This window comes from Mesorhizobium sp. M1182 (assembly GCF_040318335.1).
Taxonomy (GTDB): Bacteria; Pseudomonadota; Alphaproteobacteria; order Rhizobiales; family Rhizobiaceae; genus Mesorhizobium.
On the sequence record NZ_JAMYMD010000009.1, the window covers coordinates 167,092 to 214,067 of the forward strand.

The 46,976-nt window shown below is 63.6% G+C and carries 61 protein-coding genes and 1 tRNA gene (1 of these 62 running past the window's edge); 23 read left to right on the forward strand and 39 right to left on the reverse strand.

The annotated features are described in order from the left end of the window. Positions 1 to 515, reverse strand: the 5' portion of a protein-coding gene (locus NKH33_RS13940; RefSeq protein ID WP_352920020.1) for a sugar-binding transcriptional regulator. The gene continues 445 nt to the left of window position 1, outside the view; 515 of the gene's 960 nt are visible here — the first part of the coding sequence; its start codon is at positions 513 to 515; its stop codon lies off the left edge, out of view. A 360-nt stretch (positions 516 to 875) separates the two neighbouring features. On the opposite strand from NKH33_RS13940, the gene NKH33_RS13945 reads away from it, so the two are divergent. Further along, on the forward strand, positions 876 to 1,508 hold the full coding sequence (locus NKH33_RS13945) for an HAD family hydrolase (RefSeq protein ID WP_352920022.1): 633 nt from the start codon (positions 876 to 878) through the stop codon (positions 1,506 to 1,508). A gap of 21 nt (positions 1,509 to 1,529) precedes the next feature. Here the strand turns inward: NKH33_RS13945 and NKH33_RS13950 are convergent, their stop codons facing one another. The 8 genes from NKH33_RS13950 to ureC form a co-directional block, all read right to left on the reverse strand. Further along, entirely contained in the window at positions 1,530 to 2,297 is a 768-nt protein-coding gene (locus NKH33_RS13950) for a class II aldolase and adducin N-terminal domain-containing protein (RefSeq protein ID WP_352920025.1), read from the reverse strand. Positions 2,298 to 2,379: 82 nt separating this feature from the next. Beyond that, entirely contained in the window at positions 2,380 to 3,021 is a 642-nt protein-coding gene (gene ureG, locus NKH33_RS13955; protein WP_352709115.1) for an urease accessory protein UreG, read from the reverse strand. Further along, the gene (locus tag NKH33_RS13960; RefSeq protein WP_352709116.1) at positions 3,018 to 3,458 is read right to left on the reverse strand and encodes a DUF3995 domain-containing protein; all 441 of its coding nucleotides are present in this window, start codon (positions 3,456 to 3,458) and stop codon (positions 3,018 to 3,020) included. Before NKH33_RS13960 ends, ureG begins: the two co-directional genes overlap by 4 nt. Next, on the reverse strand, positions 3,455 to 4,150 hold the full coding sequence (locus NKH33_RS13965; RefSeq protein WP_352709118.1) for an urease accessory protein UreF: 696 nt from the start codon (positions 4,148 to 4,150) through the stop codon (positions 3,455 to 3,457). The genes NKH33_RS13960 and NKH33_RS13965 overlap by 4 nt, the downstream gene beginning before the upstream one ends. Then, entirely contained in the window at positions 4,137 to 4,712 is a 576-nt protein-coding gene (locus tag NKH33_RS13970; RefSeq protein ID WP_352920031.1) for an urease accessory protein UreE, read from the reverse strand. The genes NKH33_RS13965 and NKH33_RS13970 overlap by 14 nt, the downstream gene beginning before the upstream one ends. A 57-nt stretch (positions 4,713 to 4,769) precedes the next feature. Further along, the gene (locus tag NKH33_RS13975; protein WP_352771140.1) at positions 4,770 to 5,363 is read right to left on the reverse strand and encodes a hypothetical protein; all 594 of its coding nucleotides are present in this window, start codon (positions 5,361 to 5,363) and stop codon (positions 4,770 to 4,772) included. A 300-nt stretch (positions 5,364 to 5,663) separates the two neighbouring features. Beyond that, a complete protein-coding gene (locus tag NKH33_RS13980) occupies positions 5,664 to 6,254 on the reverse strand; it encodes a hypothetical protein (protein ID WP_352920035.1) in 591 nt (196 codons plus the stop codon). Positions 6,255 to 6,262: 8 nt separating this feature from the next. Then, entirely contained in the window at positions 6,263 to 7,975 is a 1,713-nt protein-coding gene (gene ureC / locus NKH33_RS13985) for an urease subunit alpha (RefSeq protein WP_502906630.1), read from the reverse strand. A 179-nt stretch (positions 7,976 to 8,154) separates the two neighbouring features. Between ureC and NKH33_RS13990 the strand changes: the two genes are divergently transcribed. Both NKH33_RS13990 and NKH33_RS13995 read left to right on the forward strand, forming a co-directional pair. Next, a complete protein-coding gene (locus NKH33_RS13990) occupies positions 8,155 to 8,538 on the forward strand; it encodes a hypothetical protein (RefSeq protein WP_023677006.1) in 384 nt (127 codons plus the stop codon). A 126-nt stretch (positions 8,539 to 8,664) separates the two neighbouring features. Further along, on the forward strand, positions 8,665 to 9,159 hold the full coding sequence (locus NKH33_RS13995; RefSeq protein ID WP_352814041.1) for a hypothetical protein: 495 nt from the start codon (positions 8,665 to 8,667) through the stop codon (positions 9,157 to 9,159). 26 nt (positions 9,160 to 9,185) lie between these two features. Here NKH33_RS13995 and NKH33_RS14000 read toward each other — a convergent pair whose 3' ends face one another. Genes NKH33_RS14000 through NKH33_RS14020 form a run of 5 tightly spaced genes read right to left on the reverse strand, consistent with a single transcriptional unit; the run spans position 9,186 to position 11,571 of the window. Further along, positions 9,186 to 9,491 (reverse strand): urease subunit beta, encoded by a 306-nt coding sequence (locus NKH33_RS14000; RefSeq protein ID WP_352920038.1) that lies wholly within the window; start codon positions 9,489 to 9,491, stop codon positions 9,186 to 9,188. Between the two features lie 7 nt (positions 9,492 to 9,498). Further along, positions 9,499 to 10,092, reverse strand: coding sequence for a HupE/UreJ family protein (locus tag NKH33_RS14005; RefSeq protein WP_352920124.1), 594 nt, complete (start codon positions 10,090 to 10,092; stop codon positions 9,499 to 9,501). A 28-nt stretch (positions 10,093 to 10,120) separates the two neighbouring features. Next, positions 10,121 to 10,378 carry a DUF1272 domain-containing protein gene (locus NKH33_RS14010; RefSeq protein WP_352539910.1) on the reverse strand — a complete coding sequence of 86 codons (258 nt, stop codon included), beginning with the start codon at positions 10,376 to 10,378 and terminating at the stop codon, positions 10,121 to 10,123. 19 nt (positions 10,379 to 10,397) lie between these two features. Further along, positions 10,398 to 10,700: an urease subunit gamma gene (locus NKH33_RS14015; RefSeq protein WP_023677011.1), complete on the reverse strand. Its 303-nt coding sequence runs from the start codon at positions 10,698 to 10,700 to the stop codon at positions 10,398 to 10,400. Positions 10,701 to 10,728: 28 nt separating this feature from the next. Then, positions 10,729 to 11,571 (reverse strand): urease accessory protein UreD, encoded by an 843-nt coding sequence (locus tag NKH33_RS14020; protein WP_352821556.1) that lies wholly within the window; start codon positions 11,569 to 11,571, stop codon positions 10,729 to 10,731. Between the two features lie 202 nt (positions 11,572 to 11,773). On the opposite strand from NKH33_RS14020, the gene NKH33_RS14025 reads away from it, so the two are divergent. The 3 genes from NKH33_RS14025 (at position 11,774) to NKH33_RS14035 (ending at position 14,081) form a co-directional block, all read left to right on the forward strand. Then, the gene (locus NKH33_RS14025) at positions 11,774 to 12,028 is read left to right on the forward strand and encodes an acyl carrier protein (protein WP_023677013.1); all 255 of its coding nucleotides are present in this window, start codon (positions 11,774 to 11,776) and stop codon (positions 12,026 to 12,028) included. 4 nt (positions 12,029 to 12,032) lie between these two features. Next, positions 12,033 to 13,241 carry a beta-ketoacyl-[acyl-carrier-protein] synthase family protein gene (locus tag NKH33_RS14030; RefSeq protein WP_352744792.1) on the forward strand — a complete coding sequence of 403 codons (1,209 nt, stop codon included), beginning with the start codon at positions 12,033 to 12,035 and terminating at the stop codon, positions 13,239 to 13,241. 135 nt (positions 13,242 to 13,376) lie between these two features. Further along, positions 13,377 to 14,081, forward strand: coding sequence for a glutathione S-transferase family protein (locus NKH33_RS14035; RefSeq protein WP_352920043.1), 705 nt, complete (start codon positions 13,377 to 13,379; stop codon positions 14,079 to 14,081). A 21-nt stretch (positions 14,082 to 14,102) separates the two neighbouring features. On the opposite strand, the gene NKH33_RS14040 is transcribed toward NKH33_RS14035, so the two are convergent. The 4 genes from NKH33_RS14040 to NKH33_RS14055 all read right to left on the reverse strand — a co-directional run bounded on the left by NKH33_RS14040 (position 14,103) and on the right by NKH33_RS14055 (position 16,352). Continuing rightward, positions 14,103 to 14,231 carry a hypothetical protein gene (locus tag NKH33_RS14040; RefSeq protein ID WP_302893450.1) on the reverse strand — a complete coding sequence of 43 codons (129 nt, stop codon included), beginning with the start codon at positions 14,229 to 14,231 and terminating at the stop codon, positions 14,103 to 14,105. Continuing rightward, on the reverse strand, positions 14,218 to 14,478 hold the full coding sequence (locus NKH33_RS14045; protein ID WP_352920046.1) for a hypothetical protein: 261 nt from the start codon (positions 14,476 to 14,478) through the stop codon (positions 14,218 to 14,220). The genes NKH33_RS14040 and NKH33_RS14045 overlap by 14 nt, the downstream gene beginning before the upstream one ends. A gap of 70 nt (positions 14,479 to 14,548) precedes the next feature. Then, the gene (locus NKH33_RS14050) at positions 14,549 to 15,169 is read right to left on the reverse strand and encodes a nucleoside triphosphate hydrolase (RefSeq protein WP_352920049.1); all 621 of its coding nucleotides are present in this window, start codon (positions 15,167 to 15,169) and stop codon (positions 14,549 to 14,551) included. A gap of 76 nt (positions 15,170 to 15,245) precedes the next feature. Then, the gene (locus NKH33_RS14055; protein WP_352920052.1) at positions 15,246 to 16,352 is read right to left on the reverse strand and encodes a hypothetical protein; all 1,107 of its coding nucleotides are present in this window, start codon (positions 16,350 to 16,352) and stop codon (positions 15,246 to 15,248) included. Between the two features lie 250 nt (positions 16,353 to 16,602). On the opposite strand from NKH33_RS14055, the gene NKH33_RS14060 reads away from it, so the two are divergent. Continuing rightward, the gene (locus NKH33_RS14060) at positions 16,603 to 17,493 is read left to right on the forward strand and encodes a D-alanyl-D-alanine carboxypeptidase family protein (RefSeq protein ID WP_352920055.1); all 891 of its coding nucleotides are present in this window, start codon (positions 16,603 to 16,605) and stop codon (positions 17,491 to 17,493) included. A 33-nt stretch (positions 17,494 to 17,526) separates the two neighbouring features. Here NKH33_RS14060 and NKH33_RS14065 read toward each other — a convergent pair whose 3' ends face one another. Next, positions 17,527 to 18,333: an AraC family transcriptional regulator gene (locus tag NKH33_RS14065; RefSeq protein WP_352920058.1), complete on the reverse strand. Its 807-nt coding sequence runs from the start codon at positions 18,331 to 18,333 to the stop codon at positions 17,527 to 17,529. A gap of 198 nt (positions 18,334 to 18,531) precedes the next feature. Between NKH33_RS14065 and NKH33_RS14070 the strand changes: the two genes are divergently transcribed. The 5 genes from NKH33_RS14070 (at position 18,532) to NKH33_RS14090 (ending at position 21,638) form a co-directional block, all read left to right on the forward strand. Continuing rightward, the gene (locus NKH33_RS14070; protein WP_352682358.1) at positions 18,532 to 19,452 is read left to right on the forward strand and encodes a zinc-binding dehydrogenase; all 921 of its coding nucleotides are present in this window, start codon (positions 18,532 to 18,534) and stop codon (positions 19,450 to 19,452) included. A gap of 163 nt (positions 19,453 to 19,615) precedes the next feature. Beyond that, positions 19,616 to 19,692, forward strand: a tRNA-Arg gene (locus tag NKH33_RS14075). Between the two features lie 248 nt (positions 19,693 to 19,940). Next, a complete protein-coding gene (locus NKH33_RS14080; protein ID WP_352682361.1) occupies positions 19,941 to 20,930 on the forward strand; it encodes a DUF2332 domain-containing protein in 990 nt (329 codons plus the stop codon). A gap of 226 nt (positions 20,931 to 21,156) precedes the next feature. Beyond that, positions 21,157 to 21,366: a hypothetical protein gene (locus tag NKH33_RS14085; RefSeq protein WP_352474763.1), complete on the forward strand. Its 210-nt coding sequence runs from the start codon at positions 21,157 to 21,159 to the stop codon at positions 21,364 to 21,366. A gap of 38 nt (positions 21,367 to 21,404) precedes the next feature. Then, positions 21,405 to 21,638 (forward strand): hypothetical protein, encoded by a 234-nt coding sequence (locus NKH33_RS14090; RefSeq protein ID WP_352474765.1) that lies wholly within the window; start codon positions 21,405 to 21,407, stop codon positions 21,636 to 21,638. Positions 21,639 to 21,744: 106 nt separating this feature from the next. Here the strand turns inward: NKH33_RS14090 and NKH33_RS14095 are convergent, their stop codons facing one another. The 3 genes from NKH33_RS14095 to NKH33_RS14105 all read right to left on the reverse strand — a co-directional run bounded on the left by NKH33_RS14095 (position 21,745) and on the right by NKH33_RS14105 (position 24,006). Beyond that, positions 21,745 to 22,059, reverse strand: coding sequence for a hypothetical protein (locus NKH33_RS14095; RefSeq protein ID WP_352920133.1), 315 nt, complete (start codon positions 22,057 to 22,059; stop codon positions 21,745 to 21,747). Between the two features lie 73 nt (positions 22,060 to 22,132). Beyond that, positions 22,133 to 23,428, reverse strand: a complete 1,296-nt coding sequence (locus NKH33_RS14100) for a cytochrome P450 (RefSeq protein WP_352920062.1) — start codon at positions 23,426 to 23,428, stop codon at positions 22,133 to 22,135. A 50-nt stretch (positions 23,429 to 23,478) separates the two neighbouring features. Then, the gene (locus tag NKH33_RS14105) at positions 23,479 to 24,006 is read right to left on the reverse strand and encodes a metallophosphoesterase (RefSeq protein ID WP_352920127.1); all 528 of its coding nucleotides are present in this window, start codon (positions 24,004 to 24,006) and stop codon (positions 23,479 to 23,481) included. Between the two features lie 242 nt (positions 24,007 to 24,248). On the opposite strand from NKH33_RS14105, the gene NKH33_RS14110 reads away from it, so the two are divergent. Together NKH33_RS14110 and NKH33_RS14115 are read left to right on the forward strand one after the other, a co-directional pair. Continuing rightward, complete coding sequence (locus NKH33_RS14110) at positions 24,249 to 24,578, forward strand: hypothetical protein (protein WP_352920065.1); 330 nt, start codon at positions 24,249 to 24,251, stop codon at positions 24,576 to 24,578. Positions 24,579 to 24,679: 101 nt separating this feature from the next. Then, entirely contained in the window at positions 24,680 to 25,228 is a 549-nt protein-coding gene (locus NKH33_RS14115; protein WP_352920068.1) for a DNA-3-methyladenine glycosylase, read from the forward strand. A 32-nt stretch (positions 25,229 to 25,260) separates the two neighbouring features. Here NKH33_RS14115 and NKH33_RS14120 read toward each other — a convergent pair whose 3' ends face one another. Continuing rightward, complete coding sequence (locus tag NKH33_RS14120) at positions 25,261 to 25,527, reverse strand: DUF3606 domain-containing protein (protein ID WP_352920071.1); 267 nt, start codon at positions 25,525 to 25,527, stop codon at positions 25,261 to 25,263. A gap of 175 nt (positions 25,528 to 25,702) precedes the next feature. Here NKH33_RS14120 and NKH33_RS14125 point away from each other — a divergent pair, with 175 nt between their 5' ends. Beyond that, complete coding sequence (locus tag NKH33_RS14125) at positions 25,703 to 26,221, forward strand: EF-hand domain-containing protein (protein WP_352920074.1); 519 nt, start codon at positions 25,703 to 25,705, stop codon at positions 26,219 to 26,221. Positions 26,222 to 26,392: 171 nt separating this feature from the next. Further along, entirely contained in the window at positions 26,393 to 26,734 is a 342-nt protein-coding gene (locus NKH33_RS14130; RefSeq protein WP_352920077.1) for a hypothetical protein, read from the forward strand. Positions 26,735 to 26,760: 26 nt separating this feature from the next. Here the strand turns inward: NKH33_RS14130 and NKH33_RS14135 are convergent, their stop codons facing one another. The 13 genes from NKH33_RS14135 to NKH33_RS14195 form a co-directional block, all read right to left on the reverse strand. Further along, entirely contained in the window at positions 26,761 to 27,594 is an 834-nt protein-coding gene (locus NKH33_RS14135) for an SMP-30/gluconolactonase/LRE family protein (protein WP_352501148.1), read from the reverse strand. 13 nt (positions 27,595 to 27,607) lie between these two features. Further along, positions 27,608 to 29,383, reverse strand: a complete 1,776-nt coding sequence (locus tag NKH33_RS14140; protein WP_352920080.1) for a CoA-transferase — start codon at positions 29,381 to 29,383, stop codon at positions 27,608 to 27,610. After that, positions 29,380 to 30,162, reverse strand: coding sequence for an enoyl-CoA hydratase/isomerase family protein (locus NKH33_RS14145; RefSeq protein ID WP_352769357.1), 783 nt, complete (start codon positions 30,160 to 30,162; stop codon positions 29,380 to 29,382). Before NKH33_RS14145 ends, NKH33_RS14140 begins: the two co-directional genes overlap by 4 nt. Before the next feature lie 2 nt (positions 30,163 to 30,164). After that, a complete protein-coding gene (locus NKH33_RS14150; RefSeq protein WP_352769354.1) occupies positions 30,165 to 31,370 on the reverse strand; it encodes a CaiB/BaiF CoA transferase family protein in 1,206 nt (401 codons plus the stop codon). A gap of 18 nt (positions 31,371 to 31,388) precedes the next feature. After that, positions 31,389 to 32,174 (reverse strand): SDR family NAD(P)-dependent oxidoreductase, encoded by a 786-nt coding sequence (locus NKH33_RS14155; RefSeq protein ID WP_023677038.1) that lies wholly within the window; start codon positions 32,172 to 32,174, stop codon positions 31,389 to 31,391. Between the two features lies 1 nt (position 32,175). Beyond that, positions 32,176 to 33,171, reverse strand: a complete 996-nt coding sequence (locus tag NKH33_RS14160) for an ABC transporter permease (RefSeq protein ID WP_352920083.1) — start codon at positions 33,169 to 33,171, stop codon at positions 32,176 to 32,178. Positions 33,172 to 33,201: 30 nt separating this feature from the next. Further along, a complete protein-coding gene (locus tag NKH33_RS14165; protein ID WP_352473032.1) occupies positions 33,202 to 34,734 on the reverse strand; it encodes a sugar ABC transporter ATP-binding protein in 1,533 nt (510 codons plus the stop codon). After that, on the reverse strand, positions 34,724 to 35,707 hold the full coding sequence (locus NKH33_RS14170; RefSeq protein WP_352920086.1) for an ABC transporter permease: 984 nt from the start codon (positions 35,705 to 35,707) through the stop codon (positions 34,724 to 34,726). Before NKH33_RS14170 ends, NKH33_RS14165 begins: the two co-directional genes overlap by 11 nt. Positions 35,708 to 35,846: 139 nt before the next feature. Then, positions 35,847 to 36,878, reverse strand: a complete 1,032-nt coding sequence (locus NKH33_RS14175; protein WP_352920088.1) for a sugar ABC transporter substrate-binding protein — start codon at positions 36,876 to 36,878, stop codon at positions 35,847 to 35,849. A 23-nt stretch (positions 36,879 to 36,901) separates the two neighbouring features. Then, positions 36,902 to 37,693, reverse strand: a complete 792-nt coding sequence (locus NKH33_RS14180) for an IclR family transcriptional regulator (RefSeq protein WP_352920130.1) — start codon at positions 37,691 to 37,693, stop codon at positions 36,902 to 36,904. Next, complete coding sequence (locus NKH33_RS14185) at positions 37,630 to 38,313, reverse strand: hypothetical protein (protein ID WP_352920091.1); 684 nt, start codon at positions 38,311 to 38,313, stop codon at positions 37,630 to 37,632. Before NKH33_RS14185 ends, NKH33_RS14180 begins: the two co-directional genes overlap by 64 nt. Continuing rightward, positions 38,261 to 38,893 carry a hypothetical protein gene (locus NKH33_RS14190; RefSeq protein WP_352920094.1) on the reverse strand — a complete coding sequence of 211 codons (633 nt, stop codon included), beginning with the start codon at positions 38,891 to 38,893 and terminating at the stop codon, positions 38,261 to 38,263. The genes NKH33_RS14185 and NKH33_RS14190 overlap by 53 nt, the downstream gene beginning before the upstream one ends. 79 nt (positions 38,894 to 38,972) lie before the next feature. Beyond that, the gene (locus NKH33_RS14195; protein ID WP_352920097.1) at positions 38,973 to 39,146 is read right to left on the reverse strand and encodes a hypothetical protein; all 174 of its coding nucleotides are present in this window, start codon (positions 39,144 to 39,146) and stop codon (positions 38,973 to 38,975) included. Positions 39,147 to 39,504: 358 nt separating this feature from the next. Here NKH33_RS14195 and cyoA point away from each other — a divergent pair, with 358 nt between their 5' ends. Genes cyoA through cyoD form a run of 4 tightly spaced genes read left to right on the forward strand, consistent with a single transcriptional unit; the run spans position 39,505 to position 43,509 of the window. Beyond that, positions 39,505 to 40,428, forward strand: a complete 924-nt coding sequence (gene cyoA, locus NKH33_RS14200) for a ubiquinol oxidase subunit II (RefSeq protein ID WP_352920100.1) — start codon at positions 39,505 to 39,507, stop codon at positions 40,426 to 40,428. 2 nt (positions 40,429 to 40,430) lie between these two features. After that, complete coding sequence (gene cyoB, locus NKH33_RS14205; RefSeq protein ID WP_352920103.1) at positions 40,431 to 42,437, forward strand: cytochrome o ubiquinol oxidase subunit I; 2,007 nt, start codon at positions 40,431 to 40,433, stop codon at positions 42,435 to 42,437. Next, the gene (gene cyoC, locus NKH33_RS14210) at positions 42,434 to 43,084 is read left to right on the forward strand and encodes a cytochrome o ubiquinol oxidase subunit III (protein ID WP_352449535.1); all 651 of its coding nucleotides are present in this window, start codon (positions 42,434 to 42,436) and stop codon (positions 43,082 to 43,084) included. The genes cyoB and cyoC overlap by 4 nt, the downstream gene beginning before the upstream one ends. Next, complete coding sequence (gene cyoD / locus NKH33_RS14215) at positions 43,081 to 43,509, forward strand: cytochrome o ubiquinol oxidase subunit IV (RefSeq protein ID WP_352769325.1); 429 nt, start codon at positions 43,081 to 43,083, stop codon at positions 43,507 to 43,509. Before cyoC ends, cyoD begins: the two co-directional genes overlap by 4 nt. Before the next feature lie 78 nt (positions 43,510 to 43,587). Here the strand turns inward: cyoD and NKH33_RS14220 are convergent, their stop codons facing one another. Together NKH33_RS14220 and NKH33_RS14225 are read right to left on the reverse strand one after the other, a co-directional pair. Continuing rightward, entirely contained in the window at positions 43,588 to 43,785 is a 198-nt protein-coding gene (locus NKH33_RS14220; protein WP_352615135.1) for a hypothetical protein, read from the reverse strand. Positions 43,786 to 43,831: 46 nt separating this feature from the next. Then, on the reverse strand, positions 43,832 to 44,299 hold the full coding sequence (locus tag NKH33_RS14225; RefSeq protein WP_352836149.1) for a YbhB/YbcL family Raf kinase inhibitor-like protein: 468 nt from the start codon (positions 44,297 to 44,299) through the stop codon (positions 43,832 to 43,834). A gap of 167 nt (positions 44,300 to 44,466) precedes the next feature. Here NKH33_RS14225 and NKH33_RS14230 point away from each other — a divergent pair, with 167 nt between their 5' ends. The 3 genes from NKH33_RS14230 to NKH33_RS14240 all read left to right on the forward strand — a co-directional run bounded on the left by NKH33_RS14230 (position 44,467) and on the right by NKH33_RS14240 (position 46,364). Further along, positions 44,467 to 45,660 carry a DUF3182 family protein gene (locus NKH33_RS14230; protein ID WP_352920106.1) on the forward strand — a complete coding sequence of 398 codons (1,194 nt, stop codon included), beginning with the start codon at positions 44,467 to 44,469 and terminating at the stop codon, positions 45,658 to 45,660. A gap of 99 nt (positions 45,661 to 45,759) precedes the next feature. Next, entirely contained in the window at positions 45,760 to 46,131 is a 372-nt protein-coding gene (locus tag NKH33_RS14235) for a SpoIIAA family protein (RefSeq protein WP_352920109.1), read from the forward strand. A 17-nt stretch (positions 46,132 to 46,148) separates the two neighbouring features. Next, positions 46,149 to 46,364 carry a hypothetical protein gene (locus tag NKH33_RS14240; RefSeq protein WP_352473044.1) on the forward strand — a complete coding sequence of 72 codons (216 nt, stop codon included), beginning with the start codon at positions 46,149 to 46,151 and terminating at the stop codon, positions 46,362 to 46,364. 39 nt (positions 46,365 to 46,403) lie between these two features. Here the strand turns inward: NKH33_RS14240 and NKH33_RS14245 are convergent, their stop codons facing one another. Then, complete coding sequence (locus NKH33_RS14245; RefSeq protein ID WP_352539878.1) at positions 46,404 to 46,727, reverse strand: hypothetical protein; 324 nt, start codon at positions 46,725 to 46,727, stop codon at positions 46,404 to 46,406. Positions 46,728 to 46,976: the final 249 nt, after the last annotated feature.

Here is a 46,976-nt window from a genome sequence, read left to right on the forward strand (position 1 = left end):
GCCTTGACCCTGTCGGCCATGGTGAAGATGACGTTGTAGAAGGCCGCCGAGCCGTCCGGCGAGATGTTGCCGGTGAGCGATACCACCTTGTGCTGCGGGCATTCCATCGGCGGCAGTTGCTCGATCGCGGCCTTCAGCGTGCGGCCGGTGCCGATCGCCATTACGATCCGCACCGGCGACCCCAGCCGCCGTTCGATCTCGGCCGCCGCCGCCTCGGCGACGCCGATGACGGTGGAGGAAGAAGAAGGGTCGCTCGGCACCACCTCGACCAGATCGAGCGCAAAGCGCGATTTCAGCCGTGCCGCAAGGTCGAGGCAATTGGCGATCGGATGGTCGACGCGCACCTTGATCAGCCCTTCAGAGACTGCGAGCGACACCAGGCGCTGCGCCGTCTGCCGCGAGATGCCAAGCGTGGCGGCGATCTGGTCCTGGGTGTTGCCTGCGACATAATAGAGCCAGCCGGCACGCGCCGCGTCGTCCAGCCTGTTGCCGCCGCTGTCCTGCCGCGAATTCAAGTTCCTGCCTCCCAACCCCGCCGAGCATAAGAGGCGGAGCGCAGTAGTTTCGCAGGGAATGAACTTGCGCGCAATTGCCTATTGTAAGAGCAATTGCTTAGTGATGAAACTTGGTGTTTGGAGCGAAGTGACAAGTCGACCCAGTCTCGTTGCAACAGCAAGGCTGTCGAGGTTGCACCAATCCCGGTTCTAAAGCGCGTTGCGTTCGATCGGCCTCATGCGACACGTTTTAGGTTGCTTTTTATGCATGTCGTCATCGCAAAACCGCTGCACACTTTGCGCGACATGCATTAGCGGGGACGCGGCGGTTTATCTCGCGCGCTAAACGCTTTAAGGAATTTTTTGAGAATGGAGCCTTGCATGACGCCGAAAGCGGTTTTCTGGGATATGGACGGCACGCTGGTCGACAGCGAGCGGCTGCACGAGGCGGCGCTGATTGCGGCGCTGCACAGCGTCGGCATCGCGCCGCCGGCCGACCTGCATGAGCGCGTGCTCGGCATCGCCGCATGGCCGGTCTACGAAATGCTGCGCGACGAGTTCGGCCTCGACCTGCCTTTCGACGACTGGATCGTGCGCAAATACGATCACTATCTGCCGATGGCCGAAACGCTGACGCCACGCACCGGCGCGATCGAGATTTTCAATGAGCTGCGCGCGCTTGGCGTGCCGCAAGCGGTGGTGTCCAACTCGGACAGACTGATCGTCGATGCCAATCTGCGCGCCGTAGGCCTTTTCTATCCCGGCATGAAGACGGTCAGCCGCAACGACGTGCGTGAAGGCAAGCCGCATGCCGAACCTTTCCTGCGCGCCGCCTGGTTGGCCGACGTCGATCCCGCCGAGGCCGTGGCGGTCGACGACAGCGTGACCGGCGCCACGGCGGGGCTGGCAGCTGGGATGAAGACGATCTTCTGGCCAGAGGTGCCCATGGAGGGGCCGCCGGGGGCGATTGTCATCAACAGCGCCGCTGAATTGCGGGCCGAACTCGGGCTTTAAGCCAGCCCGGCGGGACCGCCCTCAACTCCGGTAGGCAGGCTCCTGCTCGTCGAGGATCGCCTTCAGTTCGGAAAGGTGGCGCTCGGCCTGGCCGGGATAGTCTTCCTGTTCCCTTGCCGCTTTCTCCGCGATCTCATCCGACAGTACCCGCAGCGGCCGACCTGTCCACAGCGCCTTGATATAGGTTTCGGCGGCGCGCTCGAAATAGAACATGCGGTTGAAGGTGTCGGCGACGCTGTCGCCGATGACCAGCACGCCATGGTTGCCCATCACCATCACCTTGACCTTCGGGTCGACAAGAAGGTGGGAGCAGCGCTCGCCCTCTTCCTCGAAGGCCAGCCCGCCATAATGAGCGTCGACGACATGGCGGTTGAAGAAGATCGCCGAGTTCTGGTCGACCGGCGGCAGCGTCGAGTCGGCGAGCGAGGCAAGCACGGTGGCGTGGATCGAGTGGACATGCATGACGCAGCGCGCATGACGCACGTTGCGATGGATGGCACCATGCAGGCCCCACGCCGTCGGGTCGGGCGCATTCGGGCCGATAAGCGTGTCGGGATCATTGGCGTCGATCAAAAGCAGATCGCTCGCCTTGATGCGCGAGAAATGCACCTGGTTGGGGTTCATCAGGAATTGCGAGCCATCGTCGTTGACCGCCAGCGAAAAATGATTGGCCACCGCCTCGTGCATGTTGAGCCGCGCCGTCCAGCGGAAGGCGCAAGCGAGATCGACGCGCTCCTCATAGAACGGCAGGTTGGTCAGCACTTCCTTCTGCAGGCGGGCGATGCTCATCGTAACCTCCGTGAAGAGGCGAGGATGCCGCGCGACTGGAACGCGCGCAACCGGTTTCGTTTGGTGCAGGCGAACGCGATTGCTATGCCGCCGTGCTGGTGGCAGTGCCAGCTCTCAGCCCGCCATGCTCGACGATGAAATCTATCACCTCCTGAAGCCCCTTGCCGCGCGACAGGTCGGTGAAGCCGAACGGCCGTTTGCCGCGCATGCGGGCAGCGTCGCGTTCCATGATGTCGAGATTGACGTTCACATAGGGCGCAAGGTCGCTCTTGTTGATGACCAGGAAATCGGACCGGGTGATCGCCGGTCCGCCCTTGCGCGGAATCTCCTCGCCTTGGCAAACCGAGATGACATAGAGCGTCAGGTCGGCAAGGTCCGGCGAGAAAGTGGCGGCGAGGTTGTCGCCGCCCGATTCGATGAAGACGACATCGAGATCCGGGAATTTTTTGGTCATCTCGGCGATCGCCTGCAGATTGATCGAGGCGTCCTCGCGAATGGCGGTGTGCGGGCAGCCGCCGGTCTCGACGCCGATGATGCGATCCTCAGGGAGCGCCTGCAGCCGGGCCAGCATCATGGCGTCTTCCTTGGTGTAGATGTCGTTGGTGACGACGGCGATCGAGAACTCGTCACGCAGCGCCTTGCAAAGCTTTTCGGTGAGCGTCGTCTTGCCCGAGCCGACCGGACCGCCGATGCCGACGCGAAGAGGACCGTTGGGTGATATCATGCGGGGAACTCCGTGAGGGCAAGAATGGCAAAGCCAAGCCCGATCAGCAGGCACAGCGGCGAATAATAACGCAGATCGAGCCGCACGAAAGGCTGCTCGGGCGTCAGCCGGCGCCACCAAGGCGTGAAGCCGGCAATGCCGCGCGCCAGGAAGACCAGTGCGATGAGCAGCGCTGTGGCGGCGAGCCCGGCCTTGGGAAAGGGCGTGGCAAACACGCCTTCGAGCGCCATCGGCCACAGCGTCGCCAGGCCCAGGCATGCGGCGACGGCGAAGCTGGCGAAGGGCGCCGGCATCTCGTCGACGCCACGGAAGCCGACCACCGCGCGGGCGCAGGAGGCAGCGTCCCTGCCCGGCCAGATGCCGCCAATGCCCCAATAAACATGCAGTGCTGTGATCAACAGCAGGACGAGCGAGAGGGCGAAAGCGAGAATGATCATGAGCGGAACAGCCGCGAATACTGGGCCTCGTGCTTCATCGCCGTGACGTCGGAGATGAAAGCGCACCCGCCGAGATCATCGAGGGTCGAGCCGGCAGCGCGGTCGGCCGTGGCCAGGGCAAGCGGTTCGAAGGCGGCCAGTAGCGTCATCGCGGCACTCTGGCCAACGATGCCAAGCCGGATCGCAGCCTGGACGAGATTGGAGAAGAAGGCCTGCAGAAAGGCCGCCAGGGCGTCCCGCAGCGCAATGCCGTGACCGCCGGCAACGGCGCCGACGGCAACGCAATAGGCACATTCGGCCGGCAGGCGATCCAGCACCTGGCACGGCCAGGCGAAGGCCGCCTTCAGGAAAGCAGCGCCCTGCAGCATGGTCTCGGCATGGCGCTCGCGCGAGCCTGCCAGAGCTTCGGCAAGGGCGACGATTTCATCGAGATCGCCGGTTTCGCGCGCCCTGCGCCAGCTTTCGGCAAACAGCACCGCATCATTCCAGCCCGAACCCATCTCGACCAGCGTTTCCAGCCACGCGGCGAGCTCTTTGCTGTCGGCAACCAGCCCGGCATGCACGGCTTGCTCGAGACCATGGCTGTAGGAAAAGCCGCCGACCGGGAAGGAAGGCGACAGCCACGCCATCAGCCGCAACAAAGCAATATTGGAAGGCTGGGCAACGTTGGAAGGCTGGTCAGTCATGGTCATGGTCGTGCGAATGGCTGTGGGAATGCGATTCGGTATGGGTATGGGAATGCGCTTCGGCATGGCTGTGCGCATGCGCCTCGGCGTGAGAATGGCCATGGCCGGAATAAGCGCCGCGCACCGGCTTGAACGGTTCGGAAACGTCGTTCACGGTGGCGCCCAGCCCTTCCAGCATCGCCTTGATGACATGGTCGCGCAGAATGAGGATTCGGTCAGCCTCGATGCTTGCCGCGAGATGACGGTTGCCGATATGCCAGGCAAGTTCGGCCAGATGGACAGGGCCGCCGGCACGGATATCGTAGAGCGGCTCCTCGGCCGCGATGATCTCGATGTGGCGGCCATCCTCCAGCACCAGCCGGTCGCCATGGTTCAAGGTCACCGGTTCGGGCAGGTCGACCAGCACCTTGTCGTCACGCACCGTTTCGATGGCGCGACGGCGCAGATGCCGCTCGTCATGGGCAAGCACCGCACTGTCGTATGGCGTGGTGGTTCCGGCTTCGCCTGCGGCCAGGACGGAGACGGCGCGCGGGAATTTGGTGAAGTCGGTGCGAATATCGAGCTTCATGTAAAAACTGCCTCTCCCAAAAAGCCTAGCCTATCGCGTCCGCCGCCCCAATGGGGCTCAAACAATCGTGTCGAAGAGCCGCAGGATGAACGATATCTGATAGACGAGCGCGCCGGCGACAAAGGCGATGTGAAAGCGGCGGTCGCGCATCAGGATCGCAATGACGCAAAGCGCAACGAAAACCGGCGTGCGGATCAGATATTCGACGCCAAAATGGGCGAAATGCTCCGGCCCTTTCAGCAGCGTATCGATCACGTCGAGCAGATAGGTCGCCGCCAGCAGGCCGAAGAACCAGGCCCGGCGCGAATAAAAGAAATCCTCATAGCTGGTGTAGTCCAGCATCGAATCCGGAAACAGCAGCGCGCAGAGCAGGAACAGCGTGACGGCGTAGAAGATGATGAACAGGTATTTGCCGAAAGTCCAATTCTCGATCTGGAACAGGCCGAACTCCCACCACCAGAAATGCACCAGCATTAAAAGCACCGACGCAACCCAGGCGAGGTGCACGGGATAGAGCCGGTATTGGCCGGGATGCTGGACGATGCGGGCGAGCCCCGACAGCAGGCGGGTGACGCCGAGGCCGATCACCATGCCCAGGACGATGCGGATATGCGGGAAGATGTCGTGGGCGTTGGGGAGTTGCGGGTCCATAAGCCTGGCGCGGCATGTTCTACATTTGGCGTTCTAGATTGTGATCTGAAAAGTGAAAACCGGTTTCTGCTGCGCTGACCTGCCGTTCGAATCTTGAGTCCGTTGAGACCTTGGCTATTGGTGCGCCGCAAGCAGATCGGATGAAATGGATGGCGTCTGCGCCAGATACTTCGTTGCCTTGCGAAAATAGGCCAACGGCCCGGAATCCAGATACTCGCGCGCGTCCTGTATTCCCTGACCGCGCGCCTGGATGAACAGCGCCAGCGCAAAGGCGCGTTCCGCTGGCGACAGATAGCCTTGTCACTCGAAGGACCAGCCTTGCGTGCCGGTGGCGGTGTCGCGGTACTGAGTGAAACTCGCCGCAGTGTTGGAATTGAAGATACCAAAGCCGAAGAAGGTGACCGCGAGATCGGTTGCGAACTCCTCCATCTCGGTGCCGCCCGGCGGTTCTTCAGGCACCGAGAACAGCAATGGATGACAAATCTCATGCGCGAACGTCGCAATGAGCTTCATGGGCTTGGGAACGATCGCCGGATTGTAGGTGATTGTCATGGCACCGCCCCGGGACACGGAGAAGGTCCCGGCAGGCTCCCGCGGCGCGTCCTGAAGGACCTGAAGCGGTCCCAAAACCGGGTCGATTGAATCTTGCTGTGGCACGAGATTGAAGCGGGCCGCATCGATGCCAAAATATGCCGCCACCTGCCCGAAATAGTGCGATGCAGCGGCGTGCCCCTGTTCTTCAGAGGGGGTGAAAAATGCTCGTGTTGGCAAGATCAGCGAACGTTTGCGCAGCGCGGCTGCCCCGCCGAAATGCCTGAGCAGCCAACCCCAGCAATCGAGCTGCCACTCCTCGTCGTCGGCGTCCAGCGGGGAGCTTGTGCGCCAGAACACGCATCACCTCAAAACAAAAAGTACCTTTGCGCCATCGGTAGCACGGTTGCTGGCTCGCAGGTCAAGAGTTCGCCGTCGGCGCGGACCTCATAGGTTTCCGGGTCGACCTCGACATGCGGCGTGGCGTCATTGAGCACCATCGAATGCTTGCCGATGCCGCCGCGGGTGTTCTCGACCGCGACCATCTGCTTGTCGATGCCGAGCCTGTCGCGCAGGCCGGTGTCGAGCGCGGCCTTGGAGACGAACGTCACCGACGAATTGGTCATCGCCTTGCCGTAGGCCCCGAACATCGGCCGATAGTGCATCGGCTGCGGCGTCGGGATCGAGGCGTTGGGATCGCCCATCGGGGCGGCGGCGATCATGCCGCCGATCAGCACCATGTCTGGCTTGACGCCGAAGAAGGCCGGGTTCCACAGCACAAGGTCGGCGCGTTTTCCCACCGCCACCGAGCCGATGTCCTTCGACAGGCCATGCGCGATGGCCGGATTGATGGTGTATTTGGCGATGTAGCGGCGGACGCGGAAATTGTCGTTGTTGCCGGTCTCCTGCGGCAGCGAACCGCGCTGGCGCTTCATCTTGTCGGCGGTCTGCCAGCAGCGGATCGCCACTTCGCCGACACGGCCCATGGCCTGGCTGTCCGACGAGATGATCGAGAAGGCGCCGATGTCGTGCAGAATGTCTTCGGCGGCGATGGTTTCCTTGCGGATGCGGCTTTCGGCAAAGGCGATATCTTCGGGGATCGACGGCGACAGATGGTGACAGACCATCAGCATGTCGAGGTGTTCGGCCAGCGTGTTGATCGTGTAGGGGCGTGTCGGGTTGGTCGAGGACGGAATGACGTTAGGCAGGCCGCAGACCTTGATGATATCAGGCGCGTGGCCGCCGCCGGCGCCTTCGGTGTGGAAGGCATGGATGGTGCGGCCCTTGATCGCCGCGACCGTGTTTTCGACGAAGCCGGACTCGTTCAGCGTGTCGGTGTGGATCATCACCTGCACGTCGTAATCGTCGGCGACCGACAGGCAGCAGTCGATTGCAGCCGGCGTCGTGCCCCAGTCCTCGTGCAACTTCAGCGAGCAGGCGCCGGCAAGCACCATCTCCTCGAGCGCGGCGGGCAGCGACGCGTTGCCCTTGCCCGACAGGCCGATATTCATCGGGAAGGCGTCGAAAGACTGGATCATGCGCGCCAGATGCCATGGCCCAGGTGTGCAGGTGGTGGCCAGCGTGCCGTGCGCCGGGCCGGTGCCGCCGCCGAGCATGGTGGTGATGCCCGACATCAGCGCTTCCTCGATCTGCTGCGGGCAGATGAAGTGGATATGCGCGTCGAAGCCGCCGGCGGTCAGGATCTTGCCCTCGCCGGCGATTATCTCGGTGCCGGGACCGATGACGATGGTGACGCCGCCTTGGGTATCCGGATTGCCGGCCTTGCCGATCGCGGCGATACGGCCGTCCCTGAGGCCGATATCTGCCTTGACAATACCGGCGGTGGCATCGACGACCAGCGCATTGGTGATGACGGTGTCGACCGCGCCTTGCGCGCGCGACACCTGGCTCTGGCCCATGCCGTCGCGGATGACCTTGCCGCCACCGAACTTCACCTCCTCGCCGTAAAGAGTGAGATCCCTTTCGACCTCGATGAACAGCTCGGTGTCGGCGAGCCGGACCTTGTCGCCGACGGTCGGGCCGTACATCTGCGCATAGGCGGCGCGGGTGATTTTAGCCATCAGCAATTGCTCCCGAAATACAGCCCGAAAATACCGCTTGTCGAAGCCGGGCCCCACATTGCCGCCATCCTATGGTCACGCAATGACCCGCTGAGCGACACTTTCCGATCCCATTTAGCGTTTGAGGTGGCCGGGCCACCCCAAAACCACAATTTGCCAATCGATGGAAAGGAACATCCATGCGCAAAACGACCCTTCTGGCAGCCGCCGCCACGCTGGTGCTCGCAACCGCCGCCAGCGCCCAGCAACAGCCCGCGCAGCAGCCCAGTCCGGCGCCGGCTGCGCCTGCTCCTGCCGCGCCCGGGGCGCAGCCGCAGGCGCCCACCATCCAGGCGATCAACGTCGTCGATATCAAGGATCTGCCCGCGGACACTCAAGCCAAGGTCAACGAGGTGATCGCCAAGCGCAGCGATGCCGACCTGCAGAAACTGCGCGGCTCGATCGACGCGACACCGCAGGTCAAATCCGCGCTCGAAGCCAAGGGGCTCACCTCCGCGCAGGTGATCGCCGCCAGCATGAGCACCAATGGCGCGCTGACGCTGATCACCAAGAAAGCGAGCTGACGAGACGAGGCGGCGGGCCGGCGGCCGGCCAGCCCGCCGCATCGCAAAGGGAACCTTCACGGGGGACGTTACGTTTCGGTCCTGTCGCCCTGACACGAGCCTCGAAAAGGACCCTGAGAACGAGCGATGGCGATCACCACCTTCTCCGACACCAGATGGCTGCATGGGATTGCCGCGACCGCGTTTCTGGCAGCCAGCATTCCGCACGCCGCGCTGAACGCGCAGAGCCTCGACAGCGCCGAGACCGTCAACCGGATCGTCGGCTCGGAGGTCGGCCAGGAAGAGACCCAGACAAATGCGGAAGCCGGCAAGGTCAATTCGGCGATCGACCGCACGCGTGAAAACATCGCCGCCGTGCGCAAGACATCCAAGCTCGACAAGGTCGATATCGTGTTTCTTACCGATGCCGCGCGCACCGAAGGCGGCCCGCCGCCGGCGATCGAAAACAAGGTCAGGCAACATCGGGACGACATCGCCGAGCTGCGCAAGGAGATCGAGGCGAACGCATTGCTGTTCAACGCCATCGATTCGCGGCGAGTGCAAACCGAGGACGTTCTGGCGGTGGAATTCGACGATCCGGGAAAGATCGTCATCTATGCGGCGGCCAAGCCGCCCGGCTGAGCCGAAACTGCTCGACGCCTTCGATCTCACAGGGCGCCCATGATCTTCTGCTGAAATCCGTAGACCTCGCGCTTGCCGCCGAACGGCACCAGGGTAACGTCGCGCTCTTGGCCGGGCTCGAAACGCATGGCGGTGCCGGCAGCGATGTCGAGGCGCATGCCGCGGGCCTTGTCGCGATCGAATCTCAGTCCCTCATTGGTCTCGAAGAAATGATAATGGCTGCCTACCTGGATCGGCCGGTCGCTGCTGTTGGCTACCTTCAAGGTGACCGTCGCCAGACCCTTGTTCAGTTCGATCTCGCCGCTTGCCGTGATGATTTCGCCGGGGATCATTGCGGCCTCACATGACGTCAAAAGCGAGGCCGGCGCCAAGCGCGGCACAAGCGGCGCCAGCGGCGCGGGCAAGCCCGCGGAAGCGCCAGCCGAGGCCGAGACCGGCCGCGATGCCGACGGCGTGGAGCAGTGCGGTGGCAACGGCAAAGCCCGCCATATAGCCGAGTCCGCCGACATTCTCAGGCACCTCGGTGCCATGGGCATAGCCGTGGAACAGCGCGAACAGGCCGATGACGGCGACGCCGGCCGAGACAGGAAGATCGACGGCGAGCGCAACCAGCAGCCCGAGTGCCACGACGGACGCCAGTATCGCCGGCTCGACGAAAGGCATCGGCACATGCAGCATGCCGAACACGCCGCCGGCCAGCATGACGCTTACGAAGGCCAGCGGCCATGCCCACATCGCTTTGTCGCCCTTGAGCGCGGCCCATAGCCCGACGGCAATCATCGCCATCATGTGATCGAGGCCGGAGAGCGGGTGGGAGAAGCCGGCGGTGAAGGACCAAACCGTGCCGACGCCGACATGGGCATAGGCTGGCATTGCTGCCGCCAGCAGCAGGACCGCCGACAGCGTTGAGCGTTTCATCGTAGCGGGGATCATCGGCGTAGCTTCCATCTTCGAGTACCTCTCACGCCGCCTTGCGGGCCGGAGCGCAGCCCTCTGCCTTGAGGACGCGCCTGGTGGAGGCCGGATATTTCTTCAGCAGCGCTGCCGGACGGATCGGGCGGGCCGAGAAGTTGCCGCCGCAATTCGGACAGGCGCCGCCGAGCACGTTTTGTGCGCAGTCGGCGCAAAAGGTGCATTCGAAGGTGCAGATCACCGCATCCGTCGCATCCGGCGGCAGATCCTTGTCGCAGCACTCGCAGTTGGGACGCAGCTCAAGCATTTTCCTCTCCTTGGCGGTGTTATCTGATCGGCTCGTGCACGGTCACCAGCTTGGTGCCGTCTGGAAACGTCGCCTCGACCTGCACATCGTGGATCATTTCTGCAATGCCTTCCATCACCTGGGCCCGGGTGACGACATGGGCGCCGGCCTCCATCAGCTCGGCGACCGCGCGGCCGTCGCGGGCGCCCTCGACGACGAAATCGGTGATCAGCGCGATCGCTTCCGGATGATTGAGCTTGACGCCGCGTTCGAGCCGCTTGCGGGCCACGATCGCCGCCATGGCGATCAGCAGCTTGTCTTTCTCCCTCGGCGTCAGATTCATGCTTTTTCCTGCGGTGGCACAATCGAAATCAGAGTGACCATAATTTGGGCAGGCCCGCCCGTCCGTTGAGCAATTCGACAAGCGGCACCAGCCGCTTGCGGAGCTGGTAGCCGTCGTCAGCGAACAGCCTCGCAAGAAGCTTGCCAGATTTCCGCACGCTCCAGAAACTGACGCCGCCCTGGCCGCCGACTATGCCCCGGGCCGGCTCGAGCAAAGCCTCTGCCCGTGGCGACACCATCAGCAGCGTCGCCACTGCGACGGCACCGCCGGCCGCTGCGGGACGGTTCAAGGTGGCCGCAATGTCCGGCCCGATGCGGAACTCCTCTGCATGGACCAGCGCCCCGTCCTGGCGGACGCGCCAGCGGTCGTGGAAATGGCCCTGCGAAGCCCGTTCACCCATGGCCAGGCGGCCGAAGACGGTAGCCTCCAGGATCAGCGCCTCGGCTCCGGTGGCAAGCTCCACGTCAAGGCTGCGGGCAAAGGCCGAGCGGTCGAAGACGATGGTTTCCTGTGGCAGCCAGGCAATGTGGCCGTTTTCCCCGACAGTCAGCTGCACCCGCACTTCGGCGCGGTCGGATGCGGCGCGATAGATTTTCTCGCAAGCCTGCGTTGTTATGGTTGCGGAAGCGCCGGCACCGACATCGACCTCCCAGGCGAGACGGTCGCCACCGGTCAGCCCACCGGCGGTGTTGATCAGGACGGCTTCGAGCGGATCGGCCGAGACCGCCGGCATGCGGATCTTGGCCGAACCGTCCTGGTACAGACGCCGAAGACGCGTGCGGCCTCCGTTCCAGTCGCAGCCAAGCCGCGCGACGCCGGCAACACGCTGGGCCGGCGGCACTGAAGTCAAGCTATATGCGATCGTATCCACGACACCAACGTTAAGCACTGCGGCGGCTTTGTCGATATATAGCTTGTTGCTTGACAGCGTTTCGGTTTCTATAGAGGGAGCCACCTTGGTACGGTCACCGGCGCCTGGCGGGGGTAAAAGGCGACGATGACGACGTAATCGAGGACAAAAGGGGCGCTGATCAGTTGGCGTCGGGAAACGACAGAGTTGGGGAAGAAACCGAATGGCTGACCAGCTGGCAAACGATATCATCGCCAAGATCAAGGCTCATGCCGAGCCGGGCGGCGAGGAAATCACCACCAGTACCGAACTGACCGCCCTTGGCATCCATTCGCTGGAACTGACGGAGATCATCTTCGATCTCGAGGAAGAGTATGGCATCGAAATCGAGATGAACACTGTCGATGCCTGGAGCAATCTGAAGAATGTCGGCGACATGGTCGAGGCGGTTCGCGCGCTGATCGCGAAAAAAGCCTGACTGAATGCACAAGCGCGTCGTCATCACGGGCATCGGCGGATTATGCGGGCTCGGCACCAATGCATCGGCAATCTGGAATGAAATGCGCGCCGGCCGTTCGGCAATCGGCGCGATCGACAATCCGCTGCTGCATGATCTGAAGGTCAAGGTCGGTTGCGAAATCAAGGCGCTTCCCGAGCACGGCATCGACCGCAAGCAGGTCGTGTCGATGGACCGCTTCAGCCTTCTGGCGACGATCGCCGCGCGGGAGGCGGCACAGCAGGCGGGATTGAACCCGCACGCGGCCAACACCTACCGGATGGGCACCATCGTCGGCGTCGGCGTCTGCGGCTGGGAGGCGATCGAAGAGAACTATCGCGCCATCCTGCTCGAAGGCAAGAACCGCGCCGGCATCTTCACCGTCCCGAAAGTAATGCCGGGCGCTGCAGCCGGCCATGTCAGCATGAATCTTGGTCTGCGCGGGCCGGTGTTCGGCATCACTTCTGCCTGCTCGTCATCCAACCACGCCATTGCCTCGGCGGTCGATCAGATCAGGCTCGGCCGGGCCGACGTCATGGTCGCCGGCGGCACCGATGCGCCGCTGGTCTGGGGCATCCTCAAGGGCTGGGAGGCCCTGCGGGTACTGTCGCCGGACACCTGCCGGCCGTTTTCGGCCGACCGCCAGGGGCTCGTGCTCGGCGAAGGCGCCGGCATGGTGGTGCTGGAAACATATGAGCATGCCATGGCGCGCGGCGCCGCCATCCTTGCCGAAATCGCCGGCGTCGGCCTTTCCGCCGACGCCTCCGATATCGTCGCGCCAACCATCGAAGGGCCTGAGGCGGCGATGCGCTTCTGCCTCGTCGATGCCGGGCTCAATCCCGAGGACGTCGACTATCTCAACGCGCATGGCACCGGCACCAAGGCCAACGATCAGATCGAGACGGCGGCGATCAAACGCGTGTTCGGCGGCCATGCCTACAAGCTTTCGGTGTCCTCGACCAAATCGATGCACGCCCACTGCCTCGGCGCCTCCGGCGCGCTGGAAATGATCGCCTGCGTGATGGCGATCCGCGAAGGCATCGTGCCGCCGACCGCCAATTATCGGGAAGCCGACGCCGACTGCGATCTCGACATCACGCCGAACGTGGCGCGCGAACGCACCGTGCGCACCGCGATCAGCAACAGCTTCGCCTTCGGCGGCACCAATGCGGTGCTGGCGGTAAAGGCCGTGTGACCGCACCCCTTGCGGGTCCTTCACCGGGCCGGCGAAACTTTCCATGCGCATATTGATCGCGCCAGGCGTCGCGCCTAACTCTCTGCGACCCGCCATGACCGTGCCGCTCGGCGCGGTCCCCTACCAGGAGTTTCGATGACCGATCTGTCCGCGTTTCCGATTGCCAGGCGCTGGCCGGCGAGCCACCTCGACCGCATCCAGCTTTATTCGTTTCCGACGCCGAACGGGGTGAAGATATCGATCGCGCTGGAGGAACTTGGCCTGCCTTACGAGCCGCATGCCGTCGATATCGGCAACAACGAGAGCTGGACCCCGGAATTCCTGTCTTTGAACCCGAACGGCAAGATACCGGCGATGATCGATCCGGACGGCCCGGGCGGCAAGCCGATCGGCTTGTTCGAATCCGGTGCCATCCTGCTTTACCTCAGCGACAAGACCGGCCAGCTGGTCCCGGCAGACGCGACGCTGCGTTATGAGACGATCCAGTGGGTGTTCTTCCAGATGGCTTCGATCGGGCCGATGTTCGGCCAAGTCGGATTCTTCCACAAATTCGCTGGGCGCGAAATCGCCGACAAGCGCCCGCTGGAACGTTATCGCGACGAGTCGCGACGGCTGATCGGCGTCCTCGAAACGAGGCTCAAGGGCCGTAGCTGGATCATGGGCGACGATTACACGATCGCCGATATTTCGATGCTTGGGTGGGTGCGCAATCTGATCGGCTTCTACGAGGCGCGGGAACTCGTCGGTTTCGACGATTTCCCCAGCGTGGGCGCATGGCTGGAGCGTGGCCTCGCCCGACCGGCGGTGCAGAGGGGCCTCACCATTCCGGCCAGAAGCTGATCTTACGTCGATTCCCCTCGGCTATTTTGCCTTGGTCCGGGGCTTTGAGCCGCCCTTGCCGACTACGGAAGCAGCAAGCGACGCCGCACCTTTGGCGGTGGCAAGCACGGCACCGGCGGCGACATTGGCCGTTGCTTTAACGGTGCGCATTGCGCTGCCTGCGATCGATCCTCTGCTGCTTGCCGATCTTTTGGGCTTGGGTGCAGCGGCTTTGGCCGCGGCAGGCATCACCTTTTTCGGCGCCGCCTTGCCAAAGCTGGGCTTTGCCGCATCCTTGGGGCGGGCCGCCGCTGCCGGGCCGGCGCTGGTTTTCACTCGAGTGGCTTTTGATCGTGTTGCCCTGCCCTTGGCGGGCGCAGGCTTTCTTGCCATGGTTTCCATCGAACGGTTCCCTCATGGGCACAATTGCCGTGTCCGGGATAACGGCCTGAAACTGTCAAGGTTCCGGCCGGGCGGTTCCTTGCAAGTCACGCCAGGTCGCCGACCACCAGGTCGGCGGGCCGCCGACGGGCAAGCACGCGGTCGATGTTCGGCATATCGTTAGAGGCGATCCAGGCGCGCGCGTCCTCGTCGGAGCGGCCGTGCTCGTGCCATCGCTCCAGCAGTCGGCGCTCGAGTTCGGCGCGCGGCACATCGACGAAGATCGAGAAGTCGAACAGCGGCGCCAGCCGCGTCCAGGGTTCCTCGTCGAGCAGGAGATAATTGCCTTCGACCAGAATGAATTTGGTGTCGGCGGCGACAATCGCAGCGGCGGCGCGCGACAGCTCCATGCTGCGGTCGAAGACCGGGATGGCGATATCCGGCTCGCCGGCGCGGATGCGCTTCAGCAGCGCTTCGAAGCCGGCAAAATCAAAGGTTTCCGGAGCACCTTTTCGCGCGCGAAGGCCGCGTCGATCGAGAACGACGTCATCGTAATGGAAGCCATCCATCGGCACGACTTCCGCCGTGCCTTCCGGCAGCAGGTCGTGCAAGCCTGTCGACAATGTCGACTTGCCGGCGCCGGGCGGACCGGCAATGGCAACGATGAAGCGCGGTGCCTTGCCGGCGCGCTTGAAAATGACAGCAGCGATGTGGGCGATTTCTGACATTGGCATCCATAAGATGGTTCTGGCGCATTTTGGCGGCAGTTTTTGAAAATTTCAAACGCCGGCTTGTGCCAAGCCTTCAATCGGGCCTGGATTGGCCGATCGGCAGGAAATCGCCGTCGAAGCCGATGTCGCGCACGGCACCGTCAGCCGCCAGGATGCGCATGCGGCCCGGCGAGGTCGTGACGTCGTGCGGCGGCTCGCCGGATGGCCATGGCAGTGCGCCGATGACATGGCGGAACGAAAAGCGGCGCCCTTCGGAAAGGGCAAAGGCGGTCGCCACGCCTTCGCGCTTCAGCCAATTGTCGCCGAGCGATGCGGCGTGGCCGACGGCCGTGCGGCCGTCCTCGATGCCGAGCACGCCGCGGTGGCGGCTACTCCATGGCGCATAATCGCGCCCGCCATTGCTGACCCACAGCATGGTGACCGGCAGTTCGGCCGGGTTCTTCAGCACCAGCACGAGATCGGCTTCCGCCTGGCGCGCCAGCGCCGTCCAGCCCGGCCCGCCATGATCGGCCTCGACCAGCGTCACGAAGTCCTCACGCAGCTGGTCCATGCGATAGGCGGTCAGGTCAATCGTGCCGCCGTTGGCGACGGGAAAGCGCGTCAGGTCGGCGGTTCGCGCCGGGTAGGCGAGCAACGAGCGGCCGCGGGCCGGATCGGGCTCCGGCGCCTCACTCGGCGTTGCGGCAAGGCGCTTGGGCGAGAAGGCCAGCCTGCCGCCGGCCGTCATCACCGTCATCGGGTGGTGGGCGACGGGAATGGCGCCGGCGCCGCCGGAAAAGACGTGCTCCTGATAGAGAAAGGGATGATCGTCGCGCAAGGTCAGGATCTTGTCGACGGTTGCGCCCATGACCGGGCGCTGCAAGCGGAAGACGGCGCGCCAGCCGTCGGCCGTTGCCGCGCTGTCGACCACGTCCCAGCGGCTATTTGCCGGCCAGCCATGCAAAGGTGCCGCTTCGACGTCGCTGATCGAGAACGGCGCGCAGAGGAAATCGCCGGACAGGTGGACCGTCCCTTCAGGCAGGTCTTTCGGCAGCATCTCGCGCGGCTCGCCGACCCAGGGTGCGCGATGCAGCGGCTTCAGCCGGCGGCCATCGATATCGACCGTCATGTCGGCGAGATGGCCGACGGCAAGATCGACCGATACCGAAATGCCCTTCGCCGTGATCGTGACCGTATCCATGTGCACCTACCGATTCTGCCAGCCCGATTCTGCCAGCCCGATTCTGGCGGCCCGATTCTGCCGGCGCCAGCAAAGCCACTCGCCGCCGGTTGCGCAAGCGCGGTGGCCGGCAATTCACATCAGGCGGCGCCACGTCGGCCTGTGGACAGGGCACCGTTCGAGGCCCCGACCGATATTAACCAAATAGACTGTGCCTTTGCGTTAAGATAGCTTCGCGTCGTCTCAGAAACAGCCTGCCTTCGGAACTGACTTGTCCGCCTTCCGGTTCTTTTCGTCCGTCCACAAATGCGTCGGTGTGCTGGCGCTGCTGCTGTTTGCTGCCGGCTGCACGACTGTCACGCCGCCCGACAGCGTGCTGGCGGTACCGGCGCCGCCGCAGAAATATGCCGCCATGGTCATCGATGCCGGCACCGGCAAGACGCTGTTCGAGGTCAATTCGACGGCGCCGCGTTATCCGGCGTCGTTGACCAAGATGATGACGCTCTACCTTCTGTTCGAGGCGCTGGATTCTGGCCGCATCAGCAAGGAGACGCAAATTCCGGTGTCGGACAACGCCGCCCGGCAGCCGCCGACCAAGCTGCGGTTCAGGCGCGGCGAGACCATCGACGTCGATTCGGCGATCCGCGCCATCATCGTCAAATCGGCCAATGACGTGGCGGTCGCCGTTGCCGAATATCTCGGCGGCAGCGAAGAGGCGTTCGCCGGCATGATGACCGCCAAGGCGCGCCAGATCGGCATGAGCAGCACCGTGTTCCGCAACGCCTCGGGCCTGCCGGACGGCGACCAGCACACGACCGCGCGCGACATGGCGGTGCTCGGCATGGCGCTGCACGCCCGCTTCCTGCAGCATTTCCACTATTTCTCCGAAAGCGACTTCATGTTCCGCGGCAGGCTGGTGCGCGGCCACAACGACATGCTCGGCCGGGTGCGCGGCGTCGACGGCATCAAGACCGGCTACATCAGAGCTTCGGGCTTCAACATCGTCACCTCCTATAATGCAGACGGGCACAGGCTGATCATCGTGGTAATGGGCGCCGACAGCGCGCGCCAGCGCAACGACCACGTCGAGGCGCTGATCCAGCGCAGCCTGTTGCCGACCTCGGAGGCAAAGACGCGGCTGCTGTATGCCGAGGAGCAGTGACAGTTGAAGTCCGAGTGTTGACCGCGTGCGGGTTCAGGCGACAAACGCAGAGCCGCCGTTTTGCGCGACACTGCTGAGATACTTTGCCGGCGGCTTGCCAAGCGCTTTCTTGAACATGGTGATGAAGGCGGTGACCGATTCGTAACCGAGATCGGCCGAAACCTGCTGCACGCTGGCGCCGGAGGCCAGCTCGCGCATTGCGACGATCAGGTGCAGTTGCTGGCGCCAGCGCCCGAAGGTCAGTCCTGTCTCTTTCACCACGAGACGTGCGAGACTGCTCTCGCTGAGCGCGACGCGACTGGCCCATTCCGCCAGCGTGCTGCGATCGGCAGGATCTTGCGCCAACGCCGCGGCGATGCGCCTCAAGCGCGGCTCGGACGAGATCGGCAAATGCAGCTGCTGGACAGGCATGCGCGGCAGTTCGGATAGCAGTACGCTGGTCAGGAGCTCGCCCCTCGCGTCATCGTCCTCAACGCGATCCGTCAGCTCTATGATGAGCTCGCGCAGCAACGGCGTGATCGAAAGCGTGCAGCACCGGTCCGGCAGGTCGGTAGCTCCCGGTTCGATATAGACGAAGAAAATCCGGGCATTGGCGGTCGCGATATTGCTGTGCTCCATGTCGCCGGGAATCCACACCGCGCAATGCGGCGGCACCATCCACAGGCCGCTGGGGACGCGACATGTGACGCCACCGCCCAGCGCGAAGACGAGTTGCCCTTTGCGGTGGTGGTGGTCCGGCACCTCCGCCCTGGTTTCGGTAACGTCAACGCGCACGGCGATTGCCGGGGCGAGGACATCATCCGGATCGAAAGGCCAGGGGTAGCGGAGAGGCTGCCTCATATTGACTGATTTTAGCGATCGACTGCCAAGATATCTAAATTACTCACACAGGAAAGTCGATAGTTTAGGGATGAGCTACTCAGAAGCCGACAGGCGGGCTTCCAGTCATGCCCTGCTTGCGTTCTGAACGTCGGACCAACAAGCCCGGCGCACGAAAACAGGCTGGCGTCCGCCACGCAGCAAGAAGGGACGATACCGATGCTCGCCTTGGTCACATCTTCCGACAGCGCCACCGGGTTGCGGCTCGCCGAGCTTGGTGAGCCCGAGCCCGCCCCGCATGAGGCGCTGGTCTCGGTCCGGGCAGTCTCGCTGAACCGCGGTGAACTGCGCCTGCTCAACATCCGTCCGAACGGCTGGGTGCCTGGCCAGGACGTCGCCGGAATTGTCGAGCGCGCCGCGGCCGACGGCTCCGGGCCGGCGGTCGGCGCCCGGGTTGCGGCTCTGGTCGACGAGGCCGGGTGGGCCGAACGGGTCGCCGTTCCGACCGACCACCTCGCCGTCCTGCCGGACGACGTCAGCTTCGTCTCCGCCGCCACTGTTCCGGTCGCGGGTACGACCGCGCTGCGGACCCTGCGCCTCGGCGGTGACCTGGCCGGCCAGCGGGTCCTGATTACCGGCGCAAGCGGGGCGGTCGGCCGTTTCCAGATCCAGATCGCCCGCCAGCAGGACGCGTCGGTGGTGGCCGTCGCCGCTGAGCGGCATGCCGACGATCTCCGCGGTCTCGGAGCCGAGCGGGTCGTCGAAACGATCGAGCTGGCCGAAGGACTGTTCTCGCTGATCACCGAATCGGTGGGCGGCGATAGCCTCGCCCACGCGATCGAACGGATCGCGCCCGGCGGGACAGTCGTCATGTTCGGCTCGAGCAGCGGCGAACTCACGCCCATCGGCTTCCGCCAGTTCGTTCCGGGGCACGAAGGCGCTCGGCTGCAGACCTTCGCCTACTACGCCTCCGGTCCGGAGGTTGGCGCTGACATCGCCTCGCTGCTCGCGCTGATCGCAGCCGGCCGGCTCGAAACGCGTGTGGTCCTGACCGTGCCGTGGCGGGACGTCGGCCAAGCCCTCGACGCGCTGCGGCAGCGCAGCATCAGCGGCAAGGCAGTGCTTACCGTGACAGAATGAGCAGGCGGTGGCGCCGGACGGGACGATGTCTGTCTCCTCCGGACTGCTACGGCAACTTGAGCCCGCTGGCGATTGCCCGTTGAAGCCGGCGCCTGCTTCCGCTAAGAAGCCGTGGCTGGCCGGTTTACCGGCTGGTTCGTTTTTGGGATCACCGATCCTGAAGGCACCCGTAGCTCAGCTGGATAGAGCGCTGCCCTCCGAAGGCAGAGGTCACAGGTTCGAATCCTGTCGGGTGCGCCAAATCTCAAATTGTCCAACCCGGACACATGGGTCGCGGTTTATACCGGAGACATGGTGGACCGCGCCCCTGGGCGAGACACCAGTTCCCCAGATTTTGGATTGCGCACAGCCTCCTAGCGCAACGGTTAAGCAGGCGACCGCGGGAAAGTCCGCGGGGGTCAAGCCTGTGTAAAAACGCCGGGCCTGGCTCCAATCAGATCCGTGGATCGTGTACTGTGATGAGACGTTGGGACCGAGGATCAGCGGATATGGACGAGGAGGGCTTGGCCGAGATCTCAGCCCGATATATTCGCTTCGCCGATACGGAAGCTCGCGGTCGCTCGCCGCTCTACGAGGAGTTGGCTCGGGCAGTCGCTGGGGATCGGGAGGCGCTCGGTTTCCTGTCGACTCTTCCGGACCTAAAGCGGCAACCGAACCTTCTACTTGCAGCGGTGCGTCACCTGTTCGGCACGCCGACAGGGTGGACCGAGCTTCGCCAGGCGCTTCAGGCTAATCCCGACGCTATCCGCTCGCTCATGCTCGAGCGCTCAACGCAAACCAACGAGCCGGGAAGATGCGCCACCCTGCTCCCCGTCCTGGCGCGTTTGCCGCAGCCGCTGGCCCTCATCGAGGTCGGGACCTCCGCAGGGCTCTGCCTCATGCCCGACCTCTACGGCTATGACTACGGACGCAAGGCGATCCGCGCACCTGCGATGGCCTTGGAGCCGCCTGTTTTCCGATGCCTCGCCAGCGAAACAACGCCATTGCCGACGGCCTTGCCGCAAGTCGTCTGGCGGGCGGGATTGGACCTGAGCCCGATAGATGCTTCGGACGACTCGCAAGTCGCATGGCTTGAGACACTGGTCTGGCCGGAACAGACAGCACGGCTTGCCAATCTCCGGGCGGCCCTAAAGATAGCTGCCACAGTCAAGCCTCGGGTGGTGAAGGGCGACCTGCGCGGGAGCGACCTCGTGCAACTCTGCAACGAAGCGCCAAATGACGCTACACTCGTCATCTTTCACACAGCCGTCCTCGACTATGTCTCCGACCTTGGTGACAGAGAAGCTTTCGCCGAGCAGGCGATGCGTCTCGCGCCTTATTGGGTATCGAACGAGTTCCCTCGTGTCTTCCCGTCCATCGCCACACGCGCCGGAACAAGCTGGCCGCCTGGCCGCTTCCTCCTATCTGCGAACGGCTCCCCTGTAGCTTGGACTGACCCGCATGGCGCCTCGCTCGAATGGATCGCGGACGAGGCGTAGGCTATAGGTCGATGCTCGTCTGCCACTGCTTGCGTCTTGAATTCGCGGCAAGCGCCCTTCGGACTTGCTACCGGGCGGTTGAACCCAGGAACAGCGCGTTGGGCGCGCGAAGACCGCATCCGCAGTCGGGAACCACAGCTATCGGCAAGCCGTTTACGCTGCAAACCCGCCTGTCGATCCTCAGAGCCGGGCGAGTTCTCCGAGATCCACAAATTGGAGATTGATCATGACTAGCGCTGCCGACCGCGATCCGCGCCACCACACGCAGAAAATGCAGAAAAAGTTGGAGGAGGTGAAGCAGCACCTTCGCGAGGACATCGAGAAGGTCGATGAGCCGCAGCTGAAGGCGATGTTCGAGACGTCCGCCGAGGTGATCGGCGGTCTCCAGAAGGCGTTCCAGGACTATGAACAGAAGAATGAACCCGCTTGGCGTTAAACGGCTTCTTCGCGGGTAGGTTTCAAAGGAGCGCCCCCGTGCCTGCACCACCTGAAATGGATGTCGTCCTCGAAAAGCTGCCTTTGAGGATCGGCGCCTATATCCCCGACGACTTGCTGGAGGACTGGTTTGCGCCGGGAACCGGCATGAACCCGGTCAGCAAGGAGGCGCTTGCCACCGCCAAGAACTATGGCTGGCGCTTCGAATGCGAGTTCAAGCACTACCCCGACCGCAAGGAGGGCGTGTTCTGGAAGTGGGTGCCGGCTATCTGACCGGCGCTGGACGGTTCATCGTTCCGCGGAAACGCAGAACCGGTCCATCTTATTGTTTGACGCAGATATCGGACGGAAAACCGCTTCACACTTTTCCTGGAATTGCTCAGCCTCCGCCTATCGGCGTCATCACCTTGCCGGTTCCGCCGCATTCGGGGCAGGTGCGGCCGTCGATCATGCCTGACCCTGCACAGCGGCGGCAAATATTCTCGCCAGCGCCTGGAGTGCCTGCGGGGACTTCGTCCGTGTTGGTCTGAGCGGCTTGCCGGGGGTTGCCCTGCAGCTTGTTTCTCAGCCGGGCGACCCAGCCTTCGTCGACCTCGAGCGACCTGCTGCTGTCGTCCGGCAGGCCTTCGCCGGATTGGCCGATGGTTTCATTGCGCGGCCGGTCGTTCGGCCCTGTCGTGATCTTCTGAGCCATTGCGTTTGCCTTTACGCCTTGCAATTTTCGAACGCCTCAGCTCCGCAGAGGTTCCGGTTCGACCGGCAGCCTTTCAGCCGGGTTTTCGCCGCACATTATCTATCCTGAACCCGGATTTCGGCCGCGCCGGCATGCGGGCAAGCGAGACGGTCATATCCTGATCAGGCACCTGGTAGGCCATCGACCGCGTCAGCAGGCGAACCGCTTCCATGATCAGCGCGACGGTGACGGCTTCTCCGGGGCAGCGATGGGTAGTCGCTGGATCTCCGCCGCCATGCGGGATGAAGTCGAAGCCGTGGGTTTTCCAGCTCAAGCCGCGCTCCGGGATAAATCGGTCCGGCTCCACAAACAGGCGCGGATCATGGTTGGTGCCGTGCAGGTCGAGCAGGACCCAGTCGCCTTGGTGGAAACGGTAGCCCTTCCATTCGAAGGGGTGGCGGGCGCGGCCGCCGATGAACGGGAAGAACGGGTAGAGCCGGCGAATCTCCTCGGCGAAGGCTTCCAGCCCGTCGTCATCGCCGGCGGCGAACTTGTCATACCATTGGCGGTGCTGGTGAAGCGCCAGCGCCGCAAACATGATGAAGCGGCCGATGGCGACGATTGGACGGATAATGTTGATGATTTCGACCGCGGCACTGGCAACATCGAGCGGCATTCCCTCGGCATCGACATGTTCGCTGACCAGGCGGACCGGGCTGTTTGCCGGCAAATCAAGCGCGCCGCTTCGAACGCGCCGTACAAGCTCGCCGATAGTGCGTTCGGTCCGGCGTCGCCGCCACAGCGCCAGCATGGTCGACGGCCCGATGCCGCCGGCGTTCTCGATCATGCCGCTGAGCTCGCGGCAGAGTTCGGCGCGATCGTTGTCGGCGGGGATGCCGGCCCAATCCGCTGCCGCCTGGGTCAGGACGAGGTTTACGGCGTCGAACAGGACGATCTCGTCGCGCCGTTGCCAGTCTTCCAGTCGGTCGAGCCAGGCGCGATGGAAGGTTGCGCGGAGCCGCTCGATCTGGTCACCATCCAACAGGATCGACAGGAAAAGCGCCTTGCGGTGGCGGTGAGCGGCGCCGTCGAGCGCCTGCACGCTGCCCTTGTCCTGCAGCAGCCGCAGCGTGGTCTGCGGCATCGCGCCAATTCGGGTGAAGTGGTCGCCGCCATAAAACATCTCGGCAGCCTCGGCACCGCGGACGCAGATTGCCGGCCGCAGCATCAGGCGCGTGGCAAAGATGTCGGTGTTCATGCGCCGGCAGCGGGCCGAAATGAAGTCATAGCCTTCGTGCAGCAGGGCCAAGGTGCTATCGAATGCGGCGCGCGGAATGGGTTTTGCGGCATGATTGCCGCCGTCGGCATCGATCAGTTCACGTCTGTTCACGGCGTGCTCCCTGGCGTTGAAATTCCTCAACGCACGGCCGGCACTTTCGATCACTCGACTTTTTGACGGCTTTGCCGCGCCGCCCTTCGGCCGCGGCTGGCAAGGATGGTGGTCAGCGTGACCGGACGAAAATCCCAGCTGTCGACGCCGACGTCATACTGGCGCGTGACCGGGGTCAGCCGGCCGTGGGAATGGCCATGCAGGTCGATCGATTTCCTGCCGATCTGGTTCCAGGTGCGAAAAGGGTAGTGGCAAAGGATCAGCAGACTGCCGTCGAGCGCCAGCTCCTTGTAGTGCTGCGTGCTCGCCCAACCTGTGGCCTCGATGGTGGCCGCAGCATCGTTGTTGCCGATGATCAAATGCTTGCTGCCATGAAGAGACGCCAGAAGCGACGACACGAACGCGGCCGATCCCCAGGCAAAATCGCCGAGATGCCAGACCTCGTCGTCCGGCCCGACAGTCTCGTTCCAGAACGCAATGAGCGACCGGTCATGTTCCGCCAGCGAGCCGAACGGGCGGCGATCGACGCGCAAAATGCGCGGGTCGCTGAAATGCGTGTCGGCGGTGAAGTAGATCATGCGCTGGAGCCTGTTTCGAACTGCCGATCTGGGCGCGTGGCGCACCAAGTCCATGTTGCTCTCCCGATGCTTGCTCAACCCGCTCGATCGCAGGTTGTTCCTGGAAGCAGGCCCAGGCGGTTTCCGCTCGTTGGCACTTTGAAACGGGGGAACTTTGAACCGGGGAATTTTGAAACGGGGGAACTTTGAAATGAGACGCAGGTTAGAATGCTTGACGCCGATGCTCTGAAAGGACCTCGACGATGACCGACGCAGCACCTCTTGGGCGAAGCCCGGCTCAGGCGCGGGGCGATATCGACGCCGGGCGCGAAGGGGACAAGACCCCGGGCATCGATCCGGCTGCGGCTCCCATGGAGACCGACGCTGAATCAGCCGGCAATGCTCCGCCGAAGAGCCCTGCCGCGCGCCATGAAACGCCGAAGTTTAGCAACCAGGCGAGCTATGCCAATGCGATGCGCCCGCTGACGGATGAGCCCGACGTCCAACCGAGCAGATATTGGCCGGTGCTGGTGATTGCCGCCATCGTCGTGCTGGCCGCGGCGGTTTTCATCGGCGCGGCCATGCTGCGCTGAATACAGCCGTTCCAGACCCGCGGCGCAGTGGCTGGACATTTTGCTTCCGGTCCGAGAATTTGTTGTCGCGCCAGGTCCAGGCGCGATCAGTCCGGTGCACGTTGGCTACGAACCATCAATTCTTTGCCCGAGACGCCACCATCGTAGCGCGCGACATGATCGGCGCCACGCTGCTTGTGCACGGCGTTGGCGGCGTCATCGTCGAGACCGAGGCCTATCGCCCGGATGACCCGGCTTCGCATGCTTTCGGTGGCAGGACGGTGCGCAACGGCGCAATGTTCGGTGCCCCGGGCAGCGCGTATGTCTATCGCTCCTATGGCCTGCACTGGTGTCTCAATGCCGTCTGCCTGCCCGGCAGTGCCGTGCTTGTCCGCGCAATCGAACCGCAATCCGGGCTGGAGGTGATGCGGGCCAATCGCGGCGTTGACGATCCCCGGCTGCTTTGCTCGGGACCGGGCCGCCTTTGCCAGGCGCTGGCTATCGACAAATCTTATGACGGGCTGCCCCTGGACCTGCCGCCATTCGAATTCAGGCCGCCGAGCGAAACCGGCGCCGTTCTGACAGGCCGCCGGATCGGCATTTCCAAGGCTGTCGATGCCGAGTGGCGGTTCGGCTTGCGCGGCTCGGACTATTTGAGCCGCAAGTTCTGACGCTGCGGCAGCGGCAGAGTAGCTGCCTGGCATCACTCGTCGGGTTTGCCGAGATGCATAGGCGTTCTCTGTTGGCGGGCTTCCCTGGTCACCTCGTCGGCTCCGGCAGGTGAAATCCCTCGCAACGCCTTCGCGGCTTCGGTCAGGCGCCCGCGATCATTGCCGAAGCTCTTGATCAGCTGGCGGACCTGGTCGGCCGTGACGCCGTTCTGTTGGGCAAAATACTCGACTTGACGTTCGTCTTCCGCAGAAACGCGATCGCGCTCGCGGAAATCCCGCTTGCTCTTATCGTCAGCCATTTTTTCCTCCTGGTGGAGCTTCGCATCAATGGCAACGTGGGCAAGCGGCTTTCGTTGCCGCGATCGGGCGGACTTTTCCGCCGTCGTGCCGACTGCCCAGGAACCATGAGGCGAGCAGCCGGTTTGGCTTGGATGCAGACATATTCGGCTACAATTCATACCGATGGAGAATACGATGACGCTCGCAAGCAAAACCACCGTAATTGCCGCGGCGCTGGCCATGTTGGCCGCGCCGGCATTCGGCCAGACGAGCCCACCTGCGCCGGCCGCGTCGGCACCGGATCGTGGCGCCGAACAGTCGCCCGGAATGAGCGGGCAGAGCCAGGATGCCATGCGCGAAATGATGCGCCAGATGATGACCGAGATGCTGGAGGAGAGAATGCAGGAGGATCGCGGGCCCCGGGCGGAACGGCCAGGTCCCGACCGCTGGCATCGCGACTACAGGATGGGCCCACCTGAGCGAGGGTGGGAGATGGGAGGGCGCGGCGGCATTCCACGCGGGATGCATGGCGCGAAGATGCGAATGATGTTCGCCATAGTAGATGCGGACGGCGATGGCGCGCTTTCTCAAAGCGAAGTCCAGGATTTCGTCGGGCGAATATTCAACGCCGTCGATGAGGACGGTGACGGTAGCGTCGACATGCAGGAAATCCGGTCCTTCTTCCACGGAGGAGGCGCCGAGGATCAGGAGTAGGTCTCCTACCGGTCGGCAAGGAGGCCTGTCTGGGGCAGCGCGAGCTCGTCGGCCGGGGAGGATAAAAAGTCGCCGGCAAATGGATACCAGGCTGCCAGCCGGGGAGATGCATTCCTTGGCTGGCCTTGCCGAATGCCGCGGACCACTCAGACCAGCAGGAATTCGTTGACCATGACAGAGAAAGCTACGGAGAAAACCCCGACCATCGCTCGTATCTGGCGCGGCAGAACCGTGCCTGAAAAGGCAGACGCCTATGAGAGTTACAATTACGAGGCCGGCATCAAGCCGCTGATCGAGAAGGCGCTTGGCGTGCAGACCTTTCGCGAGGACACGCCGACCCATTCGGAATTCGTGACGATCTCCTATTGGGAAAACGTCGAGGCGATGGCGGCGCTCACCGGCGGCGATCCGACGAGGATCCACCATCTCGAGCGGGACGAAGAGTTCCTGATCGAGCTGCCGTCGCGGGTGCAGGTGTTGCGCATCCGATCGAGTCACGGGCGGCTGGGATAGGGCAGCGCCGCCCGGTTCGGCCCGATCTAGGAAATCGCCGTCAAGTCGATTTCGGTGATGTGCCAGCGGCCGAGATTTGCGGTGTAGAGCTTGTCGCCCTTGAAGGCAATGTTGGTTGGGTGGGCGAGCGTCGTTGCCGCCGGATCCTCGATCAGCACCTCGAGCCCGCTATCCTTTCGCCAGCGATAGATACGGCTGGGCTCGTAGCATGAGATGAACAGCGACCCGTCCGGCGCCAAGGCGACGCCATCGGGAACGTTGCTCACGCCGTCCACGACGAGCTGGCGAGGTCCTGCCGTGCCGTCGGCACGGATCGGCACATAGCTGAGGCAGGCCGCATGGCTTTCCACGACGTAAAGCCCATCGCCACCCGGCGCCATCGCCATGCCGTTGGCGAAGGCCATGGTCTCGCTGCACCACAGGCCGCCTTCGCCGGTCTTCAAATCGTAGCGAAAAATGCCGGAGCGGTTGTCTTCGCCGAGGCTGTCCGACACGTAGAGCCAGCCGCGTGTCTCGTCGACGATCGGATAGTTCGGCACGCGGATGCCGGCCGAGGCGAAGCGCTGCATACCAGCCGTCGCGGCATCCCAGCGAAAGATCGCCGAATGTCTCAAATCGCATGCAAAACAGTTTCCCGCGCTATCGAAGGCGATGCCGAGCAGAAAGCCCTCCGTACCGCCCATGCGTTCGACCGAGCCGCCATCGGCGGCCAAGCGCAGCAGGTCGCCGGTTTCGGTGCCGCACCAGATCGAGCCGTCGCGATGGATGGCCACGCCTTCCGGATGGGCGATGCGCGGGCTGGTGAAGATGCCATCGAAGAAGACCCTCGCGGCCGACATTTCGAGCAACGGCTTTGCCATGCGCCGCCCCCCTTCAATCCGGTGCAGTATGCGACCGCTGTGCGGCGATGCAGCGCTCGACCATCCGCCGGTCGGTGGCCAGGATCTCGGCGATCAGGGCGCTGCGCTCCCTGGCGCTGACGAATTCGAGGCGCCGCAGGCCGAGCGGGTCGATGCGGTTTCGCAGGATGTCGAGCGTCTCGTTTGAGGGTAGCGCAACTTCGTGGCAATCGGCATCGAATGTCAGGGCAAAGCCGGTGGCATCCTGGAGCTGCTGGCGCGTCACGCACGGCATGGTCTCGATGACGGCCAATTGCCGGCTCTCCCCGTCGAGCCGAAACACGCAAAGGTCGGTGAACACCAATGCCGCGCCGGTCCGATAGCCCATCGGCTCGCGTTCGGCCTCAGTCAACAGGCCGCGCGCCGAGCTGGCAATCTCGACCGTCTCGACCAGCGACTGCACGGAATGGCGGGGGACGTAGAGCAGATAATCGCGATGCATGTTGGCGACGTCGGCCATGCCGCCTTGCCCGGGCAGCCGGATAAGGCTGCCGTCACACTTGCGCAGCGCAATGGTGTTGACGCGCCCACGGCGGTCGACCTGCGCGGCACCGACGATCTCATGCGTCACCGCGCCGGCCTGATAGTAGGTCGAATAGGTGTCGTCGCCGCCGGCATGCGCCACCGCCGTTTCGCAATCGAGGCTTTCGATCAGCGACAGGATCATCCGGCTCGGTGCTATGTCGAGATGGCCGCAACTCATGGTGGCGATGATCATGTCCGGCGCGTGCGTCGCTTTGGCCAGCCGGTAGGCGACATTGGCGAGCGGCGACACCGCGCCGGCACTGGCAAAGCTCTCATTGTCGAGCTCAGCGGCGATGCGGGCGGCGATGATCTCGTCGATGGACGTCTCCTTGTTGCCGTGCACGAGCCTGGGCATTGCGAGGACTGTTTCAGCGCCGACTTTTGCAGCGTCTTGAACCCGCTCCGGCACGCCTTCCGAAGGCATGCTCAGGCTGTCCGACAAAGGTATTTCCTTGGCCGCGAACGCCTCCGCTAACGCTTGATAGTCCGTCACATAGAATGGCAGGCAGGAGGCGGGATAGGCGCCGCCTGGTGCCAGCGCGATCGCCGACACCTGGTTGCGGGTCAAAATGCTCTGCCGACCATCATGCCGCAGCCCTCCGACCGGGACGATCTCCTCGACCGTCACCAGCACCTCGCGCGCCGCGCCGGCCAGGGCGAAATCCAGCGCCCGTGGTCCGATGATCTGGACATTGCCGCTCTCGTCGGCACGCTGGGCATGGACGACGAACGTATCGAGCCGCAAGGCCGGGATGATCCCGGTCGTGATTCCCGCGATCGGATCGGGCACGGCGATCGCACCCGGCACGCGCGCCAGCATGTCCGAACCCTCCGGAAGCTGAAACGGCATCGACGGCAGGTTCTGCTGCCCCGCCCGCAGCGCCTGGATCATGGCCAGCGCCGTCCAGTCGCGGACCGGCACGGCATTGGTCTCGGCAGCCGCGCGGAAGCGCGGCGGCAAGCCAAAAATATCGAGGCTGGAAAAGCAGATATCAACCTCCGCCACGGCATTCGCTTCGAGAAGCAGTTCGAGCGGCAGGCCGCCGGCCCAGCAGACATAGCGAAGATCCTTGACGCCCAAGCGGGCGATGGCCCGCAACAAGGCGATCGGCAGCCGGGCAAAATGATGGCCACCGACACCGAAGACGTCGCCGCCGCCGACCATCGCGGCCAGGCCCTCGACATCGGTGAAGCGCGGCCGGTTTTGCTTGACCAGGGATGTCATTGCCCAGCCTTCGGCCGCGCGGCGCTTTTTTCGGCGAACGCCTTCACCCGCTGCTGGCCGGTCTCGCTACGATAAAGCCCGCCCAGTACGTCGCGCTCCATGGCAAGGCCTTCCGCCAAGTCGCCCGACACGGCGTGCGCCGTCAGCGCCTTCAATGCCTCGATCGCGGCAGCCGGTTCGGCGGCTATCATGCCGGCGAGTTCCAGCGCCCGCGGCATCAGCTTTTCGGCGTCGACGACCTCGTTGACCAGCCCGGCGGCGAGCTCGGAAGCCGGCACGATGGCGCCGGTCATCAGCAAAAGGTTGGAGCGGTTGCGGCCGAGCTTCTGGACGCTGCGCTGCGTGCCGCCGCCGCCCGGGACCAGCCCGAGCTTGATCTCGGGCAGGCCGAGCTTCGCGAACTGGTTGGCGATGACGATGTCGCAGCACAGCACCAGCTCCATGCCGCCGCCGAGCGCAAAGCCGTTGACCGCGGCGATGACCGGCTTGCGGTTGTTCTCGACCGCCGCATACATGCGCGTGCCGGCGGCCTGGAAGGCGTCGAACTCGATAGCCGTCTGGGCAGCGTATTCCTTGATGTCGGCGCCGGCCATGAAGCCGCGCCCCTCGCCGGTCACCACGATCGCGCCGACGCCGTCATCCTGCGACAGCGCCTCGAAAACCTCGGTGATCTCGCTTTGCATCAGCCGGTTCATGGCGTTGAGCTGATCGGCGCGCCGGAAGGTGACGACTGCGACGCGCCCGGATATTTCCAAGCTGAGTGTCTGGTAAACGCTCATCGTCAGGCAGCATCCACGGTCATATCGCCGGACGCCTCAAGCGCTGCAATCTCGCCGCTGGAGAGGCCGAACTCGGCCAGTATCTCGCGGCCATGCTGGCCGACCAGCGGTGCCGGCCGCTCTATGGTAGCCGGCGTCTCGCTCATCTTGACCGCCGGCGCGACCACCCTGACCTTGCCGCCGCGCGGATGATCGTAGCTGGTGATCATGCCCAGGTGCTTGACCTGCGGGTCCTCGGCTGCGCGCCTTATGTCCTTCACCTCGGCACACCAGATGTCGGCTGCCAGCAGCCGCGCCAGCAGGTCCTGCGTGGCAAACTTCCTGGTTTCGGCGTTGACCTTGTCGAACACCTCGTCGCGCCTGTCGAACAGCGTCTTCAGATCGTCGTAGACAGCAAGCTGCGGCGCCTCCAGCACTTCATACAGCGTCTTGAACGGGCTCATGGCGATCGACACATAGCCGCCGTCCTTCGCTTCATAGACGCCGAACGGCGCCTGCATGCCGGGGTGGCCGATGCCGGACTTCGGGCGCACGAAATCCTCGCCGAGATTGAGCACGGCGACATATTCCTGATTGAGATGCGCCAGCATGCCGGCGAGCAGATTGACCTCGATCTTCTGGCCCTTGCCGGTCTTCTCGCGATAGTAGAGCGCCGACAGGATGCCGTAGACCATGTTCATGGCGCCGATCTGGTCGGCCAGGCCGGCACCGGCCGGAACAGGAGCCTGATCGCCGCGGCCGGTGTTGGAGATCAGCCCGGACAATCCCTGGATCAGCATGTCCTGGCCGGGGCGCTCGACGTAGGGGCCCTCCTCGCCATAGCCGGAACCCGAGCAATAGATGATGGCGGGATTGACCGCCCTGAAATCCTCGTAGCCATAGCCGAGCCTGGCGAGCACGCCGGGGCGGAAATTCTGCACCACCACATCGGCCTTCTCAGCCATGTCCATGATGATGGCATGCACCTTGCGACTTTTCAGGTTGAGCGCGATGGAGCGCTTGTTGCGGTTCCAGGCGAGGAAATTCGGGCTTTCGGAGCCGCCGACCCATTTGGCGAAGAAGGTCATGCCGCGGAACATGTCGCCGGCGCCGGCACGCTCGATCTTGATGATGTCGGCGCCCATGTCGCCGAGCAGCTGCGTGGCGAACGGCCCTTGCAGCAGATGGCTGAAATCGAGAATGCGGACGCCTTCGAGGGCTTTGTTCATTTCATGTCTCGTTGGTTGTCAAAGCAGGTCGGGTACGTAGCGGGGTGCCGCGGTGAGGCCGCCGTCGACGCGCAGGTCGGTACCGGTGGTGAAGCCGGCGGCGTCGGAGGCCAGATAGACGGCGGCTTCGGCCACCTCGGACGGTTTGCCGATGCGGCCGAGCGGATGCATCTTGACCCAGGCTTTGGCGAGATTGCCGCCGATCTCCTTGACCAATTTGTCGTTCATCGGCGTGTTGATGGTGCCGGGCGAGATCGAGTTGACGCGGATGTTGAGCGGGCCGAACTCGACCGCCATCTGGCGCGTCATCGCCATCACCGCACCCTTGGCGCCGGCATAGGCGGTCCAGCCGTCGAGCCCGATATGCCCTTGTGCCGAGGCCATGTTGATGATCGAGCCCGATTTCTGCGCGATCATATGTGGCAGCGCATATTTGCAGCCGCGGAACACGCTGGTAAGGTTGACCGCGATCAGCCGGTGCCACTGCTCGTCGCTCATTTCGTGAACCGGCATGCCGCCGATGGCGATGGCGGCATTGTTGACGAGAATATCGAGATGACCGGTCTTGCCGACGGCTGCGTCGATCAGGGCGGCGATGTCGGCCTCCTCCGCCACGTCGCAATGGATGTAGTCGGCGCGGTGGCCGGCGGCGCGCAGCTCGGCTGCGAATTTTTCACCCTTCTCGTCGGCGATGTCGCCGAGGAAGACGTGCGCGCCTTCCCTTGCCATCGCCTCGCTGATCGCGTGGCCGATGCCGTCGGCGGCGCCAGTGACGATTGCGGTTTTCCCTTTGAGACGATCCATATCAGCCTCCAATGGCGCGCCGGCGCTTTGCTTCGTCGAAGGCGACGGCGACAATGATGATCATGCCGGTGATGACCAGTTGCCACTCGGTCGGCAGGCCGAGACCGCGCAGCCCGTTGGACAGGAACTGCAGGATCAGCACGCCGAGCGCCATGCCGGTCAGGCTGCCTATGCCGCCGGCAAGGCTCACCCCGCCGAGCACGGTGGCGGCGACGACCTGGAACTCGAAATTCAGCCCGGCCGTATGCTGCGCCGAACCGACGCGGGCTGCCAGGATGATGCCGGCTACCGTCGCCAGCAGCGCGCTGATGATGAAGCAGGTGAACTTGACGCGGCGCACGTCGTAACCCGCCAGCCGTGCCACTTCCGGATTGCCGCCGACGGCATAGATCTGCCGCCCGAACGGCCGGTGCTGCATCACGTAGGCGAAGACGGCGAGCAGGACGATGGCGATGACAGCCGAATAGGGAACGACGTTGAACAGGCGGCCGTCCGACAGCGCGATGAAGCTGTCGAGCGCGGCGTCGTCTGGAATAGCACGCTGGCCGGTATAGAGATAAACGCCGCCGCGCATGATGAACATCGTGCCCAGGGTCACGATCAGCGAGTTGATGCCGGCATAGGCCGTCAGATAGCCATTCACGACGCCGATGATCAGCCCGAACAGCAGCGCGCCGCTGATGCCGAGCAGCAGAGAATTCGTGTCGTTCATGATGATGATCAGCGGCAGTGCGATCGTCGCCAGTAGCGAGCCGATCGAGATGTCGACCTCGCCTGATATGAAGACGATGGCGCAGCCGATGCCGGCTGTCAGCGCCAGCGAAGCCTGACCGAGCACATTGGTGATGTTGCGCACGGAGAAGAAATTCTCGGCGGTGAAGGAAAAGAACGCGATCACCAGGATGAGGCAGAGGAGCAATGCCAATTCCTGCCGCGCGACGAGCCGCGCCAGCATGGACGGCCCAGCTTTCATGGTGTCGGTGCTTGCCAGGCTCATCGCTTGGTCCCTTTGCGAAGCGTCATCGTCTTAGCCGATTGCCGCATTGAGGATGTTCTCCTGCGTGGCCTCGTCGCGAGGCATGATCGCGGTGAGGCGGCCTTCGCACATCACCGCGATGCGGTCGGCAAGCCCCAGCAGCTCGGGCATTTCGGACGTCATCATGACGACCGCCAGGCCTTCGCCGGCGAGCCGGTCGATGAGCGCAAAAATCTCCGACTTGGCGCCGACGTCGATGCCGCGGGTCGGTTCGTCGACGACGATCACCTTGAGACCGCGCATCAGCCAGCGCGAGATCAGCACTTTCTGCTGATTGCCGCCGGACAGATTCTTGACCTGCTGGAACAGGCTGGGCGTCCGGATGCGGAAACGGTCGACATAGTCCTGCACCGCCTTGCGTTCACTGACCTTGTCGACGAAGCCCATTCTGGCGAAGGCGCCGAGTGAGGCGAGGCTGGCATTCTGGTAGACCGGCAACTCGCCCATCAGCCCCTCGCTCTTGCGGTCCTCGGTGAGCAGGCCGATGCCGAGCCGGACGCCGGTGTGCGTTTCGTGCGGCAGCAGCCGGCTGCCATCGACCGAAATGGCGCCGGAAGTGATCGGGTCGTAGCCGACGATGGCCTTGGCGAGCTCGGTCCGGCCGGCGCCCATCAGGCCGAAGAAGCCGAGGACTTCGCCGGCATGCGCCTCGAACGACACATCCTTCAGCTTCTTGGCGGTGCTGAGCCCTTCAACGGAAAGCGCGACCTTGCTGCCCGGCGCGCCGCGCTTGCGCGGGAACAGGTTTTCGATGCGCCGGCCGATCATGTCCTGGATCAGCGTGTCGCTGGTGTGTTGGCCGATCGGCCTGGTCGAGACGTGGCGGCCGTCGCGCAGCACGGTCACGGTGTCGGCGATCTCGAAGACCTCATCGAGCTTGTGGCTGACATAAAGCACCGCGATGCCGAGCGCGGCCAGCCGGCGGATGACGGTGAACAGCAGCGAGACCTCGTTCGGCGTCAGCGAGGAGGTCGGCTCGTCCATCACCACGACGCGGGCCTCATGGGCGAGTGCGCGGGCGATCTCGACCATCTGCTGCTGGCTGACCGGCAGCGATCCCGTGCGCGCCGCCGGGTCGACGTTGAAGCCGATACGCTTGAACAGAGCGGCCGCATCGGCACGGATCTTCTTCCAGTCGATCGAGCCGCCTTTGCCGGTCGGATAGCCTTCGAGGAAGATGTTTTCGGCGACGCTGAATTCGGCGATCAGCGCGATCTCCTGGAACACCACCTTGATGCCCTCTTTCAGGCTATCGCGCGGCGACCTGATGTCGGCCTCGCGGCCGCGCAGGCGGATGGTGCCGGCATCCTTGCCGTAGACCCCGGCCATGATCTTGATCAGCGTCGACTTGCCGGCGCCGTTCTCGCCCATCAGGGCATGGATTTTGCCGGGTTCCAAGGTCAGATCGACATTGTCCAGCGCCACCACGCCGGGAAAACGCTTGCCGATGCCGCGCATCTCCAGCGCCGGCACGCTTTTGTCGACAGCCACGGTTTCGCCGGGGTGAAGGAAATCAACCGACATTGGCTCTGTTCCGCACGATGTCGAGATAGGTCGCCAGGATGATGACGATGCCGGGCACCACCATCTGCAGGTCCTGGTTCCAGCCGAGGATGATGATGCCGTTGTCGATGACCTTCAGCACGAGCACTCCAAGCAATGTGCCGAGCAGCGAGCCGCGACCGCCAAGTAGGCTGGTGCCGCCGAGGATGACGGCGGCAATCACCGTCAGCTCGAAGCCGCGGCCGGCGGTCGGCTGGCCGGCATTCATCAGCGACGACAGGATCATGCCGGCGACGCCGACGCACAGGCCGGTGACGACGAAGGCGAACAGTTTCAGCCGTTGCGAGCGCACGCCGGAGAGACGAACCGCGCGCTCGTTGGCGCCGACAGCGTAGAGATAACGGCCGAGCGTGGTGAAGCACAGCGTTGCCGCGGCCAGCGCGAAAATCAGCGCGGCAACGACCACGGGCAGCGGGATCGCGCCCATATAGCCAGCGCCGAGATCGGTGAAGCCGGCAAGCCGGTGGTGGTTCTGCACCGCCTCGCGGGTGAACAGGTAAACGCCGCCCTGCAGCATCATCATGGTGCCGATGGTGGCAATCAGCGAGTTCACCTTGAGCCTGGTGACGACGAGGCCGTTGAACAGGCCGACCGCGCCTGAAAAGGCGAGCGCCGCCAGCAGCCCGAGCGTCAGGCTGTGCGTTGAATTGAGCACGGCCATGCCGATGCAGCCGACAAAAGCCAGCGACGCACCGACCGACAGGTCGACTTCCGCAGTGATGATCAGCATCGTCATGCCGGAGGCAACGATCAGCACCAGCGCGCATTGGCGCAGGATGGCGATGATGTTGGCCTCGGAATAGAATTGCGGCGCGGCAATCGAAATGGCGATGCAGAGCACGGCCAGGATCACGCCGAGCACCAGCTGGCTGCTGCCCAGCAGCTGTCCGCCGATGAAACGCCTTGGCGCAGAGGATTGCGTAAGCTCGCTCATGTCCATTTCATTTCCGGGCCATCGGGTGCCGTCGCGGTTTCGAACCTGCCGGCCAAAACAGGACGGTTGCCCTGTTTTGCCGTTCGGCATATCCGATCCGCCGCCCTTCCCGCCGTGCGGGAAGGGCTACCCGGAATCCTTACTTCTTCAGATCGGCGGAAGTTTTCATGCATTTTTCCGGTGGCTGAAGCGCATTGACGGCATCCCATTTGATTTTGCGTGTGGTGCCATCGTAGTCGTAGAACTTCTTCCAGTCGTCGCCGTTCATCGGCGCGGTCGGGCTGACAATGTGTTCCGGCACCTCTTCGCCATTGAAGAGCTTAACCGCTGCATCGATGGCGGTGTAGCCTTCCTTTTCCGGGAACATCGCGGCCTCGATGCGGTAGGACGGCTCGTTCTGCATCGCATTGATGAAGGCGAGGCCTTCGCCGCCGGTGCCGACAGTCAAGAGGCCGTCCTGCGACTTGCCGGCCGCTTTCCAGGCTTGAAGGCCGCCGAGCGAGGAGGAATCGTTGATGCCGTAGATGATGTTGATGTCGGCGTTCTTGGCAAGAGCCGCCGAAGAGACTTCGAGTGCGCGATCGGGATTGCCGCCGCCGTCGAGGTCGTGGACCATGACCGCGTCGGGGATGATGGTCTTGAGGCCATCCATGAAACCCTGCGACCGCAGCACGGTGGCGGACAGCAGCGGCAGGCCGACATTCATCACCTTGGCTTTGGCTTCGAGCTTTTCCTTGGCGTATTTGCCGGCTTCGACGCCGGCGGTGTAGCCGGTGTCGTAGTCGCAGATTGCGACCATTGTGGTCATGCCCTTGACCGGATTGCCTTCGAGCACGACCGGAACGTTGTTGGATTTCGCCTGGCGCAGCAGCGGCACGACGCCTTCCTCGTTGACGGGCGTGATGATCAGGACGTCGACGCCCTTGGCCATGAAATCTTCGGCGGCGGAGACCTCCTTGGCAACGTCCAGATTGGCGTCCTGCACCTCGAGCTCGATACCGAGTTCCTTGGCGCGGGACTGCATGCCCTTGATGACGTTCTGATACCACTCATGCGTGGCGTAGTTGGTGACGTAGCCGATGCGCTTCGGCATGTTTTCGGTGTGTGCCGCGGCGGCGCTCAGAGCAAGCACCGCCGCCGAGGCAAACAGCATCGATTTGGACCAGTTCATGTTTCTTCTCCCTGTATTTCTTGTCAGTTGCTGAACGGATAGTCCCGCCGTTCCGGGTCGGCACGTGAAGAGGCGGCAGCTTCGCCCGCGCCCAGCGCCGACGATATCGCCTCGGCCGCCGCCTTCGTCCGCTCGAACACGGTGCTGCGATCGAAGCGGGCGGCCTTTTGCGGCAGGAAGGGGACGGTGAGCGCGGCAATGACGGCGCCGGTATGGTCGCGCACCGGCATCGAAATGTTGGTGCAGCCCTCGACAGCCAGCGAGGCGCGCATTTCATAGCCGAGCCTTGCGACTTCGTTCAGCCGCGCTTCGATTTCCGCCCGGCTGCCTTGGCCTTCGCCTGCAGCGACGATCCGTTCGACGATGCGGTCGCGCTCGGCGCGGCTCGAATGCGCCAGCAGCACCGCGCCGGAGCTCGTTTCGAGGATCGGGAAATGCGAGCCAAGGGCAACCGAATAACGCATCGGCAAAGGCGAATCGATCTGCAGCACGACCAGTGCGCTCTCGCCTTCGCGCACGACCAGATGGCAGCTCTGGTCGGCATTGGCGGCGAGGCCGCGCATCACCGGCAGCGCGCATTCGACCAGGCGGTTCACCGGGGGATGCATATGCGCCAGTTCGAACAGCTTCAGCGACAGGCGGAAGCGGTCCGATTGCGTCCGGAAAATGTAGCCGCGCTTCTCCAGCAGCAGCAGGATGCGGTATATCTCGTGAATGGAGCGCCCCATTCCGGTGGCGATCTCGGTCTGGGTCAGCGGCTCGCCGCTGGCAGCCATGAATTCCAGTATGTCGAGCGCCTTCTCCACAGCGGGCACCCGATAGCCGTTGCGGCCGCTTTCGCCTTCGTCGACGATCTGGGCAATATCGGCGGCCATTGCGCGACGCTCCGTTGCGGCTGGCTATGCCTGGTCTCGCGATAGAGCCGGTTCAGCCGATCCGCGAGCTCGGCCGCCTGCAATTCGCCGGCGATCGCCGCCGCGGCATGAGGGGCGCATTGGCGGAAGAAGCTGATGAAGCCCGGATGGGTCGGGCGCAGATAGGAGGCTTCGATCGTCGCCAGCGTCGAGGCGAAGAAGCCGCCCGAGAGCGCGTTGACCTCGGTATCCTGCCACGCCGCCAGTGACCCCGGCTGTCCGCCGGATTTCACATAGTCGCCGCGCTGATAGCCGGGCGAGCACAGAAACAGCGCGTAGTCGATGGCGGCTTGCTTGTGTTGCGATTGGGCGCTGACGCCGATGCCGGCGCCGCCGAGCAAGGCGCCGGCGGATCGCGGCGTCGGCACGTCGGCGAAGCGCAGATACGGCCTGTCGGGTTTGGAGGCATAATTCACATAGCCGAAGGCGAACGGCACGTAGACCACGTCGTCATGCGCGATCATATGATCATAGCAGCGGATCGGGTTCCATTTCGGCGAGTTCGGATGCGACAGCGCCACAAGCTGGCAATTGTCCGACGGCCTGCTCGATTTTTTCCCTGGCAATGAACTCGTCGCCGTCTTCGCGGGGCTCACCGAGCGTCAAAAGCAGGCACATGGCGTCAGTCGGCACCAATGGCAGCCCAAGCCATTTGCCGTCCTTCAAGGCGCGCCGGCCGAGCTCCAGCACCTCGTCATGGCTGCGCGGCAGCGGTCCGTAGCGCTCCAGGAGATCGGGGCGATACGAGGCAACCTGACAGGCAGCATCGATCGGCAACGCCCATTGAAGCCCGTCCCTTGCGTAGGATTGCCAGGATGCGCCGACCGAATCCCGTTCGAAGCCGTGGCGCTGCTCGGCCGACAAATCGAACGGCACCATCAGCCCGCCTTCGGCAATATCGCCGATGAACGGATGGTCGAACACGACAAGATCATAGGCGCCGAGCACCGGACCAAGCGCGCCCTCGCCGAATTCGTAGAGGCTGCGGCGGTCCCATTCGATCGCAAGACCGGGATTGGCGGCACAATACGGCCCGATGCTGGCGTCGAGCGGACCCCAGCAGCGTCGGTGATCCCACGCGAGACCGCGCAGTCTTGTCATGCCCGAAATTCCTCCCAGAGGCGGCCATGCGCCGGCCCAGCCGATTAGTAGCAACTATTTTCACCTAGACAAGTAGTTTTTACATACGCAAAGCCAGTCCTCGCTTCCGCTTGGCGAGAAAGCCGCCCAACCATCCCTGGTGCGCATCGCGTTGCCGCCGGCCTGCAACCAAAGGCTGCGACGGATCTGGCTTTTTGGGAACTTTCGCGACGAACATTCGTTCGGTTGGCGCAACCATCTTGAGCAGCATCATTGGAATCAGCAGCCACGTCGCAGGGAGCGGACTAAATGGACCAACCGTGGGCGGGGCCATGAACCGGTTTACCGCCTTGGCATTCGCCACGTTTCTGGCGATAACTTCGATCTGGGCACTGTTTCTGATTTCTTAGGATTTGGCTCTGGTTGCTTGGGATTTGCCGCTGGTTTTTAGGATTTGGAGGGTTCTCGACAGGTTGACCGCTTAACGATGACGTCCGCCGCGTGTGGTTCTGCCAGCCGGAGCCCCGTGCGTGAAGAAACTGTCGCCAGGAGCACACCGGCGCGCACATTCGGGGGTTGGCAGCCACGCTGCCTGCAACGTTCCATCGGTTTTCAGGAAACGGCGAGATGTCATGTTGCTGAGGGCGATCGTTCGAAATTGTGCCGCCATCCGTGTTGGCCGCGTCGGCGCGACGATGCTTGTTGCCGCGCTGCTTGACGGCTGCCAGGGCGGCGTGCTCGATCCGCAAGGGCCGGTGGGGGCGGCGCAGCGGACGATCCTGCTCAATTCGGTCGCTATCATGCTGGCCATCGTCATCCCGACGATCGTGGCGACGCTCGGCTTTGCCTGGTGGTTCCGGGAAACCAACACAAGAGCGCGGTACCTGCCGGAATGGGCCTATTCCGGACGCATCGAACTGGTAGTCTGGTCGATCCCCATCCTCGTCATCCTGTTTCTGAGCGGCATCATCTGGATCGGATCGCATGACCTCGACCCAATGAAGCCGTTGGATTCCCAGCAAAGGCCGTTTGAGGTGCAGGTCGTCTCGCTCGACTGGAAATGGCTGTTCATCTACCCCGAGCAGAATGTCGCGAGCATCAACCAGCTTGTGGTGCCGGCGGGCAGGCCGGTGCATTTCTCGCTCACCTCGGCAAGCGTCATGAATGCGTTCTTCGTGCCTCAGCTCGGCGGCATGATCTACACGATGAACGGCATGACGACGCAGCTTCACCTGCAGGCGGATCAGCCGGGCGACTTCTATGGGCGGTCGGCCCATTTCAGCGGTGACGGTTTTCCAGGCATGCAATTCGTGCTGCATGCCGTCGCGGCCGATGCCTTCGAGGCGTTCGTCAATTCGGCGCGAAGCCAGGGACAGGCACTCGACAAGGCCAGCTACCAGGAACTGGCCAGACAGAGCATCGACGTGCCGCCTTCGACCTATCGCTCGGTCGAGCCGGACCTTTTCCACGAAATCGCGACGCAGGGCGTTCCACCCGCGCCCGGCCCCCAGGCCGGTCGCCCCGGGCCGAGCGTATCGCCCAAGGCAGGAGGCTGACAATGCTCGGAAAATTGAGCTGGGACGTCATCCCGTTCGATCAGCCTCTGCCGATGATCGCCTCGGCGGTCGTCGCCCTGGCAGTCCTCGGCGTGCTGGCCTGGGTCTTCCTGGCCGGCCATTTCCCCTATCTCTGGCGCGAATGGATCACCAGCGTCGATCACAAGCGGATTGGCGTCATGTACACGCTGCTGGCGCTGCTGATGCTGCTGCGCGGCTTCAGCGACGCCGTCATGATGCGGTCGCAGCAGGCCCTCGCCTTCCAGGCGCCCGGCTATCTGCCGCCCGACCACTTCAACCAGGTCTTTTCCGCCCACGGCACCATCATGATCTTTTTCGGGGCGATGCCGTTCGTCATCGGCCTGATGAACCTGGTCGTGCCGCTGCAGCTCGGCGTCCGAGACGTTGCCTTTCCGACGCTCAACTCGGTGAGTTTCTGGCTCACCGCCACCGGTGCGCTGCTGGTCAACATCTCGCTGGTGATCGGTGAATTCGCGCGTACCGGATGGCTGCCCTATCCGCCGCTCAGCGAGACCGCCTATTCGCCGGGCGTTGGCGTCGACTATTATCTGTGGGCCGTGCAGATAGCGGGCGTCGGAACGCTGCTCACCGGGATCAATTTCGTCACCACGATCCTGAAGATGCGGTCGCCCGGCATGAGTTACCTCAGGATGTCGATGTTCTGCTGGACCTCACTCGCCGCCAGCCTGCTCATCGTCGCCGCCTTCCCGATCCTCACCGCCACGCTCGCGATGCTGACGCTCGACCGCTATTTCGGCTTTCATTTCTTCACCAATGAAGCTGGCGGCAACATGCTGATGTTCGTGAACCTGATCTGGGCCTGGGGCCATCCCGAGGTCTACATCCTCGTCCTGCCGGCGTTCGGCATCTTCTCGGAGGTCATCTCCACCTTCTCCAGCAAGCCGCTGTTCGGCTACCGCTCGATGGTGGCCGCGACGCTCTTCATCTGCATCGTCTCCTTCATGGTGTGGCTGCACCACTTCTTCACGATGGGCGCCGGCGCCGACGTCAACGCCGCGTTCGGCATCGCCACCAGCATCATCGCTGTCGGTACCGGCGTGAAGATCTATAACTGGATGTTCACCATGTATGGCGGCCGCATCCGCTTCGCGACGCCAATGCTGTGGTCGCTGGGCTTTATGGTGACATTCGTCATCGGCGGCATGACGGGTGTGTTGCTGGCGGTGCCACCGGCCGATTTCCTGCTCCACAACAGCCTGTTCCTGGTGGCGCATTTCCACAACGTCATCATCGGCGGCGTGCTGTTCGGCGCCTTCGCGGGATATACCTACTGGTTTCCCAAGGCATTCGGCTTCCGGCTGCACGAGGGCTGGGGCAAGCTGGCCTTCTGGCTGACGCTGATCGGGTTCTACGCCACCTTCGTACCGCTCTACGCTGTCGGCCTGCTCGGCATGACCCGCCGCATGCAGCATTTCGACGTGCCGGCATGGCATCCGTGGGTGCTGGTTGCCGGCGTCGGCATGTTGATCACCACCGCCGGCGTGGTCGCGCAGATCGTACAGCTCGTCGTCAGCATCCGGCAGCGCGCGGCGCTTCGCGACGCCACCGGAGATCCCTGGGACGGCCGCTCGCTGGAATGGGCCACGCCCTCGCCGCCGCCGGTCTTCAACTTCGCCGCGCTTCCGCATGTCGAGGGCGAAGAGCCCTACTGGAGCATCAAGCAGCGGGCACGCGAGCAAAACCGGCTGCGCGACGAGCCTGACTACGAGCCGATCGAGATGCCGCGCAACAGTCCCACCGGGTTCATCTGCGCCTTCTTTGCGACCGTGATGGGCTTTGCTCTCATCTGGCACATCTGGTGGATGGTGGCGCTCGGCGCGCTCGGTGCTTTGGCCACCTTCGTCGTATTCGCGTGGCGCGACATCCCCGAATACGTCATTCCTGCCGCCGAAGTCGCCCGGATCGACCGCGCCAACCGAAGTGCGCGCCGCGAGGCGCTGGCCACTTACACGGGGCCAAGGCCATGACCGCGATCGACGTTCGAGAGCGTGACCCCTACCGCCTCCATGGCGGGCACGGCCATGCACCCGGCCACGGCGACGGCGGCCCGGCACCGATCCGGATCGTCGTGGGCTACGGCTTCTGGATCTTCCTTCTGAGCGACATCGTGATGTTCTCGGCCTTCTTCGCGGCCTATGCGGTGCTGGCGGGCAAGACGGCGGGCGGACCAAGCGGAGCCGAGCTGTTCGACCTGCGCAACGTCGCGATCGAGACGGCCGCTTTGCTGTTGTCGAGCTTCACCTGCGGTCTCGCCAGCCTCGCCGTGACAGCGCGGCGAAGCTCCTGGTTCTATGTCGCGATGGCTGTCACCTTCGTGCTCGGCGCCAGCTTCATCCTGCTCGAGTTGCGCGAGTTCGCGCATATGGTTGCCAGCGGTGCCGGACCGACGCGCAGCGCTTTCCTGTCGGCGTTCTTCACGCTGGTTGGATGCCATGGCCTTCACGTGACGGCGGGGCTGCTGTGGCTGCTCACGATGATGGCGCAGATCTTCGCCAAGGGATTCCGCGACGATATTCTTCGGCGTTTCATGTGCTTCAGCCTGTTCTGGCACGCCCTCGACATCATCTGGGTCGCCCTGTTCACGGTGGTCTATCTCCTGGGGGCAAGTCGATGAGCAATGCGGACGATCGCCACGCGCAACGGCGCGACACCGATGGCCTGGAGCGCTACGACATCGATACGGCGCCGGGTGACGAATACCTCGGCGACACCGAGGTCGGATCCGGGCTACGCGGCTATGTGATCGGCCTCGGGCTGGCAACGCTGCTGACCATCGCCTCGTTCTGGTTGCCCGGAACCAACCTGATATGGGCACCCGGCATTCCGGTGGCGCTGGTCGTGCTGGCGATCGCCCAGATGGGCGTCCATCTCGTCTTCTTCCTGCACATCACGACGGGACCGGACAACACCAACAACGCCCTGGCGCTTGCCTTCGGCGTGCTGATCGTAGTTCTGGTGATCGGCGGCTCGATCTGGATCATGGCCAATCTCGACCACAATTTGATGCCGATGAATGCGACCATGAACATGAACCGCTAGCGATGTGAGGCGCAGCGCAGTGCCTCCAGCCCGGCCTTGCCCGCCGCTTCAGACGCATTGCCGGATGACGGACCGGTATCAGCTGCGCTGGCTGGAGTTTTGGTTTTTGCGATCCTGCGGCGATATCGCGCCTTTCGAGGCCTTTGAGCCGCCGCCCCACTCCTGGGCTTTCCGTGCCTGATCGCCTGCTTCCTTCGGTGCCTCGGCCTTGTCGCTGCCGCTGGCTTTCTTGCCGGATATGGGTTGGTCGACAGGGTTTGATTTGTTGTCCATCATGCTTCTCCGTTTGTGCCGAACCAGGCGACGGGGTGGCGTGGCGTCCTCAAGCCCGTTCGAACGTGCCGACGAGCTCGGCCTCTCCCACGACGTGCGGCTCGGCCTGTTTCAGCACGTCGTCGACGGCAGCCTTCTCGCCGAGATGAAGCGTCTCGGCGTCGAGTGCAAGAAGCCGGAAATGGTAATGGTGGAGCCCATGCCCAGGCGGCGGCTGGGGGCCGTCATAATGAGGATTGCCGAAATCGTTGACGCCGTGTCCGAGGCTCTCGGTCTTGGCGCCGGCGGTCGTGCCTTCGGGAAGAAAGTTGCGCTGTGCGTCGATGTTGTAGACCGCCCAATGACGGAACGTGCCTGAAGGGGCGTCGGGGTCCTCGACGGCCAGGACGAAGCTTTTGGTTCCTTGCGGGGCGTCCGTCCACTCCAATGGTGGCGAGACGTTGCCGCCGTCGCGGGAATAGCGCGGCGGTATTTTGTCGCCATCGGCAAAGGCAGAGCTTTTGAGCGTGAAAGCCATGGTCTCCATCTCCCTGTCTGACGTTCCCTCATAAAACAGCTACGAGCCGCCGAGTTCTGGTCGCCGCCCCGGTCAAACCTCAGTCAAACCGGATTGCCGGCCGTTGGCCGGAACATTCGCCGAGGAAGCGGGTTTTTCGGTTCGGACGCATCGCCGCGGAAACGGCAATGGGCTCGGCAATGGACGAAGGGCGCGACATGACCGGGCTAAGCGGTAAGCAACCAAGCGGGGCGAAAGGTGTTGTGGTCGCATTCTCCGTGCCGGGCGGCGAGACAATCTATACCCACGAGCGGGAAACCGTCGCTGCCGTTGCGCGCACGATTGCGGCGTTGAAGGGCTTTGCCTTCCGCGAGGGCCTGAGTGACGGCGGCGGTGACGGTCGCCGACTGTATTTCGTGCCGGACGACAGCCTGCTTGCCGTCGATGCGCTCCAACTGGGCATAAACGGGCCGGAGGACCTCTTCGGCGGTGTGGTGCCCTGGCGCCTCGCAACCACCAAGGCCATAACCCACGAGCTGGTGGACGGGTCGGCGGCACGGCCAAAAGAATGGCCAGCCGGCTTCGGCAGAGCCGTCGGCGCTGCCGTACTGCCCGGCTATACCGCATTTTCACGCGATGACGCGCTGCGCGCAGCGGAACGTCTGCTGCAGCTAGGGCTGGTCCGGTTCAAGCCACCGCGCGCTTCGCGGGGCCGCGACCAGCACACCGCCGCGACCGTTGCCGACATCGAAAGGCTGCTGGAACGATATCCATCCTCCGACCTGAGGGAATACGGCCTTGTTCTCGAAACGGAGCTTCGCGACATCGTCACGCTGAGCATTGGCAGAACGGCGATCGACGGAACATCGGTCGCCTATTACGGCGTGCAGCGAATGACGGCCGACAATGCCGGACAGCCCGTTTACGGCGGATCCGATCTGGTCGTCGTGCGCGGCGGATGGGAGGCGCTGGACGGGCTGCAGCTTTCTCCGGCGCTAAGTTTGGCTGTGGCGCAGGCGAGGATCTACGACGCCGCGATGGATGGCTATCCCGGATTCTTTGCCTCACGGCGCAACTACGACATCGGCCAAGGTGTCGATTCCTCGGGCATCTGGCGATCGGGAGTGCTGGAAGCCAGCTGGCGGATCGGCGGCAGCAGCAGCGCCGAGCTTGCGGCGATGGACGCCATGAAGCGCGACCCCGACGTGCAGATCGTGCATGTCTCCGCCGTCAAGCAGTTTGGCAGCACTGCCCACCTGCCGCTGAACGCAGCGATCCATTTCCACGGGGAGGACCCCGAGGAGGGTCAAATCACGCGTTATACCGTCGTCACCCAGGCGATCCGAGCGCCGGTCGGGGAGGCCGGCCGATCGTCGTTCTAACCATGTCAGGTTGAAGCCAAGCACGCCTCCGGCAGGGAACATCCGCCAATGGCCCGAGTTTGTTTCGGGCAGGCAGCAAGTCAGAGACCGGAGGAAAAAATGATCGAGATGATTTCCGCTCCCCAGAATGTCGCCGCCTTTCGTGTCACCGGCACCGTGACGGCGGACGACTACGACAGAGTCATCCCGGCAATCGAAGCGAAACTGAGCGACCATAAGGACATCGGCGTCCTGACCGATCTTGCCGATTTCGAGGACATGACGGCTGGCGCCTTGCGGCGCGACCTGCAGTATGGGCTGAGCAAACTTGGCGAGGTCCACCGCTTCAAACGTGCCGCCGTGATTTCCAACAAGCAGTGGATCAAGGCAGCCACGGAAATGACGGACGCGCTGTTTCCGCAAATCGAGGCGCGGGTGTTCCCGGAGGACGAAAAAGCCCAGGCCCTGAAATGGGTGGCAGGCGTACAATAGCGGTGTTGGGGAGTGCCATGCCGTTCGACAAACGACAGGATCCGGAAGGCCTCTGGGAGGTCTATGACAGCGAGAGCGACGAAGCCGTCGTGGTCGGCGGGTTGCCGCTTTCCGGTCTCGACGAAAGCGAAGCCGATGAAGCGATTGAAAAGCTCAATCGGGGCGATCTGACGTCGGACAACATCCCCGAGACGGTTCGGTCAGGGTGGCCTCCGACCAAGGACGGTTTGTGATGACAGCCTGACGGACGTCACCGAGGACCGGTCGCGGATCTACGACGAGGCCTTGACCCCAAGCTTGCGGGCTTTGTCCTCAAATTCGTCGCGAATATCCTCGATCGTCGGCAGATGCAGGCGCCGCAGCTGGGCGTGCAACTTTTTGGCGGCATCTGAGCTCAGGTCGCGCTTGAAATTGGTCGCGACCTCCTCGGCCGAGCCGTAATGGCGATAGCGCTCGATCTCGGTCTTCGTGGCTTGCTGGACGTGCTCGAGCGTCTTGCGTTCGGCATCGGATTTTCCGTCTGGTTTGGCCCGCATGACCGGATTGAACGCTTTGCTGATAACGAATTCGACCAGTTCCTGCTGGGCGTGAGCCATGATTGTTCTCCCTCGAAGAAGGGCTGTCCGAGCCTAGAACGGTTCATCGGGGGAAACGCTGAACCGATCACTCTTGTTTTGACGCAATTCCGAACGGAAAACCGTTTCACACTTTTCCTGGAATTGCTCTAACGCAATTCCGAACGGAAAACCGTTTCACACTTTTCCTGGAATTGCTTGTCTTATGACTTTCGCTGCCGAATGGGTCAGAAAGGAACGCTGAGAGAGGGTAGCCGCCCTCCCTCAGCG

Coding starts and splice junctions, on each gene's coding strand:
- NKH33_RS14085 (WP_352474763.1), top strand. CDS start 21,157: ATGACTAGCGCTGCCGACCGCGATCCGCGCCACCACACGCAGAAAATG.
- NKH33_RS14140 (WP_352920080.1), bottom strand. CDS start 29,383: ATGACATCCCTGGTCAAGCAAAACCGGCCGCGCTTCACCGATGTCGAG.
- cyoA (WP_352920100.1), top strand. CDS start 39,505: ATGTTGCTGAGGGCGATCGTTCGAAATTGTGCCGCCATCCGTGTTGGC.
- NKH33_RS14015 (WP_023677011.1), bottom strand. CDS start 10,700: ATGAATCTGACGCCGAGGGAGAAAGACAAGCTGCTGATCGCCATGGCG.
- NKH33_RS14150 (WP_352769354.1), bottom strand. CDS start 31,370: ATGAACAAAGCCCTCGAAGGCGTCCGCATTCTCGATTTCAGCCATCTG.
- ureG (WP_352709115.1), bottom strand. CDS start 3,021: ATGATATCACCCAACGGTCCTCTTCGCGTCGGCATCGGCGGTCCGGTC.
- NKH33_RS14005 (WP_352920124.1), bottom strand. CDS start 10,092: ATGATCCCCGCTACGATGAAACGCTCAACGCTGTCGGCGGTCCTGCTG.
- NKH33_RS14235 (WP_352920109.1), top strand. CDS start 45,760: ATGATCGAGATGATTTCCGCTCCCCAGAATGTCGCCGCCTTTCGTGTC.
- NKH33_RS14170 (WP_352920086.1), bottom strand. CDS start 35,707: ATGAGCGAGCTTACGCAATCCTCTGCGCCAAGGCGTTTCATCGGCGGA.
- NKH33_RS13965 (WP_352709118.1), bottom strand. CDS start 4,150: ATGACCATGACTGACCAGCCTTCCAACGTTGCCCAGCCTTCCAATATT.
- NKH33_RS13950 (WP_352920025.1), bottom strand. CDS start 2,297: ATGAGCATCGCCCGCCTGCAGAAGGAAGTGCTGACCAACCTGCCGTTC.
- NKH33_RS14130 (WP_352920077.1), top strand. CDS start 26,393: ATGACAGAGAAAGCTACGGAGAAAACCCCGACCATCGCTCGTATCTGG.
- NKH33_RS14230 (WP_352920106.1), top strand. CDS start 44,467: ATGGGCTCGGCAATGGACGAAGGGCGCGACATGACCGGGCTAAGCGGT.
- NKH33_RS14145 (WP_352769357.1), bottom strand. CDS start 30,162: ATGAGCGTTTACCAGACACTCAGCTTGGAAATATCCGGGCGCGTCGCA.
- NKH33_RS14105 (WP_352920127.1), bottom strand. CDS start 24,006: ATGATCTACTTCACCGCCGACACGCATTTCAGCGACCCGCGCATTTTG.
- NKH33_RS13975 (WP_352771140.1), bottom strand. CDS start 5,363: ATGGACCCGCAACTCCCCAACGCCCACGACATCTTCCCGCATATCCGC.
- NKH33_RS14120 (WP_352920071.1), bottom strand. CDS start 25,527: ATGGCTGACGATAAGAGCAAGCGGGATTTCCGCGAGCGCGATCGCGTT.
- NKH33_RS14220 (WP_352615135.1), bottom strand. CDS start 43,785: ATGATGGACAACAAATCAAACCCTGTCGACCAACCCATATCCGGCAAG.
- cyoD (WP_352769325.1), top strand. CDS start 43,081: ATGAGCAATGCGGACGATCGCCACGCGCAACGGCGCGACACCGATGGC.
- NKH33_RS14065 (WP_352920058.1), bottom strand. CDS start 18,333: ATGAGGCAGCCTCTCCGCTACCCCTGGCCTTTCGATCCGGATGATGTC.
- NKH33_RS14240 (WP_352473044.1), top strand. CDS start 46,149: ATGCCGTTCGACAAACGACAGGATCCGGAAGGCCTCTGGGAGGTCTAT.
- NKH33_RS14050 (WP_352920049.1), bottom strand. CDS start 15,169: ATGTCAGAAATCGCCCACATCGCTGCTGTCATTTTCAAGCGCGCCGGC.
- NKH33_RS14160 (WP_352920083.1), bottom strand. CDS start 33,171: ATGAGCCTGGCAAGCACCGACACCATGAAAGCTGGGCCGTCCATGCTG.
- NKH33_RS14245 (WP_352539878.1), bottom strand. CDS start 46,727: ATGGCTCACGCCCAGCAGGAACTGGTCGAATTCGTTATCAGCAAAGCG.
- NKH33_RS14055 (WP_352920052.1), bottom strand. CDS start 16,352: ATGGATACGGTCACGATCACGGCGAAGGGCATTTCGGTATCGGTCGAT.
- NKH33_RS14010 (WP_352539910.1), bottom strand. CDS start 10,378: ATGCTTGAGCTGCGTCCCAACTGCGAGTGCTGCGACAAGGATCTGCCG.
- NKH33_RS14080 (WP_352682361.1), top strand. CDS start 19,941: ATGGACGAGGAGGGCTTGGCCGAGATCTCAGCCCGATATATTCGCTTC.
- NKH33_RS14135 (WP_352501148.1), bottom strand. CDS start 27,594: ATGGCAAAGCCGTTGCTCGAAATGTCGGCCGCGAGGGTCTTCTTCGAT.
- NKH33_RS14175 (WP_352920088.1), bottom strand. CDS start 36,878: ATGAACTGGTCCAAATCGATGCTGTTTGCCTCGGCGGCGGTGCTTGCT.
- cyoB (WP_352920103.1), top strand. CDS start 40,431: ATGCTCGGAAAATTGAGCTGGGACGTCATCCCGTTCGATCAGCCTCTG.
- NKH33_RS14025 (WP_023677013.1), top strand. CDS start 11,774: ATGGCTGACCAGCTGGCAAACGATATCATCGCCAAGATCAAGGCTCAT.
- NKH33_RS14040 (WP_302893450.1), bottom strand. CDS start 14,231: ATGCGCACCGTTAAAGCAACGGCCAATGTCGCCGCCGGTGCCGTGCTT.
- ureC (WP_502906630.1), bottom strand. CDS start 7,975: ATGGCTAAAATCACCCGCGCCGCCTATGCGCAGATGTACGGCCCGACC.
- NKH33_RS14000 (WP_352920038.1), bottom strand. CDS start 9,491: ATGATCCCCGGCGAAATCATCACGGCAAGCGGCGAGATCGAACTGAAC.
- NKH33_RS14165 (WP_352473032.1), bottom strand. CDS start 34,734: ATGTCGGTTGATTTCCTTCACCCCGGCGAAACCGTGGCTGTCGACAAA.
- NKH33_RS14190 (WP_352920094.1), bottom strand. CDS start 38,893: ATGACAAGACTGCGCGGTCTCGCGTGGGATCACCGACGCTGCTGGGGT.
- NKH33_RS14125 (WP_352920074.1), top strand. CDS start 25,703: ATGACGCTCGCAAGCAAAACCACCGTAATTGCCGCGGCGCTGGCCATG.
- NKH33_RS14195 (WP_352920097.1), bottom strand. CDS start 39,146: ATGATGCTGCTCAAGATGGTTGCGCCAACCGAACGAATGTTCGTCGCG.
- NKH33_RS14225 (WP_352836149.1), bottom strand. CDS start 44,299: ATGGCTTTCACGCTCAAAAGCTCTGCCTTTGCCGATGGCGACAAAATA.
- NKH33_RS14035 (WP_352920043.1), top strand. CDS start 13,377: ATGACCGATCTGTCCGCGTTTCCGATTGCCAGGCGCTGGCCGGCGAGC.
- NKH33_RS13945 (WP_352920022.1), top strand. CDS start 876: ATGACGCCGAAAGCGGTTTTCTGGGATATGGACGGCACGCTGGTCGAC.
- NKH33_RS13990 (WP_023677006.1), top strand. CDS start 8,155: ATGCGCAAAACGACCCTTCTGGCAGCCGCCGCCACGCTGGTGCTCGCA.
- NKH33_RS13960 (WP_352709116.1), bottom strand. CDS start 3,458: ATGATCATTCTCGCTTTCGCCCTCTCGCTCGTCCTGCTGTTGATCACA.
- NKH33_RS13970 (WP_352920031.1), bottom strand. CDS start 4,712: ATGAAGCTCGATATTCGCACCGACTTCACCAAATTCCCGCGCGCCGTC.
- NKH33_RS14030 (WP_352744792.1), top strand. CDS start 12,033: ATGCACAAGCGCGTCGTCATCACGGGCATCGGCGGATTATGCGGGCTC.
- cyoC (WP_352449535.1), top strand. CDS start 42,434: ATGACCGCGATCGACGTTCGAGAGCGTGACCCCTACCGCCTCCATGGC.
- NKH33_RS14155 (WP_023677038.1), bottom strand. CDS start 32,174: ATGGATCGTCTCAAAGGGAAAACCGCAATCGTCACTGGCGCCGCCGAC.
- NKH33_RS14045 (WP_352920046.1), bottom strand. CDS start 14,478: ATGAGGGAACCGTTCGATGGAAACCATGGCAAGAAAGCCTGCGCCCGC.
- NKH33_RS13995 (WP_352814041.1), top strand. CDS start 8,665: ATGGCGATCACCACCTTCTCCGACACCAGATGGCTGCATGGGATTGCC.
- NKH33_RS14095 (WP_352920133.1), bottom strand. CDS start 22,059: ATGGCTCAGAAGATCACGACAGGGCCGAACGACCGGCCGCGCAATGAA.
- NKH33_RS14070 (WP_352682358.1), top strand. CDS start 18,532: ATGCTCGCCTTGGTCACATCTTCCGACAGCGCCACCGGGTTGCGGCTC.
- NKH33_RS14110 (WP_352920065.1), top strand. CDS start 24,249: ATGACCGACGCAGCACCTCTTGGGCGAAGCCCGGCTCAGGCGCGGGGC.